Raw genomic sequence first — 57,671 nt, forward strand, 5'->3', positions numbered from 1 at the left:
ACAGGCAAGGAAGCCTCCCATAAGCATCACACCATAAATATGGTAGAAGGGTAAGAAGATGAGCGCGACATCATTGGGCGTGGTCTGGAGGGCCGTCGTGAATTGGAGATTATTTGTCGTCATATTGCGATGGGTGAGCATGGTTCCCTTGGGCAGGCCCGTGGTACCTGAGGAATAGGGGAGGGCCAGCAGGTCATCGCTAGTGATATCGGTATGCTTCTGATAGGTTGGCGCGTAATTCCTAATGAGTTGGCTGAGTGGAATGGACTCGGGCAGGCTTTCAGGGGCCTGGCTTCCCGTGACAAAGATGTGCTTAAGGTGCGGAAGTTTGGTGTTATTGAGTGCAAGCTGCAAGATGGGTACAAGCTCGCGTTGCACCAGGATGGCGGAGGCCTCTGAGTTCTCTAGTTGATACGCAACTTCGCGCTCTTTATACGCGGGATTCATAGGACTTGCGACCAGGCCCAGTGTCGCGGCAGCGATAAATGTAACTGTGTATTCGGGGCGGTTGGTAGTGAAGAGACAAATGCGTTCACCTTTGCGTAAGCCTAACTCATGCATTCCATTGGCAACGCTATTGACCATAGAGACCACTTCGCGGTAGGTGAAGTAGAGGTCATGGTAGATAATCGCTGTTCGTTCCGGGTATTGTTCTGCGGTTTTTCTTAGCAAGTGATCATAGGGGACGTTGGGAAATTCAACGGGCGGACGAAAGAGTTCGGGAGCAACCATCTTGGTAAGCATGACATGGCATCCTTTCGCTGCAACTCAGCACTGAGCAACGATCAACGTCGTGAAAGGTTCCTATCTCTAGATCCTAGCCGCAAGGCTATCTGCTCTGCAAGTAGAATAACATCATCAGGTGAGAGAATCAAGAAATGATCGGCAGGATTTGATTTTAACCGTATTTTGGTATACTTTAAAAATAACGATAGTCGTGTTTTGAGCCTCTTCGTTTGCTGGAGTCTATAGTTGAAGTAGCCAGGAGAAGCTAGCGTGCAAAAATATACGGTGCGCCTCAATGAGAGTTTGATGCAGTTGCGTTCTTTGTTTCAGGCACCTCAAAGTCTCGCAATCTATGATATCTCCTCTGCTTCGCTCGAAGTGCGACAGGCAGTATCAACGCTGACTGGCCTGATAAATCGCTCACAACCTGAAATCTACCTGATCTACAATCATGACGACCGCTTCTGGCTCGAACAGATTCCTGACTCTCTGCCACGCCACAGTATGAACGCAAGTGGTGGCGACGTATTAGGTGCGCTGATCCAGGAGTATCGCACACGTATCAAGGGCATTGTCATCTATGATCCCGCTCAACAGGATACACTCAATCTGGCAACAACGATTGCGGGTTTGCGCGATGGCTTTGTGGCTGATCCTGAACTGGCGGTGCTGCTACAACAACAGTATCACCTGCCAATTATTGATGACTTGCGCAACTACCAGTGGCGCTCGCGCCTGCAGATGTATCGCTGGGCACAGCAGCATTTCTTGAGCGATACCAACAAGCTTCTGCTCGCCGGCCTGACTCCTGAGGGCCATACGCCTTTGCGTTCGTTGCTTGTGGCCGCACGTGCCTTTGTCTACTGGCTGGATGCACGCAAATATGTGCCAGAGCCCCAGGTGGATTGGCTCTCCGAGCGGGCATTGTTCAAAGAGATCCTGGCTAACTACCCTGCGGGGGCGCTACACCTGGGCTGGTTCCCTGACGAGGGGAGCGGTGTGCAATTGGCCTCGCAGCATGCCCTGCCTGTCTACGCTTCGGACTACTATCAGAACCTGGAGGTCTGGTTGTCGCTGCCTATGGCCGATATGCCTCTGCCAGTCGCTCCAGCAACTCCTCAGGTCGTAAAAGTTCCCGAGAAGAAAACGTATGTCTCGTTTACTATGAGCGATGGTGACAACATTCAGTATTGCCAGCACCGTTTGCTCCAGCTCTGGCGTGATAACGCGCGTGGTTCGTTGCCACTGGGATGGACCATCTCACCCGCGCTGCCCTACTTCGCGCCGTACCTGGCGAAGTACTACCTGGAGAGCGCGACGGCGAATGATGAGTTGATAGCGGCGCCCAGTGGCGCTGGGTACATATTCCCATCACGCTGGCCTGCACAGCATATGCAAGAGTTTCTGGCTGATACGGGTGAGATGATGCAAGCTATGGGACTCTCGACATTAGAGGTTCTAGATACCGACTTTTTCCATGGCCTGGGCCTGCTCCCATTTAGCATCACTGGCATGGGTTTTCTCAGTAAACGTCTACAACGCACCTTCACCAGTCTGCTTACTCCTGATGGTCTACGTGGTATGTTAAGTGGTGCTGGCACATTCTGGGTCTGCTGGCACCTGGCGAACAAGGTTCCCTGGTATCAGAGCCTGGGCCTGGCGATGAGTGTTGAGCAGACGGTACAATTGATTACTACAACCGCGAAGATTCGCCGCCAGCGTCCACTCTTCCTCAATGTCTATGTCCTGGCCTGGCGTATGTCGCCCTCAACACTTTTAGAGGTCATGGCGCGCCTGGGAGACGAATATGAACTGGTGTTGCCGCGAGAACTTCTGTCCATGCTCGCCCAGATTTTGTAACAGGGAAGCCTTTGATGCAAAATGATGCCTATTTTTCATCCTTTGCCTGGTATCGGCATATGCGAGAGCATGCGCCTGTCACATACAGCGAGCAGCATCAGCAGTGGATGGTGTTTCGCTATGCTGACGTCAAGCGGGTACTCTCCGATTATGAGACCTTTTCCTCCGAGGTCGAGTCTGAGGGGCATAATCCAACTCCAATTGATGCGAGCCTGGTGGCGCTAGATCCGCCGCGCCATCGCCATCTCCGCTCGCTGGTCACGCAGGCTTTTACGCCGCGTACCGTGACCCAGGCGACCGCTCGCATTGAGCAACTGGTCAATGATCTGCTGGAGAAGCACGCCGGTCGCGGCGAGATGGATATTATTGACGACCTGGCCTACCCGCTCACGGTAACTATTATTGCTGAAATCCTGGGTGTGCCTGCCGCCGACCGGGCGCGCTTTCGCCACTGGTCTGACCTCCTGGCTGGCGTGACTCCTTTTGATGGCAGCGATTTTATGGGTGAGATGAGCGCATACTTCTCGCATATGCTTGATGAACGCCGCCGTGAGCCACGGGAGGACCTGATCTCCAGCCTACTCGCGGCCCAGGTGGGAGGAGAGCACCTCTCTACGCTTGAGCTGTTAGGCTTTTGTATCCTCTTGCTAGTGGCAGGCAATATTACAACCACGCACCTGTTGGGTAATGTCTTTCTCTGCTTTGATGAGTTTCCTCATCTCCTCGATGCATTGGCACGAGACCCGATGCTATTGCCAGGAGCCATCGAAGAAGTTCTGCGCTATCGCTCGCCCTTGCGCTTCATGTTCCGCGTCGCCAAAAAGGATACGCATTTAGGTGGACAGTCTATTCATGCAGGACAATGGATCAGTGCCTACATCGCCTCCGCCAATCATGATGAAGCTGTTTTCTCGCATCCAGAGCGTTTTGAGTTCACCAGAACGCCAAACCCTCATCTCTCCTTCGGACATGGCATCCACTATTGCCTGGGTGCTCCGCTGGCGCGCCTGGAGACGCGAATAGTACTAGAGATCATGCTCCAGCGTTTCTCCTCGATTCAAAGACACCCAGGAAGCACGCTAGAGCCGCTTGACCCCCAGGGTTTCATGCAAGGGGTGAAGCATTTACCCGTAATGGTTGGCTTTCGCTAGGAGGTTTTGTAGTTAAATGGCAGAGTGCTCTTACACCTGCCAATTAAAAGGAGACAAATGTAAGAGCGCATAAGGTATTAACGGGTACTACCTACAGTCTCAAAGAGTGTACTATCTGGAATTGACGCGGTCAGGCGTTCTATGATGGCTTTATCAAGGATAACGTCAGCGGCCTCCAGGGCCGCAAATAGGACACTTATTACTGGTTCAAAGCATGAGCGGACTGGTTGGATATCAGGAGAGATTTGGCGCACCCGCTCAATAATGGCATCGGAGAGATGGGTTGTTGGATGACGTAGTACTCCGCCAGCTATGACCAAGGAGTATGGTTGACCTTCAATCCCTACCTTGCGTGCGGCCACGTTTGCATAGTCACCTAGGGTATGCCCAAATTCGCGTACCAAGCGTACAGATACAGCGTCGCCAGCTTCGGCTTCATTGAGCAGTATGGGAGTTAGACTAGCGTGATAGGGCTTTTGTGTATAGAAGGTGTCCCGCGAGGTTAAATTGTGCAGGATTTCATCTGCACTATCCATTGCGAAAAACTCCAAAATGCGCTCAGTCAGGCTAGACGGTTGTTCAAGACCTAGTTCAGCGCGAAGCACGGCGCAGAGAGCGTTATTGCTGAGTTCATAGCCTCCATTAGCGTCTAATTGCCAATAACCGCTATGCCAGGTCCGGCCATCTGGGCCCCTGGAACCAATAGCAGTCCCTGTTCCGCATACAACGGAGACGCCAATATTATTGTTTATGCCTGTATGCAGCACACCTAGAGCATCATTTTGTACATGGAGATATCGGCCATAGCTGCGTTCACGCATGGCGGCTTGTAGCACTGTGAAGTCCTCGGGCCAGTTGGCACCAGCCATGTTAAAGACGCCACTTACTAAGTTTGAGGGACTAATATGTGCCATTTCAAGTGCAGCCATTACGGCGTCATCGATATGATCTATCGCCGCCTCAACTGAGGTTTTCATTTGTCCAGACATAGCATTGTAGATATTACTGCTGCCACTACGTCCGGCTCCCAGGATTATGCCATCCAGAGAGGCAACCAGCGCGATTGTTTTTGTATTGCCACCATCGACGGCTAGTACACACTGCATGTTCTATCTCCTCTAGGTCTAGTGAAGCAAGCGCCCGGGGAAATATTGGTGATGTGGGCCTATCTCACTCATATTAATCATTACCTTGAAGTGATCAACGTTTTCACTTTATTGAATAGCTGAAGCCGCAGCGTAAGCGGCATGTGTGCTTCTTCTACTAATATATATAAACTTGGTTTGAGTCATAATGTCCTTTCCTCTAATTTATCAAAGCGAACAATTCAGGCGTGAATTGTGTAATCTCACTTAGGCTGATTCTTATGCGATAATTTTATCTATGTGGAAGTAATCTGTAAATACAATGTATTTAATAACTTTAAATATGACCAGAAATATAAAATGTAAAATACAATACTAAAAAAAGTGTTTTTATATGATTACTATAAATTTAAAAGTATCTATAAGCTATTAATAAAACTTTTTTGCCCCCAGAGCATTCGCTTCATAGCTACGTGTGATTATGTGAGTGTCAATCCGTTTTTTAGGGGGCTTTTTATATTTACTTGAATAGGCAATTTTAAAGGCTTTTCTGTTGATTGGGGATACTCTGAATAGTGACGACTGGTAAAGGTTATTAGTTAGGTAGATTGACTCGAAAAAGTGCCGATATATTCTCGTGGTTCCAGCAAGTCTGGAGCAAAGACAGTAGCTAATGAGGTCTGCTAAGGAGCCAGCGCCAGGCGTCACAACGGAACCTTTTTCTTTTAAGAAAGGAACACTAATATGAAGTGTGATGGTGCGCAGTATTGGTCTTCAGAGCCGGAGACAATGAGACTCACAGATGCCAACAGTAATTTTGAGCTAAGTGAAGCCGAACTTCAGCAAATTTCTGGTATGGGTGGTGATTCTAGCGGCGGCTATGGTAACGGCTATGGCGGTTATGGTAACGGCTATGGCGGTTATGGTAACGGCTATGGCGGTTATGGTAACGGCTATGGCAACGGTTATGGTAACGGCTATGGCGGTTATGGTAATGGCTATGGCAACGGTTATGGTAATGGCTATGGCAACGGTTATGGTAACGGCTATGGCAACGGTTATGGCGGCTTTGGAGGTGGCTTTGGAGGCGGCTTTGGCCATGGTGGGCATAAAGGTTTCATAGGCGGGAGAGGCGGCAAAGGCCACAGAGGGGGCTGCGGCTGCTAGAAAAAGCTGACTGTCGTTCTGAATAAAACGTATTCACCACAAGAGATGAGAAAAAGAACCCTCCGAACCAGGCTAGAAGTGAGAACAGAAATACCTGGGTTGTCAAAGGAGGGTTTTTGTTATTGAAGTAAGGAGAGGATATAACGTTAAAGAGGCGAATAGGCATTATTAATGTTTATGCATATCATTTTGCTACCTATAAATAATATGAATAGTGAAGGCAGTTGAAGTGCGGAAAATTAGTAAAGTTTGCAAGCCTGATTAACTTCCAGCAAAAAAGACAGTGTAAGGCGGTTACTGTTGTTTGTAAACTCTACTAGATGTATTTCGAATTGCTGTGATAAAAATTTTTAGTATACACAGAGGAAAGGCTTTAACGGCTATGAAGTGGAACATTTTTGGCTCAAAAAACAATAAGGTCCAAGACGTGATTGCTGATGAGATGGTCGAATTGAATGACAGCGACCTGGAGATGGTCGATGGTAGCGGCGGCTTCGGAGGCCTTGGCAGCTTTGGTGGCCTTGGCGGCTTCGGAGGCGGCTTCGGAGGCGGCTATGGTGGCCTTGGCGGCTTCGGAGGCGGCTATGGTGGCTTTGGCAAAGGTTTTGGAGGAGGCTTCTCTAAAAAGTTTTTCAAAGGCTTCGGCGGCTTTGGTAAAGGCTTCGGCGGCTATGGAGGCGGCTATGGCGGCTTTGGAGGCGGCTATGGCGGCTTCGGCGGATTTGGGTGTTTCTAAGTAAAAACAAGTTGTAGCGATGCTTCAATGGGAGAGTAGACATTGTATAGCGTCTAACTCTCCCATTATGTGTTGGCGTAATAGATTATTATATGGAATTTAGGTGTCTCTGCAAGAGGAGGCGATAAAGTCGGGATATGCATTTTGGGATAAATAGAAAAGCCTGCTCGCATATATAAATTAAAGCGAATACTTTATTGAACTGTAAATAAAAACCCAGCCACTTTGTCTAATAAATATAATGTGAAGAGGTAGCCCGGGTGGAAAGGGAGCGTGGATAATTACGATGTCCAGCTATATATCCCCCGTATATGATGAGGATGGTCGAAACGGGTAAGCAATGCTACGGTTTCGCCTCTTCTTTCTTTAAAGAAGGTTACTACGAGCATTTCAGGTTGAAACATAGAAAGGAACATACGCATGATGTCTCATGAGTATCACAATGGAATAGAGCTAAATGATGAGCTGTTGACTATGATCAACGGTGGTGCTGGTATGGATGGCCTGGGTGGAGGAATGCCAGACGGCCTGGATGGAGGAATGCCGGGTGGCGCAGATGGCCTGGGTGGAGGAATACCGGGTGGCGCAGATGGCCTGAGTGGAGGAATGCCGGGCGGCGCAGATGGCCTGGGAGGATTAGCAGGTCTAACTGGCGGCGCAAATGGGAGTGGTGGACTCGGTGGCCTTGCTGGTGGGTTGCTGGGAGGTTTATTCTAAAACAAGCAGACAACCGTTTCACGCAGCCCCAGACTGCCTAGACAGGCAGCCTGGGGCTGCGTGAGTTCTGTGAGTATCGGTGTGAGTTGATGGGCCTGGTAAAGCAAAAATATAGGGACGTGTCTTGTAGGTGATTATACATGGTTATTTGGAAAAGTCATTATAATGCATTTAGTAGCTTTAATTTTGTAATGGTAGCATAGAAAATTAGATGCCTATGTTGAATCCTAACCATCCTGTCTTTCGTAGAAACGCGCTTGAACACTACTTGCAAGGCCAGGAGAAAGATACAGTACCGCGTTTTATCAATGCTCCGCTGGCGCTTGTGATGTGGCTCTTATTGGGTATAGTGGTAGTAACGTGTATCGTGTCCTGGTACCAGGAGGTACCTTTATATAATGCTGGGGCGGGCATTGTTCTTAAGCAAATACAGTCGGATCAAAGCAACGTTGTGGTTTTTGTGCCCTGGTCACCGGCGCTGCAACCGCGTGTGGGGCAAACGGTGTCGCTGAGTGTGGGGACAAGTGGTCAGCAAATAACAGGTACAATCGCGCAAGTGGATCTGAAGGCACAGAGCCCCGCTACGCTATGTCAACAATTTGAGCTGATGGCTGGCTGCCCTCTACTGGTCAGGCAACCCTCAATTTCCATACTGGTTCAAGCACAAGCACTACCAACTGAAAGATATGCCGGAGCAATTGTCATTGCCAATGTGCAGACAGGATCACAGCGGATGCTATCATTCTTTCCTGGATTAGGGTGGTTAGCTGGAAAGTCGGGTTAAGAATATGGTCAAAGAGCTCCAAGCAAAAGACGAAACGATGAAATTGCCAAAGGGACCAAGTGATAAAGGAAAGGAAAAGCCTGTAAAGAAACGCTCTGCAGGCCTCACTTTCCCTCGCTTGTTCAAGCCTCGCATTTCTCCGATATTGCAGGTAAGTGAAGTTGAATGTGGTTTAACCTGCCTGGCAATGATTCTTAGCTACTATGGGCGTAAGACAACACTGACGGAGCTGCGTTCCCGCATGGGTGTTGGGCGTGATGGCCTCTCGGCTCTGACAATCGTCAAGACTGCGCGTCACTATGACTTGAGAGTACGTGCTGTTTCCTTGCAGAAGAGCGATTTGCATGCGGTGAGCTTGCCTGCTATCGTACATTGGGAGTTCAATCATTTTCTGATTGTGGAGCGTTGGACAAAGAAGCATGTCGATGTCGTTGATCCTGCTCGGGGACGCCAGCGTCTGAGTATGGAGGAGTTCGATCAGGGGTTTACCGGGGTCGTGATCATGCTTGAGCCTAAGGCCAGCTTTGATCGCCAGGGTCAGGCTCCTCCCTTAACGCTGGTTCAATACCTGACAGTGTTCATTAAGCAGATTCCGGGCTTCCTACTTCAGATACTTCTGGCCTCGCTCTTCCTACAGGCAATGGGGCTGATCCAGCCAGTTCTTACCAAGATTATTATGGATCAAATCATCCCTTTTAAATTAGCAAGCCTGATGGAGATCCTCGCGGTCGGCATGATTCTGCTCGTTTTGGCCCAGATCTTGATCTCGCTCTTACGTGAATGGTTGCTTGTATACTTAAGAGCGCGTCTAGATACGCATATGATGCTTGGGCTCTTTGAGCATTTAATGACGTTGCCTTATAGCTTCTTTCAACAGCGTTCAACAGGTGACCTTCTGAGCCGATTAGGCGCTAACAGCGTTATTCGTGATATGCTCAGTAGTCAACTCATTTCTACTGTGTTAGATGGGGGAATGGTAATTACGTATCTCTTTATCCTCCTCTGGCAATCACCCGTGTTTCTCGGTTTGGCCCTGCTTATCGGTGGCATTGAAATTGCCTTTGTAATCGGGACCTATCCTGTGATGCGTAATATGTCCAGGCAGATGCTCACGGCCCAGGGGCGTTCACAGGGCTACTTGACTGAAGCCGTCAATGGTATCGCGACTCTTAAGTCCGCTGGTGCAGAAGATAGAGCATTGGATCGCCTGACCAACCTATTCTTTACCCAATTAAACATCTCAACACGCAGTAGCTACTTTTCGGCAATCATCGGAACAGCCAAGACCATCTTACAATCGCTCTCATCACTGGCCCTGCTCTGGGTTGGAACCATGCAGGTGCTTAATGGCTCAATGTCTCTGGGCACGATGCTCGCTCTTAACACACTTGTGGGGGCTTTCCTGGCTCCTCTGATCTCACTCGTGGGCAGCGCGCAGCAGCTGCAGAGTATTCAGGCGAATTTTGAGCGCCTCTCAGATATCATTGCCACCCCTCCTGAGCAAAACAAACAGGTGGTTGGTATGCCTCCCAGGCTGACGGGGCAAATTCACTTAGAGAATGTGAGTTTTCGTTATGCAGAAGGCGCACCTGAAGTTTTGCGTAATATCAAACTGAGTATCAGACCCGGGCAGAAAGTTGCCATCGTTGGACGTACAGGAAGCGGAAAAAGTACCCTGGGCAAGTTGATCCTCGGGCTAAATCTGCCAACTGAGGGGATGATCATCTACGACGGCATGCCCCTACAATATCTGAACTATCAAGAGGTGCGCCGCCAGTTTGGCGTGGTGCTTCAGGAATCAGCCCTCTTTAGTGGGACAATTGCGCACAATATTCGCCTGAATAATCCGAACCTGACGATGGATGAGGTGACCAGGGCCGCACGTTTAGCGGCTCTGCATGATGACATCGTGAAAATGCCTATGGGGTACGAAACGCATGTTGGCGAAGGTGGTAGCTCGTTATCGGGAGGACAGCGTCAGCGTTTGTCTATTGCGCGTGCTATCGCTCATAGGCCCTCTATTCTGCTCTTCGATGAAGCCACCAGTGCGCTCGATATTGCGACAGAGCAGCGTGTCGCCAGTAACATGCATTCCCTCTCATGTACGCAGATCATCATTGCTCATCGTTTGAGCACCATTTGTACCGCTGATTTGATCTTGGTCTTAGATAACGGTACCATCGTTGAGCAGGGGACACATGACCAGCTTGTACAACGTGGCGGCTTCTACGCCAGCCTGATTCTCTACCAGATCGAACGCGAGGATACACGACCAATGACGGCACTCACGATAAAAGGCTAATTCTATGTTTAGGTCAGGCCCCTTCCTTAAAGAAATATGGAAGGGGTTTTTATTATGCTATTAATATATACTTACCAACTGGGGACATTGCTGGTACCTGCCTCTTCGGGGGAAACCAGAGCACACCAGTTGGTGCAATCGCACAGAAGAAACGACCAGAGGGCCAGAGCCTACGCTCTGGCCCTCTGGCACATGAAGGTGAGCATGGAAAGAGGCGAGGGAAAGGGCCAGCCAGTTGGCCCAGGCAGCACGCTATGGCAAACAACAAAGGATTACAGCGCCAAGTGTAGAGTATTCTAAGATATGCATAGGCTAAATATGAAGAAGGAGAGTATTTTAATCTATAGTAAATATCGTTTTGCATGATAAATATAATAAAGATAGGTAACCCGTTAGTAGAGTGAAAGGCAAAGAAAGGCGCAGAAAGCCTCCACGTCTTTCATAGAAGCTGGAAGAGGTGAAGTGGGATGGTGTTCCTCAAGAGGACGAGCCTTGTTTTAGCTGACGGGTGCCGTAATAATTAGGTTGAAACCAAGAAGGGAACAATACACTTATGCAATTTGACATGACACGTGCATGGAAAGACGAGGAGTATCGCGAGAGCCTGAGCCAGGAGCAGCAGGCGCAGCTGGAGAGCCCTGCGGGCGAGATCGAGCTGGACGAGGCCGAGCTGGAGCAGATCAATGGCACTGGTGGCTACGGTGGTGGCATCGGCGGCGGTATCGGCAAGGAATCCTACAAAGAGGAGTCTGCCTTTAGTGCCTTTGGCGTTAAAGGGAACTCCTACTTCTGTGGTAACTACTCCTACCGGCCGCAAACTAATCTGAATCTCGGCAATAACAGGCGCCCCGGGGATATTACAAGTAGCAAGGGAGGTGGTGATATTTCTCTTGCTTTAACGAGTAAGGTTGATGTTCGGGCCAACCGCTTTGACTTTGGATGTAGCATTTCTGGTGGCATCGCTGGCACTTGTCTCTTTGGAGGAAACTAGGCCTACTAAGCGTGCAATTAGATATAAGAAGTAGCAAGAGGGTCAGGGCATTTGCCCTGACCCTCTTGCACATGAAAAAGAGTGTTTGTATGGCAGCAAGAAAGCCAGGGGAGGCGGTGTATATATTGATGAAATAAGAGGGGGAAAAGAGCTTGCTAGAGCGGGATTCGAATAAATGCAGTGCTGACGATTTAAGCAACTTCGCGATTGAAGGTAGACGGAAAGCGATGGCATATTTTAATCTATAGTAAATATCGTTTTACACGATAAATATAATAAAGATAGGTAACCCGCTAGTAGAGTGAAAGGCAAAGAAAGGCGCAGAAAGCCTCCACGTCTTTCATAGAAGCTGGAAGAGGTGAAGTGGGATGGTGTTCCTCAAGAGGGCGAGTCTTGCTTTAGCTGACGGGTGCCGTAATAATTAGGTTGAAACCAAGAAAGGAACAATACACTTATGCAGTATGATATGACACGTGCATGGAAAGACGAGGAGTATCGCGAGAGCCTGAGCCAGGAGCAGCAGGCGCAGCTGGAGAGCCCCGCGGGCGAGGTCGAGCTGGACGAGGCCGAACTCGAACTGGTCAATGGCACCGGTGACGGTGGCTTTGGTGGTGGTTTCGGTGGCGGTGGCAAATATGATTCCAAAGGCTATGGCTTTGCCGGCGGCATTGTCGGGAACTCCTACTACTGTGGCAACTTCTCGATTCGCCCCAGAACCAATCTGAATCTCGGCGAGAACAACAGGCATGGTGGCCTCCTAGGGGATCTTACAAGTAGCCAGGGAGGTGGTCTCATTTCTGTTGCTTTAACGAAAAATGTTAATGCTCGGAACAACCGCTTTGACTTTTCGTGCAGTGTATCTGGTGGCATCGCTGGTACCTGTATCTTTGGAGGCAACTAGGCCTACTAAGAGTGTAATTAAGTATAAGAAGCAGCAAGAGGGTCAGGGCATTTGCCCTGACCCTCTTGCGTATGAAAAAGAGTGTTTGTATGGCAGCAAGAAAGTCAGGGGAGGCGATGTATATATTGATGAAATAAGAGGGGGAAAGAGCTTGCCAGAGCAGGATTCGAATAAATGAAGTACTGACGATTTAAGCAGCTTCGCGATTGAAGATGGATGGAAAGCGATGGTGTATTTTAATCTATAGTAAATATCGTTTTGCATGATAAATATAATAAAGGTAGGTAACCCGCTGGCAGAGTGAAAGGCAAAGAAGCATAAAAAATGCATTGTTTTTCACAATTGCTGATAGCAGTGAAGTGGGGTGTTGTTCTTCAAGGGGCAATCTCTGCATTCACTGAAGGGATACCGCAACATTCAGGTTGAAAAAGAGAAAGGAACAATACACTTATGCAGTATGATATGACACGTGCATGGAAAGACGAGGAGTATCGCGAGAGCCTGAGCCAGGAGCAGCAGGCGCAGCTGGAGAGCCCTGCGGGCGAGGCTGAGCTGAACGAGGCTGAACTGGAGCAGGTTACTGGGACCGGTGGCGAAGTTGGTGGCTATGGTGGCGTCAGTAAGATTAATGAAAAGTACGGCTTCGGTGCCTTTGGCGTTGTCGGGAACTCCTACTACTGTGGCAACTTCTCGATTCGCCCCAGAACCAATCTGAATCTCGGTGAGGACAACAGGCATGGTGGCCTCCTAGGAGATCTTACAAGTAGCAAGGGAGGTGGTCTCATTTCTGTTGATTTAACGAAAAATGTTAATGCTCGGAACAACCGCTTTGACTTTTCGTGCAGTATCTCCGCTGGCCTGGCTGGTGGTGCTTGTATCTTTGGCGGAAAATAAAGAACACTATAATTGAGCCATTACAGATGGCGAGAAGTAACAGGAGAGCCAAGGTGTCTGCCTTGGCTCTCTTATTGTTTGAAAAGCTACCATAAAAATATGAAACCTATGATTACTTCTGGAAAACCACGTGACCCTGGTGCTGCTCCTATCTCTACTCTCTACCTGCTATAATTCATATTTATATTTTATTTATAATTATATTTGATTTCGCTTTTCAAGTATGATGGTGTTAGGTGCTTTGTGAAGAATATAAATGGTTGAGCGTTATGAGAATGACTACAACCTTTTATTATTGAGTTGGAAGGGGTGAAAGTGGGATGGGCTTCGATGAGGCAATCTCTGCACTCGCCGACGGGCACCGTAACGTTCAGGTTGAAAGAGAGAGGAGCATAAAGTTATGCAATTTGATATAACGCGTGCGTGGAAAGACGAGGAGTATCGTGAGAGCCTGGAGCAGCAGGTAGAAAGTCCCGTGGGTGCGGTCGAGCTGAGCGAGAGCGAACTGGAGCTGATAAACGGTACTGGTGCCGGTGGCGTCGGCAAAGGCGGTGGTGTCACTAAGTCCGACTCTAGCGCTGTTGGTATCAAAAATAACTCCTACTTCTGCCACAATTTCTCGTACCACCCCACAACCAATGTGAATCTTGGTGAGAATAATAATCGTGGCGGCCTCCTCGGGCTCTTACAGATGGTATTACTGTTGCTTTAGTGGGGTCTAATCGTACTCAGACCACCACGTTTGACTTTTCGTGCAGTATCTCCAGTGGTCTGGCTGGTGGCGTTTGCATCTTCGCACCAGGAAACTAAAGAGCGCGCATGTGTTGGGCTATCTGAGGCGAGAGAAAAAGAAGAGAGCCAGGGCAGCTGCCCTGGCTCTCTTCTTTTTCTCTCGATTTATAACAGCTTGCTTGTATTATCTTGTAGATATATGTTTCACCTGATAAATATAATATGAATAGAGATCCTTGAGGAGAATAATATGTGGAAAGTTGAGAACGGCTTCTGTATGTTATAGGTACACCAATGGATTATATCTATAGCATACTTTCCCAGGTGATGCACTATGAGAAAGGCTGCACCATGTTATTTTCTCCCTCATTGCTAACCCCCCACTAGTGTTTCTGAGGAAAACATACCTATGAGCATAAAAGAAGTTAATGCCTTCTCAAGCACAACTACGCTTGAGAAGCAATCTTATACACAGGTAAGCGCGAACTGGTATCGCGCCTTAACGCTTGTCGAGCGGGCGGCTTTGTTTTCTCGCGCTAATACTGCCTCACCTTTTCCCGTTCAGGAAGTGAGCGAAGCCGCTAAACGACGCCTAGCACGCTGGAAGGAACAGCGCCCCTTTAAAGATGAACACTATTTTGCGCAACGCCTGGCAAAGGTTGGCTTAACAGATGAAGAGTTCCAGCAAGTGCTGAGCGCTTCTCCCGAGTCTCTAAAAGAGCGTGCTGGCAGCGTCCCTGAATGGCTCCAGATCCTGCTGTCCGTCTTTCAAGACGAACAGGCTCCTGAGGAGGCAGTGCTCAAGCTTCTGGAGCAGAACCAGGCTACATCCCGTTCGTTTATTTCCACACTTCAGCCTTTGCTGGTATACACCTGGAGACGTTTGAACGAGGGCGTGGAGCGTATCGCGGAAAAATATGCGGTGTTGCCATTTGAGCGTGAGCAGATAGTCGCGTCGCTCTTTTCACTCTTACCAAACTTCCTCTTGAACAAGTCAGGCCGGACCTTTATTCTTGAGCTAAACGTCGCGCGTGTGGAAGGACGTTTACAAGGAGAGACGCCAGCTGAACGCTTTCAAAGCTTCTTGCAACAACTCAGCTCAAAGCAAAATATTTTAGCTTTTCTGGAAGAATATGCCGTACTGGCCCGTTTGCTTGTTGAGGGTATCGAAAGCTGGCTCGAGGTTCATCTCGAAATCCTGGAGCGACTCTGCCGAGATTGGAAGGAGATCCGCGCGACCTTCTGTCCTGATCTGGACCCCGGCATGCTGATTGAGATACAGGGCGGCCAGGGCGATACCCATCGTGGTGGCCAGAGCGTTGCTATTCTCCAATGGAGTTCTGGCTTCCGCTTAGTGTATAAGCCACGCTCGTTGTCTACAGATGTCCATTTTCAAGAATTGCTGCTCTGGTTGAACGAGCATGGTTTTCAGCCCGCATTTCGCCCTTTTACGCTTCTCAACCGGGAGAAGTATGGCTGGGTAGAGTTTATTCCCAATGCTCCCTGCCAATCGAAAGATGAGCTTGAGCGCTTCTATCAGCGTCAGGGCGGATTTCTGGCGCTCCTCTATGCCTTACAGGCGGCGGATTTTCACGCTGAAAACCTTATCGCCAGTGGTGAGCATCCCTTCTTGATCGATCTAGAGGTGTTATTCCTGCCTCTCGCGAGGGATCCAGCACAACCTGAAGATAGTCAAGAAGCGCCAGGTATCGAAGGACCACCGCGCACCGTCCTGAATATAGGACTCCTGCCCAGTCGTATCTGGTCGGGTGAGAATAGTGACGGCGTCGATATCAGTGCAGTTGGTGGTCGACCCGGCCAGCTCTCGCCAGCTCCCGTACCAACCTTGCAGGGAGATGGTACTGACGAGATGAGTATCAAGCGCGAGCGTATTGAAATGGCATTGGGTCAGAACCTCCCGACATTGCAGGGGCAGTTTGTAGATCCCTTTGACTATGCCGAATGTATCGTGACGGGTTTTACCAATGTGTATCGCCTGTTGCTTACCCAACGCGAGGATCTCTTGACACGAATGATCCCGCGCTTCGCTCAGGATGAGGTACGCTGCCTGGTCCGTCACACTCAGCTCTACGGTACCCTGCTGGAGCACAGCTACCACCCCAATGTGTTGCGTGATGCGCTGGACCGCGATCGTTTATTCGATCGCTTATGGTTTAACGTCGACGCACTTCCGCCGCTCTTAAGCGTGATCAACTCCGAGGCGGCTGATATGTGGGCCGGAGATATTCCTTTCTTCTATTCCCGTGCCTCCACGCGTGATCTCATGAGTTATCGTGGTGAGCGTATTCCCAATTTCTTTGTTGAGTCCGGGTTGGACCTGGTGCGACGAGAGATTTCGCGTCTGAATGAACGAGACCTGGCGCTGCAAAGCTGGTTGATCCGCTCATCATTTATCTACCTGGTGAAAGGGTCCGATAGGAGCCTCTACCCTTCATTGCAGCTAGATCCTACACCTAAACCTTTCTCACGCGAGGGAGCTCTGGAAGGCGCTCTGGCAGTAGGAGAACGCCTGCACGAACTAATGCTAGAGAATGGTGACTTTGTTGACTGGATGGGGGTTTCGATTTTTGACCAGGAGTCATGGGGTTTAGGCCCTGCCGGTGCCGATTTGTACGCTGGTAATGCTGGTATCATCTTTTTCCTGGCTTACCTGGGTGCACTCACAGGGAGAGAGAAATATAGTACCATTGCCAGGCGGGCGCTCAAGATGCTTCGTGGTCAGGTAGAGTTTCACAGGAAGGTGGTTGGTGTCTTTAATATTGGCGTGTATAACGGCCTATCATCGTATGTCTACCTCCTCTCACATCTGGGCATGCTATGGAATGAACCTGCGCTCTTCTCGGAGGCCGAAGAGTGTGTGCGCGCCATTGTTGAGCAGGTGCCCACAGATGAAATGCTTGATGTGGTCGCGGGTTCAGCCAGCGCTATCGCGGCTTTCCTGAGTCTCTACCGTATTCATCCGTCGCAGACAACTCTGGATGCCGCTATTGCATGTGGCGAACACCTGCTGGCAAAGAAAGTGCAGCTAGAGGTGGGTATTGGTTGGATCACCAAGACCGAGGATGCACCGCTGGCTGGTTTAGGTCATGGTAGTGCCGGTATTGCCCTCGATTTGCTCCGCCTCGCCGATATCAGCGGCGATGAGCGCTTCCGCGAAGCCGCCTTACAGGCTTTTGCGTTTGAGCGACATGTCTTCTCGCCAGAGCATAACAACTGGCCCGATTTACGTGCGGCATCAGCGGAAGATGAGGGGAAAAAGTATATCATGGCTGCCTGGTGCCATGGGGCGGCTGGTATTGCCCTGGCTCGCCTGGGGTGTCTGCGCTACATTGATGACGAAGCCATTCGTGCGGAGATTGAGGCGGGTCTGAAGGCGACAATGATGCGAGGCTTTGGGAACAGTCATTCGCTCTGTCATGGCGATATGGCAAGCCTGGATACATTGCTTACCGCCGCGCTTGTGCTCAATGATCCACAATATCAGGAAAAGGTTGAGCATGCCGCTCCGATTCTCCTGGAGAGTATTCAACGCCAGGGCTGGGTAAGTGGTGCCCCGATGGGTATGGAGACCACAGGCTTGATGTTGGGTATTACCGGTGCTGGATATACCTGGTTGCGCCTGGCTTTCCCCAATATGATGCCCTCAGTACTGCTGCTGGACCCACCTATCCAGAACAACTAAAGTTTCAGCTCAAGTGTACATAATAGCAAGGCTTGACGGATACCAGATGGTGTCCGTCAAGCCTTTTTAATTAGCACATGATAGCGGCTCTCCTATCCTTCTTTTCAAGACCAAATGTTGGAACTAATGAGGACGATTGCCCTGATTTTAGTGATTTCGCTGGGAAGATAACCCCGAATTACATTCTTCACTCAGGATATATACCCAGGATTTGCGCTTTTTAAAAATTTCCAAAAATAGGCTTCCCTTAGCTTTAGGAGCTTATTTAGATAGGCTCATGTGATATACATGTATACCTGTCATTTATCCGAATATCATTTTGTGTCGATCGTATGATGGTAATAGATTGCTCGAAGGGAAAAAAGAAATGAAACAATTCCGAAAGGCAATTGCCTGTTTTCACAATGAAAGTGCGGAGTTGTCCAATGCGAAAAGCAAATGTATCTTTCATCCGAGTGGGCAATTATAAGATTAAATTGTAGCAGTAAAGGAAATAATGAATATGCAGTATGATATCGTTCGCGCTTGGAAAGATGAGGAGTACCGTCAGAGCCTGGGCCAGGAGACACTCGCTGAGAATCCTGCTGGCGTTGTGGAACTGAGCGATGAGTCCCTGGAGCTCGTCAGTGGCGGTTGTCATCATGCCTGGCATCGTGGTGGCCGCGATGGTGACGAGAATACCATCCAGGAAAACAACGTACATGTCTCGTACATCTACAACAATAATGGCGGCTTGATTGGTAGCGTAGTTAATGTCAACGTTTGTGCCTACTCGATCAACGTCCTGGCTTCCGGTTGCAACAATACCAACAACAACAGCTAATTTCTGTGACACAAGCAAACTATACGCTTTTCTCGGAAGAGGGCTGGGGGTCATCCCTTGGCCCTCTTCCACTGTTTTTCTTGAGTGCCTGATTATTGTGTCGCTTGTGCTGAAAGGTTTTGCTTCATAAATATAATTTCATTAGATAGGGAAAAGGCAGTAAAAGCGATAATTAGCACGAATCGGGACAAAGCTAGCATATTATGCAGAGTGTGAACCTGTACAGCTGTCGATGAGGGCCACCCCTACTATGTTTTTGAATATGAACTAGTGATTCAAGGGATTATATAGATGAACGTGAGAGATATGGCTCAGACCTCGGAGAAGCCAGGAGATAAGCCGGTGAGCGCAAACTGGTATCGTGCATTAACGCTTTCCGAGCGTATTGCTTCTATCCCCCATAGCCAGGCGACAAATTCAACGTCCACGATAAGTGACAATGCTCGTCAGGGCCTTGCACGTTGGAAAGAACAACGGCCTTTTAATGAGGGCGATTATTTTCGTCAGCGTCTAGAGATGGCGGGGCTGACGGAGGCAGATCTGCTCTACTTGCTCAACGAACCTGTCGAGGAACTGCAGGTGCGTGTGGGGGCAACGCCTGACTGGCTACGCACACTACTCGCTGTTTTTTGCGGATCCTCAGCCCCTGATGCCTCCGTGCTGAAGATAATCGATGGCGAGCAACATATTCTATCGCGCTCATTTCTGGCGGCGTTGCAGCCCCTGCTGGTCTATAGTTATCAGCGCCTGCAGGCCGGGGTAGATCAACTGGCGGAATCACACCCAACGCTACCCTTTGAGCGTGAGCAGGTGACGGCCTCACTGTTTAAACTGCTGCCAGAGGAGCTACTCAGTAAGTCGACGAAGACTTTTATCCTGGAATTGAATGCGGCACGTGTGCATGGGCTACTACAGGGGGAGACGCCAGAGGAACGCTTCCAGAGCTTTCTTCAGCGTTTACGCAGCCAGAAGCACATTCTGGCCTTTCTAGAGGAATATGCGGTCCTGGCACGCCTGCTGGTCGAAACCTGTGAACGCTGGGTTAATACGCAGTTAGAACTGTTGCAGCGCCTGTGTCTTGATTGGGAGTCGCTGAAGACCCTCTTTGCTCCTGGTAGTGATTCTGGGGCGCTGGTCGAGGTGCAGACGGGAAAAGGTGACACCCATCGTGGTGGCCGTAGTGTCGCGGTGCTCCGCTGGAGCTCTGGTCTGCACGTGGTCTATAAACCACGCTCGCTTGCCACGGATCGTCATTTCTCGGCCCTGCTGAACTGGCTGAACGCGAAGGGTTTCGAGCCGGAGTTTCGCACACTGAAGATGTTGGAGCGCGAAACATATGGCTGGGTGGAGTTTATTGAGCCGTCGACCTGTCACTCAGTTGAAGAGGTTGAGCGTTTCTACCAGCGCGAGGGTGGCTACCTGGCGATTCTCTATGCCTTGCATGCGGGCGATTTCCACGCTGAGAATCTGATTGCCTGTGGCGAGCATCCCTTCCTGGTCGACCTTGAGGTGCTCTTCCTGCCACGTTTAAAGGCTCTCCCACGCCCACCTGAGAGCGAAGAGCAGGACCTATTGTTTGATGGGCCTCCTCATACAGTCCTGAATGTGGGCATGCTCCCCAATCGTATCTGGTCGGATGGCGAGAACGCGGGGATCGATATTAGCGCTGTGGGTGGTTGTCCGGGTCAGCTCGCTCCGACACTGGTTTCTGTTGTCCAGGGAGCTGGCACTGATGAGATGCGCGTCGAGCACCAGCAAATGAGCCTGAGCTTAGGCCAGAATCTGCCCACGCTGCAGGGTGGTGAGGTTGATATTGCTTCCTACAGTGAGCATTTCGTCACCGGCTTTGCCACTGTCTATCGCCTGTTGATGATGCATCGCGAAGAGTTCCTGAAGAGCCAGGTAGCGCGTTTTGCTGAGATCGAGGTCCGCTGTCTCCCGCGTAATACACAGCTCTACGATCTGATTCTGGAGCATAGCTATCATCCGAACATGTTGCGCGAGGCGCTGGAGCGCGATCGCCTCTTCGATCGCCTCTGGTTTAATATTGATAATCTGCCTCAACTCAAGCCACTCCTGAATTTAGAGATTGCAGATCTCTGGGCTGGCGATATTCCTTTCTTCTATACCTATGCATCATCACGAGACTTGATTAATGGGCATGGTATCCATGTTCCGGACTTTTTTGCGAGTTCGGGTCTGGAACTGGTGCAGGCGTTTGTCGAGCAATTGAATGAGGAAGACCTGGAGCGCCAATCCTGGATTGCGCGCGCATCGTTTGTGAATCTGGACCTCCCCAGCGGGCGCAAGCTCTATCCCTCGCTCAGGTATGAGCCAACGACCACGCCGTTCTCGCGTGAGCGCGTGCTGGACGCTGCACTTGCTGCTGGAGACCGCTTGCTGGAATTGCGGCTAGAGAATGGCGAGTTCCTTGACTGGCTGAGCATTACCTCGCGTGGGCCAGGACGCTGGGGTCTCCACCCCTCTGATCCCGATTTATATAATGGGGTAGCTGGCATTGTTTTCTTCCTGGCGTATCTCGGCGCGCTGACCAGAGAAGAGAAATACACCTCGGTTGCCAGGCACGCCTTAAGAATGCTCCACCGTCAGATGAAGTACAGGCGCGAATCGGGCCGCCCTTTTACCATAGGTGGCTATAACGGTGATAGCTCGTATATCTACCTGCTATCGCATCTAGGGACTCTCTGGAACGATCCTACGCTGTTTCTGGAGGCTGAGGAGTACATAGGGCCGTTGGTACGGTCTGTGGCGCATGATGAGATGTTTGATGTGATGGCCGGAGCGGCTGGAGCCCTCGCTGCCTTGCTTAACCTCTACCAGGTGCATCCATCTGAGGCCACGCTGGATGCCGCGATCAAGTGCGGTAAGCGCTTGCTGGAGAAAAAGACGCCACAAGAGGTTGGGATTGGCTGGATCGCTTCGGTGGAGACTGTGGCCCTGACGGGAATGGCGCATGGTACTGCTGGGATTGCGCTCAATTTGCTGCGCCTGGCTAGTGTAAGTGGCGATCAGCGTTTTCACGAGGCCGCGATGCAGGCCTTTGCGTATGAGCGCCACCTCTTCTCGCCGGAGGCAAACAACTGGCCAGATCTGCGTTCGGGAGATGAGTCACAGGACGAAAACAAGAAGTATAGAATGTCTGCCTGGTGCCATGGAGCGGCGGGCATTCTCCTGGCGCGTTTAGGCTGCTTGCGCTTTGTCGATGATGCAGCCATTCGGCAAGAGATCGAGGTTGGCATTGAGACAACCTTTGCCAAGGGCCTGGGTAGTAGCCACTCTCTCTGTCATGGCGATTTCGGCAATATAGACATTCTGCTGACCGCGGCTCAGATGCTGGAGCGGCCGGAGCTGCTTGAGCGCATCGAGCGAGCCATGCCCAAGCTGTTAGATACAATTGATCGGCAGGGCTGGGTTAGTGGTGCCCCTATGGGTCTAGAGACGCCAGGTCTAATGCTGGGTCTCTCAGGGACTGGCTACGCGCTCCTCCGCTTAGCGTTTATGCATCACGTGCCTTCTGTATTGTGCCTGGAACCACCCATCAGCGTGAAATAGCAAATGTTGTAGAACTCCGTGGGCCTATGGTAGGTGTAATCCCTCGCGCCTGTGGCGCTCAACTTAGTTAGTAGCGTAAGGGGCCTGGACAACCTATGGTTGCCCAGGCCCCTTACGCTACTAACTAAGAATAGGTATGTATGTGTTTTTTCGCATTGGTATAGTATGTGTAGGCGCGCTTTTTTCCTGTGCCGTTGTTTATGGGCCAGGCTGTGAAGGGCCTAGAGAGGAAGAGTGCGCGACGAGGAGATTATACTATTTGAACTATTAGAAGAGGAAACAATGCGAACGCATCAAAAGATCTGGAATGTATTCCGGAGAAGCAATGGGGTAAGGGGTGTGGTGTGGAGATGTGCGGCGGTAGCGTTGGTGATGTTCACTATCGTTGCAGCATTGAGCGTGAGCATTCATGGATTTCAAGCCCCTGGTGTGGCACATGCGGATGATGCTGTATATGAGAATGTCTATCCCTACGGGGAATGCACATGGTACGCGAATGAGCGCTATCATGATTTGCATGGCTACTATGTGCCCTGGACGTATGGGAATGCCAGTGAGTGGGTTGATCGTGCCGCCGATTATGGTTGGATTGTATCGAGCCAGCCAGTACTCCACTCGATTATGGTATTGCAAGTCGGCGTCCAGGGCGCTACTGGCTATGGACATGTAGGTGTGGTTGAGGCGATAGAGAGTGATGGAGCCGTGGTCATGAGCGCCATGAACGCGGGTGGCGGACCTGGTGAAGTGACACATAATGAGTATTATCCAGGTCCAGGAGTCTCGTTTATCTGGGGGTAGTGTCCTGTTATGCAGATGATGCCCAGTTTTTGCTGAGCTGTTGCCACGATTGACTCCTGATTGTACCTGATTGTAAAATAATTGGCCCGGCGCAAGGCTTGAAAGCACCAACTGGTGCTTTCAAACCTTTTTTATGCGTATTTTGGTTGCATTCAGGAGAAAATATCGCATAAAATGAGAAGAGATGAAACGGCATGTATTCTTAAGTAGGCTGTCCATCCCGTGGAGGGGTTCAGTGAATACATTCAGTGTCGAACGGCGAAAGGATGTCGTTGGTCAGATACCCTGCCTTAAGGCGGGGCTTGTCCCTAACCCACAAAGGGTTGAGACGAGAGGCCGTCTGACAACGACCCACTAGCCAAAGATATACCAAGGCTAGCAAGGTGCTTGTTGCGAATGTTATATGCCGCATTGAGGTCGGCATTGAGACAATATCCGCAATTCTTGCACAAAAAGAGTGATTGAGATTTTCGATTGGAGCGGTGCTGATGCCCACACTGAGAACAGGTTTGCGAGGTATGACGTGGGTCGATCTTGACCACCTGCATCCCGCGTTCCTGAGCTTTGTAAGACAAGAAGGTATGAAATTGAGCGAACGACCAGCTATGCAGGCGTCGGCTCGTTTCCGTTTTCTTCCTGATCTTGCTCGTGCTGCGAATGTGGGTCAGGTTCTCAATCACGAGCGTACTGCCAGGGGTGGCATGTTCAACAATGCGTTTGGAGAGGACATGATCGCAGTCCCGGTGAAATCGCAAAGAGCGGCCAGACAGCTTCTTGAGGTGTCGTTTCGCACTTTTTGTTCCTTTGGACTGCAGTTTGCGACGGATACGGAAACGGCGGCGCTCCACTTCTTTCCAGTGGCAAGAGCCAAGGAAGTGACGGTTGGATGTCACAGCCGGGCGGTTAAGTCCCAGGTCAACCCCAATCACTTCATCGCTTTGAGGGACATCGGGCTCAGGGACACTTACCACGACATGCAACCCGTAACGCCCATTGCGGATACACAGATCTGCCGTTGTTACCTGATAGCCTGCGTACTTACTGCTATAGAGTGGCACTTGAAAGGGAACAAGAATACGCCCTTCAACAGTGGAGAGGCAGACTTCCTGTGTCTGCCAGTTGAGGACAGAGGTCCGCTCATTGTAGCGAATAGGGCACTGCCTGGATTGGGGTTGCCCTGCCTTGCGCCCTTTGGCCTTTCGGTCAAAGGTCGATTTCAAGGCTTCCGTGGCTTTGATGCGTGCCTGAATGAGCACATTGGCGTTCAAACGAGGATACGTCTCACGCAACTTATAGTAGGTCGCGTGATGAAGCCGAACACCGTTCTTCTCGCTGTGTTGCCATCCATAGGCGCACACAGCATTGAAGACTTGCGTGAATTGTCGGGTGGTCTCGTCAAGCAACTGTTTCTGCTCGTGAGTCGGCTTGAGTTGTATCCGTATTGTTCTATCCATACGCACAAGTATAGCATATATGCTTAGTTTTTGCAAGAAAGGAGCGGCATATTCCACCCCCTCTGTCTTTTCTACACATTTTACAAAGCGAATCCGCCACATGGCTGAAGAAGTTGCCCGGGAACGAAGAGTTGACAAATACGGCCTTGAAATCTCAGGCTTGTCAGTCCGCATCTGATGGGGCCTCTTCTTTGTCTATGTTAAATGGGTATAAAAGATAGTTCTTTGGATAGGGGTCGCCGCATGCCGATTTGAAAGATGCTCAATTTTTCTCCCTCTGAAGAGCAGGAAGAGGTACGCCGCCTGGCCTCAAGCCTGGCTATTGATTTACTGCGTCCCCAGGCTCGAGCCGCGGAAAAACAGGGCGATATTTCTCAAGATGTCATGCGCACGTTCGCGCAAACCGGGCTTACGCTCCCCTTTGCTGAAGAATATGGAGGCGCTGGCCCCATCGAGGCCGCTACCTATGCCCTGGTGGCTGAGGAATTGGGATATGGGGATGGAGGCCAGGCCTTATCTATCCTCGGCTCGCTGATGGGGCCACTCTGTGTTGAATTGGCGGGGAATGTGTCACAGAAAGAAGCCTATCTTCCAGATTTTGGTGATGCCCAACGCGGGTATCTGGAGCGTGGTTGTCTGGGTATAGCCGAGCCTACAGGGGGCTATGAGCTTCGCAATGTGCAGACGATACTCAAGCGTCAGGGCAATCACTATCTTCTCTCTGGCACGAAACGCGACGTCCTTCATGCAGAGCAGGCACGACTACGTGTCGTGCTAGCGCGGGTAGAGGGTATACAGACTTATGATGGTCTGTGTGCTGTGCTTCTGCCAGAGCAAGCGGTGGGCATGGAGGTGCGCTCCGAGAAGCAGAAGCTAGGATTGCAGGCTGCTCCCAGTGCCACTTTCCGCCTGGAGAACGTGGTTTTACCAGAGGGGGCCTTGCTTGGAGAGCCAGGTTCGCCTGCTATATTGCGTGCGGCCTCGCTGTATTTGCTCCTGCGGGCTGGCGTGGCATGTGGAATGACACGCGCGGCGCTTGAGTATGCCAGTCGCTATGCCGAGGAGCGGATCGCCTTTGGACGCCCCATCGTCTCATACCAGGGTATTGCCTTTATGCTGGCCGAGATGGCGATGAAGCTGGACGCGGTACGGCTCTTTCTCTGGCAGGCGGCGACGCAGTGGGATCAGGGGCAGGATATAGTCGCGATTGTTCGTAATATCGAGGCCGTACAGAAGCAGGCTATCAAGCTGGCACAATCAGCGACGATTGACGCGGTACAGGTTATGGGTGGCGCTGGCTTTCTACAGGATCACCCCGTTGAGATGTGGATGCGCAACGCCGCATCGATGGAGTAGAAGCGCATGCTAGATTTTCGCTTAAGCGCAAAGCAGCAGGAATATCGCGAGTTCGCACATCAGATCGCGCTAGAAGAGATGCGCCCGATCTCATTGGAGTGTGATCGCACCGAGCAGATTCCCGAGTCGTTTTTCTGGCAGATGCAGAAGCGTTTCCGTGGTGGCGTTGAGGGGCAGGCGCGACAGTTCCGCCAGCCGGGAGAGCGCCAGGAGGCAATCCTGGCGATGCTGGCGCACGAGGAGATGGCCTGGGGTGATGCCGCCCTTGCCACCGCTATGCCTGGACCGGGCCTGGCCGCCCCCCCTATCCTTGCCCAGGGTTCGCCAGAGCAGCAAGAGAAATTTTTACGTATCTACAGAGATGACCAGCTACACTGGGGCGCCCTGGCGCTGACGGAACCCGGGATTGGTTCAGATGTCGCTGGGATGGCGACCACGGCCAGGTTAGAGGGCGAAGAGTGGGTCATTGATGGGCACAAGCACTATATCACCAATGGGGCCAGGGCCGACCTCATTATTACCTTTGCGACCATAGACAAGAGTATGGGGCGCGCGGGTATTCGCCCCTTTGTCGTTCCCAAAGGAACGCCAGGACTGATTATTGGTCGTATTGAAGAGAAGATGGGGTTGCGCGCCTCACAAACGACCGAGTTAATCTTTGAGAACTGCCGTATTCCTAAAGACCACTTGTTAGCCGGACGCGAGGCGGGCGCGAAGGGTGGTTTTAAGGCTGCTATGGGGACGCTGGACGCCACACGCCCCATGGTCGGAGCGCTCGCGGTTGGTATCTGCCGGGCTGCGTACGAGGGCGCGCAAGCCTGGTACCAGCACGAGTTACCGGCAGGATATGCTCCATATCAGCGACGCGAGATCGCTGAGAAGTTAGAGGAGCTGCGGCAGGAGATCCAGATGGCTCGGCTGCTTGTGTGGCGTGCGGCCTGGATGGCTGATCAGCGTATTCCTAATTCAAAAGAGGCGTCGATGTGTAAGGCATACGCGGGCCAGCTGGTTATGAAGGTAACCGCTGAGGCTGTGCGTCTTTCGTCGCCTGGAGAGATGACGGAGACAAAGCAGTTTATGCATAAGTGGTTCCGTGATGCCAAAGTGTTTGACATCTTTGAGGGAACCGCGCAAATTCAGCGCCTGGTGATTGCGCGGCGCCTGTTCCCAAAGGTCAGCATCCCTTGATGGGCCGCTCATTCGAGTAGAGCTACTCACATGGTTTTCTTCAGGCTTGATAGTTTGTGCCTGCGGCACTTGAAGATATCAGAGTGGCGTATGGGCCGTGGTCCATACGCCACTCTGATATCTTCTTCTTAAGGCGAGCTGAGATGAAGGAAAGAGGAATGGCTTAACGACTATAATTGCCCGCTTGCGTAAAAAATATTCTGCGGAAGCCAAGGAAAATGACAATTGCAATCGTCAATTCAATCACAGCCATGCCAATCCAGAGCCAGATGAGATTGAGTCCATGAGGCCCCGTTGGCGAGGACGGATCGATGGCTTGCCAGATGAGCGGGGCGAGAATGCCGATCGGGATAATGAACAAGAGTATGCAGCACGCGGCGACAAAGCCTGGCAAGAGGATGCGCCAGAGTCCCGAATCCTGCAAATTCTCGGTCTTGGCGGTTCCATAGGCCTTGCGAGGCTCATTCCCGGCGATTTCTGGCGTCGATGAAACCTTTTGTTGCTCTTTAGCTGGCTCCATTGCCACTTTATTTGTGGTTGAGGTCTTTTCTTCCATAGATGATATCTCCAAAGAACAAGAAATTACTTCTGCCCCTCAGTATATCATACAAAAGCACCAGGCTCAGCCACCGTGGCGTACGGATTAGATATGCCGTTGGACGAAACGTTCGAGCTGGCGACGAACAACAAGGATCAATGCAGGCACAAGTATTGTACTGATCAGCCATTTGCTCACTCCTCGCCCGGCGGACATGCGTGACATAAACGGCCCCCTCTGCTTATGTGGTCATAAGATTAGCTCTCTCTTTTGAGCATAGGTGCCTCCACAAGCTGAGGCAATTGGGGAGCGTGAGGGTGGTAAATTGAAGACAAAAATTGCTTGACAAATAGCTGCATAGATGTTACTATGACGACGTCAGCAGTTAGGGCGCTTAGCTCAGCGGGAGAGCGCTTCGTTCACACCGAAGAGGTCACTGGTTCGATCCCAGTAGCGCCCATTTTTAAATCCCCTTCCGCAACTAATTTACCTCTTCTTCTCTTGCTTGCTCTTCTTTGCGTGGTTACGCTCTCCCACATTTTCCCTAACAATGTTTTTACCTCTTTTTGTGAGCTATATTCTTGTTTTCCTATCCTTTTTGGGCTGTTGCAATTGCTTCCCTCAAATTTATAGCTTATAATAATAGATACACACTACTGGTTTCGGCGGGTTCTTGTCTTCATACGAGGACTTTCTGACCGTGTTTTGGGCGAGGGTATGCTATGCCAGCATTAGCAGTTATGCTTATGAATGTCCTGCACCTCCAGGTGGTATATCCGCTGGGAGCCGTCCTGCTTGTCGTCTTCTGGATAATCTCTTTCCGCTTAGCACATCTCCTGGTGCTTTTACTTCGGCGGGAGCCCGTGATTGGGTGGGCAATCGGACCACTTGGCGTCTCCTTTATGGTCTTGCACAAGCCTTCCGTGTTCTTCACCTGGTTAAACGCGCTTGTCCCGGCGCTGGTCTCTGGAAGTGTGCTCTACATTGGCTTCTTTACCCCTCTCAGTCCGTTTATTGTACCTCACCATCCTCTGTTTATCGGACTGGTGGTCTGTTGCGGCGTGCTTGTTAGTAGCACGAGCGATGTTGTGCTTGCCTTGCGCGATTTGCTCTATCCACTTTGGGGCGAAGCACGTATTCTGCGCAATATCCAGATCTTACGGTCCACCTGGGCCAGCATTCATTTCACACCCTATGGTCACTCGTATGTCAATGACCACTTTGGCTCGTCTCCCGCTGATTTATTGAAAGCTTTTTAGTCAATAACCCCATACATGTATGCAAGGGCTTGCCCACATCCTAGGACTGGGCTTCAGGGCTGATTGACAGCAGCCCACTACCCCGAAAGGCAGTAAAGCGGTTGCGAATGTTTACCGCCGCATTCACATCAGCATGGTCCGTGTGGCCACAGTGAGGGCAGGAGAAGGCATGACGTTTGCGCATCCCACGCAAGCCACAACGAGAACAATTCTTACTCGTGTAGGCAGGGTTCACCTGGGTGACGGTCAGTCCACATTCCTGGGCTTTGTTCTCCACACAGGTGCGAATGAGGCGCCGTTGCCACAGCGACATTCGACGTCGAAGTGCCTTGCCTTTGAGCTTGTTCTTCTCTGGTTGAGGCATATGCAAGTCCTCAAAGACGAGCACGGCATTCTCAGGGGCAAAGGCTATCAGTTGCCTGGCTGTTTGTTGGGCAAAGGTGCGGGTACGATTGCGTTGTGTGCGACCTAACCGTTTGAGAAGACGCCGAATACTGCGTGTATCCTTCTTCTCTGCCTTACGGGTCGCATGTTTGCGCTGGAGGCGAGCGCGAGTCTTAGCGGTACGTCGATTCTTGACTTTGACGTCTTTCCCACTCACAAAGAGGGTGCGCCCATCGGGGTCAACGGCGACAAGGGCATTGGTTTCATTAAGGTCAATGCCTACCGGGAGAATCCCTTGAGGCTCTGGGGCGTCAAGGGTAAGCGTCACACGCCCAATGAGCTTGCCATTGCGCTTGATAACGATGAGGCTATCAATCTCAATGGCTTTCATAAAGGTCGTCTCAAAGTCTTGAGGGAGCGTATACGTGAGGTGTTTCCGTCCTGCTACCGTCCAGAGAGAGAGGGTGCCATCTTTGCGAAAGTCAGCGTCACGCCCACGCTTTCCGACCAGGAACAACGCACGAGCCTTCTTGAAGAGAAAGGGGCGTTGTGCAGGTTTCTTGTTGGATTTGGCGCTGGCATAGGCGGCGGAGACAAGACGAATAGCAGAGATCGTCATTTGTGCCGAGAGCGAACCTTTCACCTGATGGTAACACGCCCGTTGCAACGCGAGAGCACCAAGAGGTTTCCCACCATTGAAACACGGTTCAGAGAGGGCTTGTTGCACCTCCCGAAACACATCAATAGTGTGCTCAAGGTCGCTGTCAGGCTCGATGACAATGGGAACGGTTCTTTGTATCTGCATACACCCATTTTACCACTAAACGGTAGTAGTGTCCAATTGTGCCTGTGGCATTCGCGGCAATTTCTCCCTACGGCTCAAGCCGAGGGCTCCCTTGCCGCAATTCTGGTGAGGGTAGTGGTTTATTGGTTTGCGAGCACGCCAACGAGAAGAGTGGGCCTCAAGTCCATACCAGCATGGACCCTACGCTCTCTAGTGGTTGCGCAGTTCATGTGAAGCCGTGCGCGCGGTTGGTGGCAGGGTAAAGTAGAAGGTTGTGCCAATGTGTTGATTATTCGTAAACCAGATACGCCCCCATGACGCGTAATAATTTCCTTGGTTACAAAGAGACCCAGCCCAATGCCCGAATATTGTTGGGTTGAGGTGTTGTGGACGCGGTAGAAGCGTTCGAAGATGTGGTCATAGTGCTCGAGACTAACCCCAATACCCTCATCAATGATACTCACCAGGAACTCCCCTTGCTGTCTTTGCAGGCGTACGGTAACCTTTCCTCCATTGGGGGAGTACTTGATCGCGTTATCCAGAATATTGCCAATGACCTGTCCAATCCGCTTGCGGTCAGCAATGATACGTGTATCACGTGTCTGAATGTCCAGGTAGAGTGTATGTTGCTCGGCGCTATCCTGGATAGTACGGACATATTCATTGAGCAGGTCGGTCAGGTAAAACTCTTCGTATTGTAGTTGTAGCTGGCCCCATTGAAGTTGTGAGAGATCCAGCAGATCATTGACCAGGCGTTCCAGGTGCTCTGTCTGGCTCTGAATGATGTTCAGGCTGCGCAAGTCATAGCTCTCAGGTGGCTCGGGTGTGGGCAGAGGATTGAGTTGTGGGGGCGTGCCACGTAGCTTGCGCAGGCGTCGTTCAACGCGTCGTACCAGGTGTTGCGTATAGCCTTTGATCGCTGTTAGCGGGGTGCGTAGCTCATGTGAGACGACGGAGACAAACTCATCTTTCAGGCGTTCAACCTGTTTCATCGAGGTCACATCGTTGAGCACGGCCACAATCCCTATCGGAGGAGAAGTAACATCATCTGCGGCATAGAGTGGTGCGGCGCTCACATGGAGCGTCAATGGTACGGTTTCGTCACCTTCGCCAATAAAGAGTTCTTGATTCGTCACCGTTTTCCCTTGCAGGGCTTCTTGAGCGGTATCTGCCAGGCGTTCGAGCCAGGGAACGGCGTTTTCTTTAGCCAGTTCGTGCAAGGGGATGTTGAGTTGAAAATGGACATTCGCCTGCCCAAGCATATGCCTGGCGGACTGATTGAGGGAGGTAACCGCCCCTTCTGCATCGGTGATCAGCAGGCCTTCAGCCATACTGCGAATTACCAGTTCCAGGCGCTGGCGCTCAAGCTCTGCCTGTCGCCAGAGTGCATTCTCCCGTTCGCGTAGACGCACATTCTCCAGTGCGATAGCGGCATAATCGGCGATCATCGCGGTAAGCTGGAGCAGGTTGGTGTCGAAGGCGCCGGGCTGTTCATCAAAGAGGCTAAGTAGTCCGATGATGTGGCTTTCGACCGTTAAAGGGATGTTGAGGCAAGAGCCGACGGTCTCTCCTGAGCTGCCTTTTCGCGCACGAGGTTGTGCCAGTTCATCGGGGCATCCAGGTAGGCGGTTGCCGCGAGCTGTTTCTCATCGATGTGGGGAAAATCCATGACATGAGCAGCGCTGGTAATCCGGTGAATCATGGCTTCGAGCAAGGGTGTGCTCAAGGGATAGGATGGGATAATGAAGAGCTGGTTGGGAGGACCTTTGAGCAAGATACAGCAGGCAGTGAAACTATAGATCTCTTGTAGGGCCGCAAGCAGGGCACGGTGGACTTGAAAGCGATCAAACGCCGCAACGAAGCGCTTTCCGATAGTATTGAGATATACTATCTCTTCACGGATATGAACCAGGCGATCCGCGTTCTGTCCAGTGGAAGAGCGAATCGCGCCTGCCTGGGATTGCATTTCCGATTGCACGCTGCTCTCCATGCTCTTTCCTTGCTGCTACTAGAGTTGCCGTAGTTGCTGGGTTACTTCCTCGTGCAGGTGTGGCACAATAAGGTCTCCTGTCAATTCTCGTAAGCCAGCGAAGCATTCGTCAAGAAGGTCATTGAGACCGTTAACGAGCTCGGTTGGAGTGACGCCTGAGAGTTCTTCCTGGATGGCAGATGGATGAATATCGGTATAAGGCCGTTTAATAAGGCACCCAAGGAAGGGATGTTTATCCATAACTCTTTTGGCAGCTCCCTGAACCAGCACGCGCGTGGTCGCTCTCCCCAGATAGGGATAGACCCGCTTGTCAATCAGGCTGATGGCCTTCAGGAATGCCTCAGTAATTTGCTCACGAGAGATGGAAGAGGAGTTGTCAGGTAAGTATGACACTGTTCGCTCCCTTCACCTGTTGAAAAAAAACGCTCTCCTTTTTTATTATAGCATAGTTGCCTATATATTGTAAGTGTATGGTACTTACAATGCTTGAGCCGCTTTCTGGCTTATACACAGCCTTTTAGTCTCTTCTGGCTTTTTTCAAATTATGCTATAGAAACATTGATAGATGCACAATGAAAAATGTTGAGATTATTCTTTTGATGAGGCTATAAATCCTACTGTTTTAATGTAATGTTAATGCAATTGGCGCACATGGCTTCTCGCGCCTGCGTCCCTCGCCCAGGTTAAAGAATGGAACGCGGGATGGCAGCCGGAGGCTGCCATCCCGCGTTCCATTCTTTAACCTGGGCGAAAGTTGTTCTGCTACATGCTTCTGGAAGCCTCGCTAGAAGAGTCCGGTGACGTGTAGTAGGAGTACGACGGCGACGATGACCAGGATGAGCAGAAGGGAGAGCACCCAGAAGATGGGGTTTCGCAGGGCTAGTAGGGATGTGCCTGCGCCTGATAGGGCTGGCAGGTTTGAGAGCTGGTCCTGGCCCGCGGCCATCTCAAGAAGGCGTTCGCGTCCCTTCTCAAGCTTGGTGTGTTTCTCCTCGGCCTCTTCCTGAACATCATAGCGATCGCGCTGCTCATCAATCGCGCGGGCAAAGTGCTCGGCGCGAATCTGGAACTGGGTAGTATCCTGGGTGGGAAGCAGGGCCACGCTAGTAGAGCTGGCAGAGGTTGCGTGTAGTGCATCTGTGACATCGGCCGTCGCCGTTGCTTGAGCTGGAACAGCCGCTGGTTGCAGCGTATTGAGTTGGGGCGTGATCCATTCGCGCAGGGCGAGGAGGGCCGCACGCCGACAGATGGCCTCGATATCCGCACCACTACGTCCATCGGTGAGACGCGCCAACTCTTCGCTGGTCACGTCAGAGGCAATGGGTCGACCGCGCAGATGCACATCAAAGATCATGCGACGCTCGTCTTCGTTGGGATAGCGCAGTTCAACGACCAGGTCAAAGCGTCCCGGGCGTAGGATCGCGGGATCGATGAGTTCCGGGCGGTTGGTTGCTGCCAGGACGATGACGCCTTCGCGTCCTTCAATACCATCCATTTCGGTGAGTAGCTGGGCGATCAGGCGGTCGCCGACGTTGCCATCCATGCCGCTGCCACGGCGGGGTGCGAGGGCATCGATCTCGTCGAAGAAGACCAGGCAGGGCGCGGCCTGTTTCGCGCGCCTGAAGACCTCGCGTACGCCTTTCTCCGATTCACCAACCCACTTCGAGAGCAGTTCTGGCCCCTTGATGGAGATAAAACTGGCCTCACATTGATTGGCAAGTGCCCGAGCGATCAAGGTTTTACCCGATCCAGGAGGGCCCGCGAGCAAGACGCCGCGTGGTGGCTCGACCTTGGCATTGGCATAGATGTCGGGATAGCGCAGGGGCCACTCGACCCCCTCGGTCAGGTTCTTTTTAATATCCTCCAGGCCACCGATATCATCCCATGATGTTTCGCTGACTTCGACATAGACCTCGCGCGTGGTCGAGGGTTCGATCTCGCGGAGCGCGGCCTGGAAGTCAGCCATGGTAATACTCATGTTGATCAGGGTCTCATAGGGAATATAGCCCCGCTGGTAATCGATATGTGGGAGCACACGTCGCAAGGCAATCATGGCGGCCTCGCGGCAGAGCGCCTCCAGGTCGGCACCTACAAAGCCCGGCGTCAGTTGTGCCAGGCGCGCAAAGTCGATGTCGTTGGCCATGGCGGCATCCCGGCTGTGGATGCTCAGGATCTCTGTGCGCCCGCGTACGTCGGGAACGCGCAGGGCGATCTCGCGGTCAAAACGACCAGGGCGGCGGATGGCGGGATCCAGGGCATTGGGCTGGTTGGTCGCGCCAATAAGCACGATCTGGCCGCGAGAGGCTAGACCATCCATCAGGGCCAACAACTGCCCCACGATGCGCCGTTCGACCTCGCCGCCGCTCTCGGCACGTTTAGGCGCCAGGGCATCAAGTTCATCGATGAAGATAATGCTGGGAGCCTGGCGCTGGGCCTCCTGGAAGACTGAACGCAGGCGCGATTCGCTCTCTCCATAGAACTTATTGATAATTTCAGGCCCATTAATGACGAAGAAGGCGGCATTGGTCTCGGCGGCGACGACACGCGCGATCAAGGTTTTGCCGGTTCCGGGAGGGCCATAGAGCAAGACACCCTTGGGAGGCTCGACACCAAGGCGATCAAAAACGGCAGGATACTTGAGGGGCAGCTCAATCATCTCGCGAATGCGCTGGAGCTCTTTGCCTAAGCCGCCAATATCCTCGTAACTGATAATCCCTGGACCATGATTGGTTGCGCCTCGTGACTGTGCTCGTACCAGTGTCCCCGGTTGGACCAGAACGGCCTCAACATCAGCTGTTGGCTGAGGTGGATCAATCGGGGGCAACTCGCTGGTGGTGCGTTTGCGCAGCGCATAGGCGGGTGTGGCTGGCGAGGTGTTGATAATCAGGAACTCGCGTGGCGAGGTTCCCGGCATGCCAATGCGCAGCAGATCGCCAATAGTGACAGGGAGTCCGACCAGGTAGCGGGCGATGTATTGCAGATCGCTCTCCTGGATTGGCGTTCCCGCGCTTAGTGGGAGGAGCGTGATCTTCTCCGCATCGCGTACTTTGGCCTTGCGAACCGTCACGCGCTCGCCCAGGCCAGAGGCGCTATTCTGTCGTACCTGGCTATCCATCTGGATGGTGGGCTGGCCGCGATCAGTGAGCGCGCTGGGGACGACCTTGGCCGCGGTCGTGCGTGACCCGGTAATCATCACGATATCGCCGGGTTTACAGCCCAGGCGCGCAATTTGCGATGGATCGATGCGTGCGACACCTCGCCCAACCTGGAGACCCTCAATCACTGTGAGCTGGAGCGCATCACTGCTCGCTTCAGTGACCTCTTGCGCATCAAGGGGCCGCGTTGTCCCGCGAGTAGTGGTTGCCTGTGCGGTTGTATGTTCTTGTTCTTTTGGAAGCTTGGTTGTTGTAGTGGTTTGGGGAGCACGATTCTGCTCAGTGCTGCCAGTGTCCTGTGACTCCGCCATAGAATATAAAGCCCTTTCTCAGCCACGAAAATACTCTTGCTTCGTAGACATTCAGATCTCTCTGTAGTAGCTTACGAAAGTGCGCGAAAAAAGTTGAATTGTTTTCTACCGTCTGGTACCAGGAAGGGCTACATAGACAAAATGGGGAGGAGAAGGAAAAGCCGCCAGGAGCGCGAAAGGAGACAGAATGGGCGCTCCTGGTTCTGCTTCCAGGGTCAGCGGCGCGCGTTCCAGAGAGTGGTGTGAGCATCGACGCTTGAGGTGCGTCCAGCCTCGACGATGGTGCGGCGCAGGAAATAGCCACCTATCAGCACGAGCAGCGAGATGAGTAGACCCTTGCCACCACGCGCCCGCGTGCGCCGTAGTTTCTTTCCACCCAGCAGCGTGAGCGATTGCAGAAGCCAGGGGAGCACCAGGCCACCACCTATCATAAAGCTCCAGAAATGCCGCCCTTGCTCTTGGGGACCAGTGCCGACGAGAGGGCGTGCGGCCCGACCAGAACCGCGTAAGAAGCTAAAGATCTCCAGAGCCTCCAGGCTCATAGCCACCCACTCAATCTTTTCCAGTTTATGCAGAGTCCGCGTAGGCGCGCCTATGACGCGCAAGATAAGCGAGATCAGGGCCGAACTGGTGGAGAGGGCGGAGGTGAGGAAGATTGCCCCCAGGCGCTTATCACGTGACCAGAGGGGAATGCTGGTAGCCGTAAGCAGGACGCCCGAGTAGCTTCCCAGGAAGAAGGCCAGAGCGATACCAGGAAGCGCGAGCAGCTTCTGGGGCAGGGCCGCGAGCGCACGCGCCCCCCACCACTTGCCAAGCAGGCCATCGCGTGCGGCCTGGATGGTCGCGGTTATACCGCTAAAGAGGGAGAAGCCAAGCAGGCACCAGGTCCCCATGGACATGGGTGACTTGACTTTGAAGACGCGCAGCATATGTAAGAAGCGCTCCGGGCGTCCCAGGTCTTTAATTAGAAGTGGTGGACAGGGCAGCAGGGCCAGCAGCGCGAGGTAGTAGCCTGTGCGTACCACCACGCGATCTTCTTTGCTACCAAAAAGCGCAGCGATGCTGGCGAGGGTATAGCAGCCAGCCGCGAGACCTCCAAAGAAGAAGTACCAGATAATCTCGGTACTCCAGAAGGATTTCGTGAGCACCGGATAGTCATAGTAGGTTGGTTCCTGGCTCTCTTTAACTGGATCAGGCTCATACCCGGTCGTCAGCGTGGCCAGGCGCTCGAAGAGCGTGTCTGTATCGTTCACTTTCTTTCTCCTGGGGCTCTATCGCTCATCTCTTTGCTGAAAGAAGAGCATACTCGCCAGGCCCAGCACGAGCGCGGCCAGAATCGACCAGAGAGACGCGACTGGCACATTATTCATGGGTCGCGCGGGATTGCGAGGCAGGTTATAGACCTCAGGCTCTTCTAAAAGTAAGAAGAAGGAATTGAGGCCACCATCAAGGATCTGGTCATCGACGCCGTAGAGGAGTGCCTCCTTGACCCCGTGCTTCTGTAGGAAGCCCAGGCGCTCACGCGCACGCTCCTTGAGCTGCTCGACCTCGCCAAAGGTGATAGAGTCAGTGGGGCAGGCCTTGGCGCAGGCGGGCTCCATATCGTCTTTCAGGCGGTCATAGCAGAGGGTGCATTTATGGGCGGTATGGCTTCCTCCATCATCGCGCGCGATCACGCCGAAGGGGCAGGCAACCGTACAGTAGCCACAGCCATTGCAGATATCCTGCTGCACATAGACGGTATCGAACTCGGTACGGATGATTGCACCCGTGGGACAGGCCTCCTGGCAGGGAGCGTTGGCGCAGTGCTTGCAGACATCGCTACGCATAAGCCAGCGCTCATTATTGAAGAAGGGCAGCGCCGTTCCGGGTGGAGCCTCAGGCAGGATACCTTCGAACTTTGCTGCAGCGATTTTATCTTCGAGTGTCTGTACCTCAAAGAGTGGAAGCTCTGGGACAGGGCGTCCAGCATGGCCATTGCTGGGGGGGGCAACGCGGTCGATTTGCTCGATAAACTGCACATGGCGCCAGGTATGTGCGCCAAGGTGCGTCGTGTTATCGTAGCTGGAGCCGCTCCACTGAGCTGGAGGCGGCGTTAACTGGTTCCACTGGCGGCAGGCCACCTCGCAGGCTTTACACCCGATACAGATACTGGTATCGGTAAAAAAGCCCATCGTTGCTTGCTGTGGTGGCGGTGTCTCCTTATGAAGTAGTTTGAACATATTTAAGAGCACAGGCGCCCCCGACCGTCGTTTAGCAACGGTGGGTTGGACCTGTGTTGTGTTGGGTGTGGTTTCAACGGCCATTCGATTCCTCCTCTCCTGGGAGGCGTCCCGGGCGAATATTACAGGTAAACGCCTTGGCCTCTTCAATACTCACATTGGGTTCAAGCACCATATGAGCCAGGTCATTGGTGATGCTGCCTGTGCTCTTACCCTGGAAGCCCCAGTGGAAGGGCAGGCCAATCTGGTGAATCTGGCGTCCCTGGATGCGCAGGGGGCGCATTCGGCGTGTCACCATGGCGCGGGCCTCGATCTCGCCGCGTGGCGTACTGACGACCAGCCATTCGCCATGCTTGACGCCGCGTTCAGCAGCCAGTTCAGGGCTGAGTTCCGCGAAGAGCGTGGGCTGAAGTGCGTTAAGCCAGGGCATCCAGCGCGTCATGGGACCGCTGACATGGTGCTCAGTTAGGCGATAGGTCGTAATCACGATGGGATAGCGCTCATCGCCGACTGCCGCGAGCGGGTTGCCAGGGAGACCCTTGAAGTACTTGGCGGTCGGGTTACTCTGCTGCTTGTAGAGTTTATTATGCACGGGCGACTCAATAGCCTCGTAATGTGTGGGCAGTGGTCCATCCTTGAGGCCAGAGGGGGCGAAGAGCCAGCCTCGCCCATCAGGCTTCATGATAAAGGGATCACTACCGGCAATGGCATCCATCCCCGTGGCGTCAGGGGCCGGAACATAGTCTGGCCGCTTGTTCACAGGAAAGTCGGGGATATCATAGCCAGTCCATTGCTGCTTCTCTTTGTCCCACCAGATGTACTTCTTCCGTTCCGACCAGGGACGCCCCTGGGGATCAGCCGAGGCACGGTTATAGAGAATACGGCGGTTGGCAGGCCAGGCAAAGCCCCATTCCAGGTTGGTGGGACCGCCAGGTGTGCGGGAGGCCGCGCGGTTCCTCCCTGGCTCGGGATAAACGCCACTATAGATCCAGGAGCCACAGGCCGTGCTTCCATCGGCCTTGAGCGCCACAAAATTGGGCACGTGAGGCGCGTCGTGCAGCGTATATGCGCGCTCATTGACAAGCTCCCCTTCTTTGGCGGGCTTACGCACGTAGTAGCCGTTGATCTCTTTTAAGACGAGCCGGGCATCGGGTTCATCAAGGATGTTCGAGCCTGGCTCGGGCTCTTCACGCTCATAGTTCCAGAGGAGCGCTTGCAGGCCACGATCTCTGGCCTCCTGGCTTTCGGCATAGAGTTCTCTGAGGCGCTTACCCAGGTGATAGGCAAACCAGAGATCCGAGCGCGCATCCCCAGGAGGATCAACGGCCTTATCGCGCCACTGCATCAGGCGTTGGGTATTAGTAAAGGAGCCTTCCTTCTCGGTAGAGGCGGCGGCAGGCAGTAAGAAGACCTCGGTCTTGATCTGCGTGGGATCTACCGGCCCGGGACCCTTATACCAGAAAGCGGCGCTCTCCACCTCGTACAGATCGCGCACGACCATCCAGTCAAGTTGCTGCAAGGCTTTACGTTGCAGGCGTGCATTGGTGCTGCCCGCGGCTGGATTCTGACCAAAGAGGATATAGCCCTTGACCTTCCCATCCAGCATGGCATAGGTCGTGGCCAGGTGCGAGTGGTCGCCAGTAATCTTGGGGAGGTAGCGATAGCCGCTATCGCTCTCTTGATCAAGGACGGTCTCCTCGCCATACCAGGCAGTGAGCAGGCTCTTGATATAGGCCGGGAAGTTGACCCACCAGCCTGTCTTCTGCCCAGAGGTGGCAATATACTCCTCCAGCGTATTCTGGGCTGGCACATGCGCCGTACTCGGCTGAGCGCCTTCCAGGCGTTCAGAGGTCTGTGTTTGAGACATGGCCGCTGGCTGAGGCATATAGCCTGCCAACAGGTCATAAAGTGTCGGGACGTCGGTCGAACCCTGGATAGAGGCATGCCCGCGCAGGGCTAGAATGCCACCTCCGGGACGCCCGATATTGCCCAGCAGGAGTTGCAGGATGGCCGCCGAGCGAATGATCTGCACACCCTTGGATTGCTGTGTCCAGCCGACCGCGTAGCAGAGTGCCGTTGTGCGCTCACGGCCAGAGTTGTGAATGAGTGTCTGGGCCACCTGGAGCCACTGCTCACGGGGAACGCCGCAGACCTCTTCAACCATCTCAGGAGTATAGCGCGCGAAGTGGCGACGCATTACCTGGAAGACGCAATTGGGATGTGCAAGTGTGGGATCTTGTAGGGGCTTGCCATGCTCATCGCGTTGGTAGTCCCAGGATTTCTGGCTGGTGTAGGTCCCACTCTCAGTGTCATAACCAGAGAAGAGCCCATCAAGCTCTTCCGTATCTTGAAAGTCCTCGCGTACCAGCATGGCTGCATTGGTATAGTGCTGCACATATTCCTTGAAGTACGACTCACTTTCGAGCACATGACGAATCAGCGCGCCCAGGAAGACGATATCGCTGCCCGCGCGAATGGGGAGGTGCAGGTTGGCCAGGGCCGAGGTGCGCGAATAGTGCGGGTCGATATGAATGACCGTCGTACCACGTTCCTTGGCTTTGACTACATTGGCGAATGCCACCGGATGAGCCTCCGCCATATTGCTGCCCATGATTAAGATGCAGTCGCTCTCAACGAGGTTCTGCGGGAATGACGTGGCACCGCCACGCCCATATGTTGTACCCAGACCGGGCACAGTCGAGCTGTGTCATATACGGGCCTGGTTCTCAATTGAGACAATGCCCAGGCCGCCGGAGAGGAGCTTCTTGATCAGATAATTCTCTTCAACATCCAGCGTTGCCCCACCCAGAGAGGCGATCCCCTGGGTATGATTGACCTCGTGCCCATCATCGAGGTGCTCGACAAAGGTCTCATCGCGCGTCTGCTTGACCAGTTGCGCGATGCGCTCCATAGCCCAGTCGAGGGAGACCTCTTCCCAGTGATCGCTGTAGGGTGTGCGGTGAAGGACCTTGGTTAAGCGACTAGGGTTAATTGTGTATTGGAAGGTTGCTGAACCCTTGGGGCAGAGCGTGCCATGATTGATGGGACTCTCGGGGTTGCCCTCGATATCAACAACCTTGCCGTCTTTGACATATACATTTAAGCCACAGCCGACTGCACAGTAGGGGCAGACACTATGGACAAGCTTGGCGTCGCGGATACGTGAAGCCTTGCTCAGGCTCTCCTTGCTAAAGGACTTTGTATTTGCGCCAACTTGCAGAAGCTCGGTAAAGGCGGATCGCACCGTCTTTGGCAGAGAAGTATGTTCATCCATCTCAATCATCCTTTGAAAAGCGCAAAGCTGCTGCCAGTGGATAGCGTGTGAAAGAAGCGTGATGAAAACGGTGTATAACCAGAGCTATGTTCTTTCTATACAGATTGTAACATAGCTCTGGTTTCGTAACCAGGAAAAAGTCACCTGAATGCTTGTGTTTGCTAGTTGCCAGCACTCGCGGCGACTTCCTGAGCCTGGCGACGTGCCAGCATCTGAGCCAGTAGTGGCAAGGCGCAACTGACAAGCATCAGCCCCGCCAGGATAAAGAGTGTCGTCTTATAGTCAATACTGGCAATCAGTAATGGCCCAACGATGCCGCCCGCGCTCCAGGCGGTCAACATCGCGCCATAGATCGTGCCCGAATTTTTCGAGCCAAAGAAGTCCGCCGCGAAGGCGGGCATGGTGCCGAAGCCTCCACCATAGCAGAGACCGATGAGCGAGGCCGGGATAAACAGGAGCGCGATGGCCCCGATAAAGGGCGTCGCCAGGAAGGCCAGGACCTGGACCAGGAAGATAACCAGGAAGGTATATGGGCGCCCAAGTGCGTCGGAGAGCCAGCCCCAGAAGAGACGTCCCGCGCCATTAAAGATCGAGATGGTAATCACCAGGGTCGAGGCCACGCCCGCGCTCACGCCAGTAAACTTCTGTGCCAGGGGAGAGGCTACGGATATGAGCGCTGCTCCCGCGGTCACATTGAGGGCGAGAATGAGCCAGAGCAAGTACCAGCGTGGCGAGCGCAGGGCCTCGCCCAGGGGATAGTTGCGGGCGCTTCCCTCTTCCTGTTGTTTCAATGTGGGAGTCCAACCGGCGGGAGCGTAACCCTCAGGGGCGGTACGAAAGAACTGTGCTGCTACAACCACGATGATACAGTAGGCGATGCCCAGAATGATAAAAGTCGTGTTGAGTTTATACGCTGGAAGCAAGAGGTTCGCGGCGATGGGGCCAGTCAGTGCGGCCCCCGCGCCAAAGCCCGCGACCGCCAGCCCTGTAATAAAGCCCCGCCGATCAGGGAACCACTTGATGAGCATCGCGAGCGCCACGATATAGCCCAGACCCAGACCAATACCACCGATAATACCGTAGGTGAGATAGAGTAGATAGATATTTGGCGATGCAAACGCCGCGAGTAGAACACCTATGCCATACAGAATTCCTCCCACTGTTGCGATGGCACGTGGCCCAAAACGGCTATTCAAATAGCCACCAAAACCGGCGGTAATACCCAGGGCCAGGAGGGTGATGCTGAAGGTCAGATTGGCCTGGGCTTGTGAGACCTTGTAGAGACTGATTACAGGCTTGAGGAAGACGCTCCAGGCATAGACTGCTCCTAACGCTAACTGCATACAAAAGGCTGTGATGGCGATGGTCCAGCGGTTGATGCCGGTACCGGGTGCGGTATGACTCATTGAATACTCCTTTGTAGAAACAAATTGAGCATGCCGAGAATATATGGTAGAGACGTTAAGCAAGCACACATGTCTGCTACAAGATGCGAGCAGGAGTGCCTATGCTTGAACGGTCTCTGTGCCATCGATGAAGATGCAAAATTGCGTGTGCAACCATAAGGCGCATCGAGAACGGTTTCCGGGTCAGGAGCCGCACTATATTTGGAATGCGGCGCTCTTTTGGCAGCGTTGCCTAAATCTTCGCATTTTTTCGGACAAATGTGTATAGTACTTCGGTACCAATGATACGCAGAGAAGAATGAAGAAACATAAACTCTTCAATTGCCGCTAGAGCAAGCGTATATGATGGGAATCTAGTTTTGTTTTCTAATAATTCTAAGGTTTCTAAGTGTTTCTTCACCTTGCTAAACAAATTCTTATACGTTATACTAGCGACAAATTGATATAAAGAGATACGGCCGATTCCGGCGTTAGATAGTTTTGGTAGTTTTTTAGCCCGTTTAGTAAGCACAATAAGCACAGTAATCACAGTAATCACAGCGATCACAGAGTCAATCACAGAGTATAGAAGGGTCTAGCGTCTGCATGGAAATGCCTCCAAAGAATAACCGCGAAATGAGAAAATCAAACCCACAAAGTTCAGCCCAGAAGGCAGCACGAAAGAAGAATGCCATCTTGCGTTATAGCCTGGCGGGTTCGTTAATTGTTGTCGGTATTATCTTGTTAGGAGTGGCGCTGGCACGCCTGGCTGGTGTTAGCTTTGGTGCGTCAACCGTCCAAGAGAAACCGATTAGCGCCGTATTGACCATGGCGCAGCAGCATAAGCTGAAGTCGGTCTCGCTTAGTGGCAATGACGTTACCGCGACAGCCGCTGATGGGACACAGATCCACGCGGTCAAAGAAGAGGGTCAGCCTGTCACGCCTTTCTTTACCCAAAATGGCGTCACGGTTGATGTTCAGGATCCGCAGAGTGGTCAGTGGGTGCAGGGACTTGAGGCCCTGGTGTTGATTCTCCTGGTTGTTGGTTCCATGGTGTTCTTCATGCGCCGCAGTGGTGGTATGGGTGGTCAGGCAGCTCCCTTTGCGCGCTCGAAGGCGAAACGTTTTAGCGAGTCTCGCCCGTCGATCCTCTTCAAGGATGTCGCTGGCGTCGAAGAGGCCAAGATGGAGCTGCAAGAGATTGTAGAATTCCTCAAGCATCCTGCCCGCTTTACTCAGATGGGAGCGCGTACCCCGAAGGGTGTCTTGCTGGTTGGTGCTCCAGGCACTGGTAAAACGCTTATTTCGCGAGCGGTTGCCGGCGAGGCTGGAGTCTCTTTCTACAGTGTCAGCGGTTCTGAGTTTGTTGAGATGTTTGTTGGTGTAGGTGCGGCGCGTGTACGCGACCTCTTCAAAGAAGCCAAAGACCATTCCCCCTGTATCATCTTCATTGACGAGATCGACGCCGTTGGGCGCCAGCGTACCAATTCAGGTATGACCGGCAATGATGAGCGTGAGCAGACCCTGAACCAGTTGCTTGTTGAAATGGATGGCTTTGATAAAGAGACCAACATTGTGGTGATTGCTGCCACGAACCGCCCTGATGTGCTTGATCCCGCGCTGCTGCGTCCTGGCCGCTTCGACCGTCGTGTGATGCTTGATAAGCCTGACATTCGTGGCCGCCTGGCGATCCTGAATGTGCATGCCAAGGGCAAGCCTATGGCGCAGGGTGTCCTGATGGAAGACCTGGCACGCCAGACCGCTGGCTTCTCTGGTGCCGACCTGGCGAACCTCTTGAACGAGGCCGCTCTTCTCGCTGCACGTAATGGTCTGACCGAGATTCAGAAGCCCCACCTTGATGAGTCCATTCTGCGTGTGATGGCTGGTCCTGAGCGAAAGAGCCGTGTGATCACCGAGGCTGAGAAATCCATCATCGCGTACCACGAGGTTGGACATGCCATCGTTATGCGCTCGGTCCCGGGTGCGGACCCCGTGCAGAAGGTTTCCGCCATCGCTCGTGGCATGGCCCTGGGTATCACGGTCCAGGCCCCTGCCGAGGATCGCTACCTCTTGCGCCGTTCGGAATTGCTTGCTAAGATGGCAGGTGCCATGGGTGGACGTGCCGCTGAAGAGATTATCTTCGGTGATATCACCACCGGTGCGAGCCAGGATATTGAGTATGTAACCGGTATCGCGCGGCGCATGGTCTGTGAATTTGGCATGACGCCTCTGGGCAATGTAGCGCTCAAGGCTGATGCCGATGGCACAAGCCCATTTAGCGCCGAGACCGCAGCCAAGATCGACGCCGAGGTCTCTGTGCTGGTCAACCAGGCCTATGCTACAGCCCTCGACATCCTGCGCGAGAAGAAAGAGAAGTTGATCGAGATCTCAGAGCACCTGATCCAGGTTGAGACCATTGACGGTGTTGAACTAGACTCGATGTTGTTCGCCGCATAGTGCCTTACAGAAACCTGAGCGCGAAGCGCTAGCCACGACAGTGGCGTTGGTTTCTGCATAAGAAGATTGTCAGGACAGCATGACACGAACATTCATTGCCCTTGAAATGAATGATGCTCAGCAGCGCCACTTGTCGGAGGTAATCCGACAGGTGGCGCTGTCTTTTCCCGGCATTCGCTGGGTCAATCCCGAGAGCATCCACCTGACCTTAGCCTTCCTGGGAGAGCTTGATGACGAGCGCCTGGAGAAGGCGATTGAGGCCGCACAGGAAGCCGCCCAGCAGGCAGTACCATTCAGTTACCGTCTGACGCAATTAGGGGCCTTTGGTCCCCCTCACGCTCCCCGCGTCATCTGGATGGGGATTGAGGAGCCAACGGGCAAACTTGAGCGTGTCTACCGGGCGCTGAATCGCGAACTCCGTGCGCGGCGCTTTGAAGTGGAACGGCGGCCCTTCTCGCCCCACTTGACGCTAGCGCGTGTCAAGACACCCCTTGATCCAGTCGTACAACAGGACTTGCAAGCCTTGTTACAGAGCAAGCAACAGAGCCTGACCACGAACGAAGCGTACGCGATTACAAGCCTGCACGTCATGAAAAGCGAGCTTTCACGTGGCGGCGCGCAGTATACCTGTTTGCAAGAGTGCTTGTTTCAGCGTTAGAGCGCCCACATGTAGCGCATCATGCTTCACGGAGACGCGTAAAACCCATTACGCTGGTGGCTGCGATGATGAGGCCGCAGATGGCAATGGCCTGGGGAACAGTGAGATAGGCATAGAGCAGAGCTGCCAGCATAGGGCCGAGAATACTGCCCAGCGAGGAGATCATGTCGTAGAGGCTGTAGACCTTGCCAATATGCTGTGAGGGCAGCTCGGTCTGCATCATAATCGCCAAAGGAATGTCTCCCATTGGTCCACCAGTCGCCGCCAGGGCCGCGCCAAACATAGCCATTGCCAGGTTGGGCTGGCTGATCATCAGGATGAAACCACCGCCAACGATGAGGCGCCCAAGCAGCATAATTCTCACCGGGCGCTGTAAGGGCAGACTCCCAATAAGAAGATTGCTGACGACATTTCCCGCTCCGTAGGCGGCAACGATTAAGCCGTAGGCGCTGACTGTCCCTTTGAGCACCTGTGAGGCGAAGAGCGGGATGCCGATGATGAAGCCTGCGCTCCAGGCCATTGAGATGAAACCACTGGCAAAGATAGTCCAGGCGATAGGCTTATGCCCACGAATGGCCTGGAGTGCCTTTCGGATATCCAGTACAAGGCCGCCCAGGCCTTTGTTTTTGTGCTGCGTGCCCTCTGAGGCTTTCCAGGCGAAGTGACGACCCATAAGCAAGATGGCTCCCGCTGAAATGAGAAAGCTGAAGGCGTCTATGGTAAAAAACTGGCTCAACGAGAGAAACGTGATTAGCAGTGCCGCCAGGCTGGGGCCAAATGTACGTGCCAGGCGCCGCGTGATATCCATCAGGCCATTTGTGGCCTGGAGCATTACTTTGTCTGGGACCAGGGCGGGAAGGCTTGCCTGTAGGGCAGGGTTAAAGAAGGCTCCCAGACTGCCTACCAGTATCGCCACGAGTGTAAGTTCCCAGAGCGCAAGTGGACCGTAGAGTGCCAGGAGCGGAAGTGTGCCCACAGCCAGGGCGCGCAGAATGTCAACTGTGAGCATCGTATAACGGCGATTCCAGCGATCTGCATAAATGCCTCCTACGATCCCGAATAGCAGCGCTGCCGCCGCTTCTACGCCTGCAATGAAGATACCTCCCTGACTGCCAGCAATTTTGATGGTTAGCCAGAGCATCGCGATTTGATAGAAGAAATCTCCCATTGCTGAGAGCACCTGCCCCGACCAGAGCAGAGCCAGGTGAGGAAGTCGTAAGACTCGAAGAAAACGCATGGCAATATATCTATCCTTGATTGTGATGTGCAAAGTATAGTGCGCGCGTATGATATTATTCAATCTGATAGCGATAATACCTGCTATCGAATTTTTCTATGGCTGAAGTGGGCTTGCAAGATGGATTATGAGCAGCTACTTACCTTTGAGCGCATTGTACGCGAGGGCAGTTTTAGCAAAGCGGCCCGTTCGCTTAATATTGCCCAACCAACAATTAGCGCCCGTATCCAGGCCCTAGAAGTAGCGGTTGGCGGAGCGCTTTTTCGCCGAGGAGGGCGCTCGGTTTCCTTAACTGAGCGGGGAGCCAGTTTTCTTCCCTATGCCCAGCAAGCCCTGGCGATTCTCGCTGAAGGCGTAGAGACGGCGCGCTTGTCACAATCGGGGCAGCGAGGACGCGTTACACTCGCGACAATGCAGTCGCTCTCGGGAAGCTTTCTGGGTTCGGCCATTGCCAGTTTTTATCGTACTCATCCGCAGGTTGACCTCGCTGTGCATATCGCTCATAGCCATGAGATCATCGCGATGCTCATCGATGGTATCGTAAAGCTGGGGCTGATTGGCTATCCCTTTCATAATCATAATCTGCGCATCCTCTTGCGGCTACGCGAATCCCTGGACCTGATATTGCCGGTGACGCATCTATTAGCGAGTCAGAAAGAGGTAACAATCGAACAATTACAGCGTGCTGGTTCACCCTTCTTATTTGCAAAGTGGAATGCGTCTATTGATATGCTGATGCAACAAGTTGCCGTTCCTGGTCAGCCTATGCTGGAGGTACCTTTCAATGTAGCACGTCATCTGCTGTTAGAGGGCATTGGAATAGCATTCCTTACGCGTGCTTCAGTAGAGGAGGAGCTGCGCACTGGGAGCCTTGTTTCCATGCGTGTGAGTGATGGACCAGCCTTGTATCGCGAGAGCGCGCTGGTATGCCCGGCGCATGATGAGCCACCTTCGGCAGCAGCGCGAGACTTTGTACGTACTCTAACTGCCGAGGCTGCGAACTCCTCCGCCTTTAGCGCTATCCATCAGGATAAGAAGCTATGGCCTGAATCGTGAAATTTTTGTGTATCTATCTTTAGCTATGGGCAATCTATCTGTATGATTGGTCTTTAGACTGTGCAATCTGTCTATACTGTGCGGGGGGCCTGGAAATGACATGGAAGGGGGTTGACAAGAGTTGTGTAGTTAGGGTATCCTCCACAATAAGTAAACGACACAAGTCACACGCGCTGGCGAGGTTGCTATGCGCAGTGGCTTTACTGTGTGCGTTAGTGTTACACGAGACGTTGCTACTGGCAGGCATGGCCTTGCTAAAGATGTACAAACTTTGTAAAAACGAAGCGGAGAGAAGATAATGGCAGCGACATACACAGCGCAGATGCGGTCAGCAATGTTTGCTGACAAATGCCACGCTCGTAGTATGTCCAGTATGCCTGAAGCGATGTCTGCTGCGTCTCAGTGTGCCGCTCAAATGAACGCGAAGAAGAGCACTGCTTCTAAAACCGACGTGATCTACACGTCGGTTTTTTTGTTGGCTGTGGTCCTTCTGACTTCCGTATTCTCCATTAATGTTGTATTCTTGCTTAGCTTGCTTGGCCTTATTAGCCTTATTGTACTCCTCCTTAGCAGCCTTACCAGACTGAACGGGTTTGCGAGTCTGGTAGGGCAGAGTAAGAAGCAAGCTACGAGAATTGCAATGGGAGATTAACGGGAGCAACGAAGCGACCAATCCAAAGAAGGTAACCTGATGAGGGCCTCCCTGGTGGAGGCCCTCTTTTTGTTATCTTTGAAAACTGCTGCGGAGGAATTATGGCAATCGCGACCAATATTATGCAGGAAGCAGGAAACACCCGCGAACGAAACGCCGGGGCACGCGAGCTGACCGGAAGCCAGATTGTGTGTGAGGCACTCGTCCGCGAAGGTGTGGATTTTATCTACGGTTATCCCGGTGGCGCTATTATGCCCTTCTATGATGCGCTGTCCTCTTATCCCGCCTTACATCATGTACTGGTGCGTCATGAACAGGCGGCGTCGCATGCTGCTGATGGCTATGCGCGTGCGACCGGCAAGGTAGGTGTGTGTGCCGCCACGAGTGGTCCAGGCGCGACGAATCTGGTCACAGGCTTAGCGACAGCCTTTATGGATTCAACCCCTATGGTGGCAATCACCGGTCAGGTGGCTCGCACCTTTATTGGGCGCGACGCTTTCCAGGAGACGGATGTCATCGGCATCACCCAGCCAATTACCAAGCATAGCTACCAGATTCAGCGCATCGAAGAGATCGCTCCTACGATTCACGAAGCCTTTCGTGTGGCGCGGAGTGGGCGCCCTGGTCCTGTGCTGGTAGATATTCCCAAGGATATTCAGCAGGGCAAGGGCTGGTATAATCCCACGCAATATCAAACCTCAGAGGAGCAACTACGCGAAGAGCGGGAGCGGCCCGAGCGCCCGGCTCCTCATTTGATTGTCCAGGCCATCGAACTCCTCGCCTCCGCCCGGAAGCCTCTCATTATGGCAGGTCATGGTGTCATCCTATCGAGCGCCTACAAAGAGCTGAAGGCCTTTGCGGAGAAGGCTGACTTACCTGTGATCACCACGCTTCTGGGGCAGAGTGCCTTCCCAGAGGATCATCCTTTGCACCTGGGTATGCCAGGCATGCACGGCCCGGCGCACGCCAATCGCGCTATTGGCGAGGCTGATGTCATCGTTGGTGTCGGTTTGCGTTTCGACGACCGGGTGACCGGGAAGGTGGCCGAGTTTGCGCCTAAAGCGCGCATTATTCACATTGATATCGATCCCTCGGAGATGCACAAGGTCAAAGTCGCGACTGTACCCATTGTGGCAGACGCACGTATCGCCCTGGAGGCTTTGGCAGAAGCGGTTCAGCCCGCCGATCACCAGGAGTGGCGGCGCGAGATCCGTTCCTGGCAGGACGAGAGCGAGTCGCGCACCGGTACTGGTCAGTGGGATCCTGCCTTCCCCAGTCCCATAGACATCCTGGGGGAGATACGCAAGCAGACCGATGGCAACGCCATTATCGTTACCGATGTCGGACAGAACCAGATGTGGACGGCTCGCCACTACACCTGGACGCGCCCCAATAGTCATATCACCTCTGGCGGACTTGGTACTATGGGCTTCGCCCTTCCCGCCGCGATAGGCGTGAAGATGGGTATGCCGGACGACTCGGTGTGGGCTATCGCCGGTGATGGCGGCATCCAGATGAATATTCAGGAACTGGCGACACTTCAGCAGGAGCGCGTTCCTGTTAAAGTCGTCATCTTGAATAATGGCTACCTGGGCATGGTGCGCCAGTGGCAACAATTCTTCCATTCACGCAACTATTCCGAGACGCCCATCACAGGTCCAGACTATCTCAAACTGGCTGAGGCGTATGGGGTGACAGGTATCCGCGTCACAAAAAAGGACGAGGTCGCAGCCGCGATTCAACGCGCCATTGAGACACCGGGAACCGTGATTGTCGAGTGTATTATCGAAGCCGAGGCCTGTGTCTATCCCATGGTTGCCCCTGGATCGGCTATCACCAGTATGATCGAAGAGAGTGAAAGGAGTGCCTAAGATGCTGGCTGCGCCAATGTCTAATTTTTCAGCAAGCGGCTCTACTGCGCGTGCAGGCCAATCGGAGAAGGCACGCGAAACCGTCCAGGCACATACGCTCATCGCCCTGGTCCAGGATCGTACCGGTGCCATAGACCGGGTGGTCGGTCTGATGCGGCGGCGACGCGCGAATATGCAGACGCTTGTCCTGGGTCGTAGCGAGGTTGATGACGTGGTACGCGTCACGGTCAGCGTTGACGACTCTGAAGTGGCGGTTGAGCATCTGGTTGAGCAACTGCGCAAAATCCTGGATGTGCGCAACGTCATCAACATTCCAGAGCAAGAGGCCATTTCGCGTGAGTTGGCGCTGATCAAAGTCGCCTATACGCCCGCGCAAAAGGCCGAAATCTTTGAGATCGCGCAACTTTTTAGTGCGCATGTCGTCGATGTGGCTGCGGAGACCATGACCCTGGAGGTCAGCGGCAGCACAGCCAGGGTCGAGAAATGCGTTGCGCAGTTGAACCCATATGGCATTCGTGAAGTGGCCCGTTCGGGACGCGTCACGATGGCACGTGGCACTAACGACTAGGTGCCACGCGCGCCTGGTCTCTGACGAGAGATCAGCAGTCAGACCTCTATCTTTATTGACATACAGAGCCCACATTACCTTTTTATACGAAAACCAACCCCCATTCGGGGGTATTGCGCCACTCACGTGGCTAGCGCTTCGCGCTCAGGTTTCCGATAGGCAGGTACATAGAAATTACCAATGAGGAGTGAAACACTATCATGCCAGCAACTATTTACTACGATTCCGACGCCAATCTCGATTTCATCCAGCAGAAACGCATCGCTGTTATTGGTTATGGCAGCCAGGGCCACGCGCATGCGCTCAATATGCGCGATAGCGGATGTGAGGTCGTCATTGGCTTGCCCAGCGGGAGCAAGAGTCGTGCCAAGGCCGAGGCTGAGGGCCTGCGCGTAATGACTCCGGCTGAGGCCTCTGCCTACGCGGATGTGATCATGATCTTGATCCCTGACCAGCATCACCGTGAAGTCTTTGAGCGCGACATTCGTCCCGGCTTGGCCGCGGGCAAGATGATCCTGGTCGCACATGGCTTTAGCCTGCATTATGGCCAGATCGTTCCCCCCGCCGATGTCGATGTTGCCATGGTCGCTCCCAAAGGACCAGGCCACATGGTACGTCGCCTCTATGTTGATGGTGCGGGTATCCCCGGTCTGTGGGCGGTCCTCCAGGACGCAAGCGGACAGGCAGAGGCACTGACCTTGGCCTATGCACGCGCCATTGGCTGCACGCGCGCGGGCGTTCTGCATACTACCTTTAAGGAAGAGACCGAGACCGATCTCTTTGGCGAGCAGGCCGTGCTGTGTGGCGGTGTTACCGAACTCATGCGCGCGGGTTTTGAGACCCTGGTCGAGGCTGGTTACCAGCCAGAGTCGGCCTATTTTGAGTGTCTGCACGAGATGAAGCTCATCGTCGACCTGATCTACGAAGGTGGCATGAACTACATGCGCTACTCCATCAGCGATACTGCTGAGTACGGCGATTATATCACCGGCCCCCGCCTGATTAATCAGCAGGTGCGCGCTGAGATGAAGAATGTGTTGAAAGATATTCAGGACGGCACTTTTGCCACACGCTGGATTCAAGAGAACCAGGCTGGCCGCCCCGCCTTTATGGCCATGCGCCGTAGGAACAGCGAGACCCAGCTAGAGCAGGTCGGCAAAGAGCTGCGCTCGATGATGCCCTGGCTCTCCTCGAAGGAGAAAGCGTCTGAGCAACAGGCGGGGCCAAAGGCGGAAGTCGAGACCAAGAGGTAGCAGCAAGGTTGCTGCACGACCTCGCGAAGTGAGCTGAAGAAAGGGAGACACTACACCATGGAAGCTTCTGAGGTAGTAAAGATTTTCGACACCACCCTGCGTGACGGTGAACAGTCGCCAGGGGCAACGATGACAATTGAAGAGAAGTTGCAAGTAGCGGAGCAGCTCGTTGCGCTTCGGGTAGATTGTATTGAGGCAGGCTTTCCCGCGGCCTCCCCTGATGATCTTGCCGCGGTCCGTGAGATCGCGCGCCGGACGAAAGGGGTCGCGGTAGCCGCGCTTGCGCGTGCCACGGCAGGCGATATCGACGCGGCTTGGGATGCCATTCGCGAGGCCGAGCGTCCCGTGATTCATGTCTTTCTTGCTACCTCAGATATCCATCTTCAGCACAAGCTGAACACCAGTCGCGAAGAGGCCTTGCAGCGCGTGAAAACCATGGTAGCGCGCGCCCGTGCTTACTGCCCGACCGTGGAGTTCTCGGCGGAGGACGCTACACGCAGCGACCGCGACTTCCTCTGCCAGGTATTTGACGTGGCGATCAAAGCCGGGGCAAGTATTATTAACGTGCCTGATACCGTGGGTTATACCACGCCGGGCGAGTACGAAGCGCTCTTCCATTATGTACGTGCGCATGTACCAGGCATTGAGCAGGTCACCTTGAGCGCCCATTGCCACGATGACCTGGGCATGGCCACGGCTAATACCCTGGCGGCAATTCGCGCTGGCGCACGCCAGGTCGAGGTCACGATCAATGGCATCGGTGAGCGCGCGGGTAACACAGCTCTGGAAGAGGTCGTCATGGCATTGCGCACGCGTCCAGAAGCCTTCGGGGCCGAGACACGTGTGCAGACTGAACAGCTATTGGACGCCAGTCGCGTGGTCAGTCGCGTCACTGGCCTGCCGGTTCAGCCAAACAAAGCGATTGTCGGCCTTAACGCCTTCGCGCACGAAGCGGGTATCCACCAGGATGGAGTCCTCAAGCATGCCCTGACGTACGAGATTATGACGCCTCAGTCGGTAGGCTGGGGCGACACGAATCTGGTGCTGGGCAAGCACTCGGGGCGACACGGTCTGGATGCGCGTTTGCGTAAGCTGGGATACAGGCTCTCGGCGGAGCAGCTCAAGTACGCATACAAGAGCTTTATCGCGATGGCTGAGCGGCAGAAAACCGTGGTGGATCATGACCTGGTCTATATCGCAGAGTGCATGCAAGAAACCCCCTCGGCGGTGTAGCATATATTGCTCCATGATTGTGATTGTAACGTCTGTGAGTGCCGAGGCGTGAATACGTTTCGGCACTTTTTTCTATTATCACGGAGGAATATACGCATAATTGTGTAAAAGTATTGACACCAGAACATGCTACTTATGTAGATCTTTGATATGACTTTTGTACTGATATTGTCGTTTATATTGTAAAACATGGTAGAATAGCCGAGAAGGCGAAAAGGAGAAACGCGATGCGTCTTCAAATGGAAAGGCAGGTAGCCGCCGATGGCACTGGCATTACCTGCTTCAGTAGAAGTCTTAGCGCCAGCGACGTCCGCTAACTTAGGCCCTGGTTTTGATAGCCTGGGGCTGGCGCTACAGCTATACAATCGATTTAGCGTAGTGGAAGGTGGTGTGGACCCGCTTCTTCCAGAGATCGAGGTCCTGGGACCGCTGGGTTCAGGACTAGAGCGAGGGGCTGATAACCTCTTCTTTCGCGCGTTTGCGACCTTGTTTGAGCGCCAGGGTGAGCCTTTACCGGCGGTGCGCATTCGTATGCAAATTCACATTCCTCCGGGGTGTGGATTAGGTAGCAGCGCGACCGCGGTCATTGGAGGACTTGTCGCGGCGAACGAGTGGTTGCGTAAGCGCGGGAAGGCAGTGTCCAGAGATGATTTGTTGGATCTGGCGGTTGAAATGGAGGCGGGCAATCATCCGGATAATGTCGCTCCAGCCTTGCTGGGGGGACTGGTGGCCACAACCATGATGAATGGGAAGGCGCATGCCATCAAGACGCCTTTTCCTGAAGCGTTAAAGGCCATCATCTTTACACCAACCTTTCCTATGGATACCGTGGCGGGTAGGGGACTCCTGCCAGCAAGCTATACACGAACAGATGTTACATTTAATACCGGGCGCGTGGCGCTGTTGTTATCGGCCTTGCAGATGGGGAAATATGAAGTGATTGGAGAAGCTATGCAGGACCGACTCCATCAACCGTACCGTCAGACCTTGTTTCCCGCGATGGACAGCATCATTCAAGCCGCCAAAGACGCGGGAGCATATGGGGCCTGTCTCTCGGGTGGTGGTTCATCGCTTATCGCCCTGGCGAGCACGCGCTTCTCAGAAATTTTGCGGGCTATGCAGTTGACGGCGCGTGAGCATGGGGTAGAGGGAACGGGTAAGGTGTTACGAGCTGACCAGAATGGGGCTAGAGTTTTGCAAACTCCACGAACTCGTATACGAAAGGAAGACAGTGCGCGTTATGGCGATCAATTCTGCTGGTCTCCAGCCAGGCCGGGGGGCAGGTAAGGAAAATATGCAATCTCATGCGACACTTGTACCTGAAATAGCGGCTCTCTTGTCAGCCATACAACTGCGGTGCGTGGAGTGCTCAGCACTCTACCCACCAGTCGAGGCTCAGCCCTCTTCGGCGACGGGCCTGGTGCCGCGCTATCGTTGTGAATGTGGTGGAGTGCTCGATGTCGAGCTGGAGTTTACGCTTCCCAAGCAGGTGGGAATGCAGGGCGATGAGGAGAGCTGGCACTTGATGGAGCGCGCCAGCAATGCCTCAGCCGTAGGAGCGCTCTGGCGCCAGGTCTTTGATGAACGCGCCTCATCTCCGCCTATCTGGTCGATCAGTACAGATAAATTATTGCTTGACTATAGCGGTGTCTGGCGCTATCGCGAATTGATCTTGCCCGCGCCCGAACGCTATGTCATTACGCGCCCGGAGGGGAATACGAACCTCTATCCTGTGGGCATGGAGAACTGTCCCGTAGGACGTATCGGCCATCGCCAGATCGGTACATATGCAGGTTTGGAACTGTTTTTCCTCAAGCACGAGGGTGAAAATCCAAGCGGCAGTTTTAAAGACCGCGGCATGACTGCCGGGGTAACCATGGCCAATATGCTGGGGGCCAGCGCCGTGGCCTGTGCCTCTACCGGCAATACCTCGGCATCGCTGGCGGCATACGCCGCGCAGGCTGGCATGCGTAGTATCGTGTTTCTGCCCGCGGGCAACGTGGCGGCTGGCAAACTTGCGCAAACAATGGCTTATGGTGCGACAACGGTCCAGATCGAGGGCGATTTTGATGCCGCGATGCAGCTGGTGGAGCAAGTCTGTAACGAGTTGGGGATCTACCTCTTAAACTCGCTGAATCCCTTCCGCGTTGAGGGGCAGAAGGCCATCGGCTTTGAACTCTTACAGCAGCTCGACTGGCAAGCCCCCGATTGGCTGATTCTACCCGCAGGAAACCTCGGCAATATTTCAGCGATTGGGAAGGCCTTCCGCCAGGCATATGACCTCTCCCTCATTACGCAAATCCCGCGTATCGCCGCGATTCAGGCCGCGGGTGCCAATCCCTTTTATCAGAGCTATCAACAGCAATTCCAGAAGCGGGTCAGTGTGAAGGCCGATACTGTGGCCTCAGCCATCAAGATTGGCAATCCCGTGAGCTATGCGCGCGCCCGTGCCGTCATTGAGGCCTGCGATGGCATTGTCGCCCAGGTCACAGACGAGGAGATTCTGGCTGCTAAAGAGATTATTGATCGCTCGGGGATTGGCTGCGAGCCTGCCTCCGCCGCTACCCTGGCCGGCGCGCACAAGCTGGTGGCCGAAGGCGTCATCAAGCGCGATGAGCGTGTCGTTGGTATTCTCACGGGCAACCTGCTCAAAGATAACGTGACGGGTATTCCCCAGCAGCGCAATAGCGCAGTTGTGAAGCCCAACCTTGATGCTGTGCGGGCTATGCTCGTGCAGTAACGCATACCCCTTACACTCCCTGCCGCTCCACCGGTAGAGCCGTGCCGGCTAGAGTGGTTGCGAGAGGTCGCGCGGTGACGAGGTCCGCGCGGCCTCTTTTTATTATTCGTGTCCCTGGCAAAACGAGAGAGGTACTGCTACAATAGAACGAAAGAATGTACATCTCATCGTGTCTCTCGTGAGGGAGTACTGTGCCAAAGAGGGCTACCGTGAACACGTCAAAACGTTTTAAGCTCAAATCCGTGCGCGACCTTGTTCCGCCCTGGAACATGCCTTCAGATCCGGTCAAAGCTGTTTTGTGGTTTTTGCACTGGTTTCTGCGTGTGCTTGTCCATTTCTTCTGGCTGCCCATTGGAGTGATGTGTGTCTATGAGCTGGTGGCGAACTGGATGGCTGGGGGAGCCTGGAATGGCATTGTGAGCGCCTTTGTAACCCTGTTTGTAGGAATGCTTGTCTGGGGAATTTTGTACGCCATTACCCTGGCTGCCAACTTCGCCACGCGTGTCTCGCAAGTCATCGCCAATGTCTCGCGCTTGCAGGATCAGATGCCTGACATGCCTGGCTTTAGCCCGTTTGATACTCCCTTTAGTCAGACTCAGCAAGATCCGCCCAGAACACGCATTGTCGAAGGGACAATCACAGATTTAGAAGAGGAGCGACGCAGGCGACGCTCTGAATCATGACGTTGCGTTGGCCGACACGTCATGCGCTGCTAAAGCACGCGCCCACATATCATGGTACGGCGTGCTTTAGCAGTGTGGCGCCCCCACAGCGTCAGTCCCCACCACATAGCTCAATTAGAGGCTGCTCTCTTTGTTTTCCTGGTTCCAGAGGCGCCATGCCGCATCCTCCGCGGAGGGGACATATGAGCGGAGCAGGAGGCCCTCACCTTGCAGGCGATACTCGCCCAGGGAGGCGGGCAAAATCATGGTCTCACCACGTTTGAGCGTTTCATGCTCCACGAAATCAGCTCCGTAGGCAATCGTCAATGTGGCACCCAGTGAGGTGAGAATGACACAACTGTCAGTTGTGCGATCCTCGACAACGCTCTGTGTCTTCAAATTAAGCTCGCGTGAGACAAAATATTTGCAAGCCACCAGGCAGCGTTCTTCGTATTGCTCGCTACTATGGAGGACGACCGGGCGCATCTTGATTTGCGGGGAGACTTGATAGTGTGAGACATCGAGTGAGCGGTCAATATGCAGCTCACGCGGCTTTCCCGAGGCTGTCAGGCGTCCATAATCATACATGCGATAGGTAACGTCTGAGTATTCCTGTAATTCATAGAGCAAAATGCCTGCGCCAATTGCATGGACGGTTCCTGCTGGCACGAAGACGACATCTCCAGCCTGTACGGTTTCGGCGTGCATAAGCGATTCAAGAGTAACGTCCTGAATGGCCTGGCGTACCTCTTCGCTCGTGGTCTCAGCCTCAAAACCATGCACGATGCTGGCCCCTGGCTCGGTGGCCAGAATATACCAGTACTCCGTTTTGCCTAGCTTGCCATGCTCATGCTGTGCGGCATAGCCATCCTTAGGGTGAACCTGGACCGAGAGCTGGGCGTTGGCGTCAATAAATTTGGCAAGGAGGGGGAAGCGCTCACCGAATATTGCGACGGCCTGTTCTCCTAGCAAGGGCGTTCCCTGTTCGGCAACAAGGGCGCCCAGGGTCTTGCCCGCGTGGGGACCATTGAGTATGCGATT

General features: G+C 53.2%; 43 protein-coding genes, 1 tRNA gene and 1 pseudogene (2 of these 45 running past the window's edge). 29 read left to right on the forward strand and 16 right to left on the reverse strand.

Annotated elements, in window-relative coordinates; all coding sequences use genetic code 11:
* Positions 1 to 744, reverse strand: the 5' end (the start) of a protein-coding gene (locus JMJ16_RS29275) for a class I adenylate-forming enzyme family protein (protein WP_201387359.1). Its footprint begins 867 nt before the window's first position; only the first 744 of its 1,611 coding nucleotides appear in the window; it begins with the start codon at positions 742 to 744; its stop codon lies beyond the left edge, outside the window.
* Positions 745 to 996: 252 nt separating this feature from the next.
* Between JMJ16_RS29275 and JMJ16_RS29280 the strand changes: the two genes are divergently transcribed.
* Both JMJ16_RS29280 and JMJ16_RS29285 read left to right on the forward strand, forming a co-directional pair.
* Positions 997 to 2,586 (forward strand): GxGYxYP domain-containing protein, encoded by a 1,590-nt coding sequence (locus tag JMJ16_RS29280; RefSeq protein ID WP_201387360.1) that lies wholly within the window; start codon positions 997 to 999, stop codon positions 2,584 to 2,586.
* 14 nt (positions 2,587 to 2,600) lie between these two features.
* A complete protein-coding gene (locus JMJ16_RS29285; protein ID WP_201387361.1) occupies positions 2,601 to 3,737 on the forward strand; it encodes a cytochrome P450 in 1,137 nt (378 codons plus the stop codon).
* Between the two features lie 77 nt (positions 3,738 to 3,814).
* On the opposite strand, the gene JMJ16_RS29290 is transcribed toward JMJ16_RS29285, so the two are convergent.
* Positions 3,815 to 4,843, reverse strand: coding sequence for an N-acetylglucosamine kinase (locus tag JMJ16_RS29290; RefSeq protein ID WP_201387362.1), 1,029 nt, complete (start codon positions 4,841 to 4,843; stop codon positions 3,815 to 3,817).
* Between the two features lie 834 nt (positions 4,844 to 5,677).
* Between JMJ16_RS29290 and JMJ16_RS29295 the strand changes: the two genes are divergently transcribed.
* The 13 genes from JMJ16_RS29295 (at position 5,678) to JMJ16_RS29355 (ending at position 22,943) form a co-directional block, all read left to right on the forward strand.
* Positions 5,678 to 5,989: a hypothetical protein gene (locus JMJ16_RS29295; protein WP_201387363.1), complete on the forward strand. Its 312-nt coding sequence runs from the start codon at positions 5,678 to 5,680 to the stop codon at positions 5,987 to 5,989.
* Between the two features lie 382 nt (positions 5,990 to 6,371).
* Positions 6,372 to 6,725: a hypothetical protein gene (locus JMJ16_RS29300; RefSeq protein WP_201387364.1), complete on the forward strand. Its 354-nt coding sequence runs from the start codon at positions 6,372 to 6,374 to the stop codon at positions 6,723 to 6,725.
* A 420-nt stretch (positions 6,726 to 7,145) separates the two neighbouring features.
* Complete coding sequence (locus tag JMJ16_RS29305) at positions 7,146 to 7,442, forward strand: hypothetical protein (protein WP_201387365.1); 297 nt, start codon at positions 7,146 to 7,148, stop codon at positions 7,440 to 7,442.
* A 211-nt stretch (positions 7,443 to 7,653) separates the two neighbouring features.
* The gene (locus JMJ16_RS29310; RefSeq protein ID WP_201387366.1) at positions 7,654 to 8,226 is read left to right on the forward strand and encodes a hypothetical protein; all 573 of its coding nucleotides are present in this window, start codon (positions 7,654 to 7,656) and stop codon (positions 8,224 to 8,226) included.
* Between the two features lie 37 nt (positions 8,227 to 8,263).
* Positions 8,264 to 10,528, forward strand: a complete 2,265-nt coding sequence (locus JMJ16_RS29315) for a peptidase domain-containing ABC transporter (protein ID WP_255553250.1) — start codon at positions 8,264 to 8,266, stop codon at positions 10,526 to 10,528.
* Between the two features lie 553 nt (positions 10,529 to 11,081).
* A complete protein-coding gene (locus JMJ16_RS29320; protein WP_201387369.1) occupies positions 11,082 to 11,519 on the forward strand; it encodes a mersacidin/lichenicidin family type 2 lantibiotic in 438 nt (145 codons plus the stop codon).
* 454 nt (positions 11,520 to 11,973) lie between these two features.
* Entirely contained in the window at positions 11,974 to 12,420 is a 447-nt protein-coding gene (locus JMJ16_RS29325; RefSeq protein WP_201387371.1) for a mersacidin/lichenicidin family type 2 lantibiotic, read from the forward strand.
* Positions 12,421 to 12,870: 450 nt separating this feature from the next.
* The gene (locus JMJ16_RS29330) at positions 12,871 to 13,314 is read left to right on the forward strand and encodes a mersacidin/lichenicidin family type 2 lantibiotic (protein ID WP_201387373.1); all 444 of its coding nucleotides are present in this window, start codon (positions 12,871 to 12,873) and stop codon (positions 13,312 to 13,314) included.
* 400 nt (positions 13,315 to 13,714) lie between these two features.
* The gene (locus JMJ16_RS29335) at positions 13,715 to 14,026 is read left to right on the forward strand and encodes a mersacidin/lichenicidin family type 2 lantibiotic (protein ID WP_236601735.1); all 312 of its coding nucleotides are present in this window, start codon (positions 13,715 to 13,717) and stop codon (positions 14,024 to 14,026) included.
* 429 nt (positions 14,027 to 14,455) lie between these two features.
* A complete protein-coding gene (locus JMJ16_RS29340) occupies positions 14,456 to 17,749 on the forward strand; it encodes a type 2 lanthipeptide synthetase LanM family protein (protein WP_201387375.1) in 3,294 nt (1,097 codons plus the stop codon).
* Positions 17,750 to 18,251: 502 nt separating this feature from the next.
* The gene (locus tag JMJ16_RS29345; RefSeq protein ID WP_201387377.1) at positions 18,252 to 18,572 is read left to right on the forward strand and encodes a mersacidin/lichenicidin family type 2 lantibiotic; all 321 of its coding nucleotides are present in this window, start codon (positions 18,252 to 18,254) and stop codon (positions 18,570 to 18,572) included.
* 291 nt (positions 18,573 to 18,863) lie between these two features.
* A complete protein-coding gene (locus JMJ16_RS29350; RefSeq protein ID WP_201387379.1) occupies positions 18,864 to 22,145 on the forward strand; it encodes a type 2 lanthipeptide synthetase LanM family protein in 3,282 nt (1,093 codons plus the stop codon).
* Between the two features lie 282 nt (positions 22,146 to 22,427).
* On the forward strand, positions 22,428 to 22,943 hold the full coding sequence (locus JMJ16_RS29355) for a CHAP domain-containing protein (RefSeq protein WP_201387381.1): 516 nt from the start codon (positions 22,428 to 22,430) through the stop codon (positions 22,941 to 22,943).
* 308 nt (positions 22,944 to 23,251) lie between these two features.
* Here the strand turns inward: JMJ16_RS29355 and JMJ16_RS29360 are convergent, their stop codons facing one another.
* Entirely contained in the window at positions 23,252 to 24,397 is a 1,146-nt protein-coding gene (locus tag JMJ16_RS29360) for an RNA-guided endonuclease TnpB family protein (RefSeq protein ID WP_201387384.1), read from the reverse strand.
* Between the two features lie 258 nt (positions 24,398 to 24,655).
* Here JMJ16_RS29360 and JMJ16_RS29365 point away from each other — a divergent pair, with 258 nt between their 5' ends.
* Complete coding sequence (locus JMJ16_RS29365; protein WP_201387385.1) at positions 24,656 to 25,753, forward strand: acyl-CoA dehydrogenase family protein; 1,098 nt, start codon at positions 24,656 to 24,658, stop codon at positions 25,751 to 25,753.
* A gap of 6 nt (positions 25,754 to 25,759) precedes the next feature.
* Positions 25,760 to 26,941, forward strand: coding sequence for an acyl-CoA dehydrogenase family protein (locus JMJ16_RS29370; RefSeq protein ID WP_201387387.1), 1,182 nt, complete (start codon positions 25,760 to 25,762; stop codon positions 26,939 to 26,941).
* Positions 26,942 to 27,104: 163 nt separating this feature from the next.
* Here JMJ16_RS29370 and JMJ16_RS29375 read toward each other — a convergent pair whose 3' ends face one another.
* Positions 27,105 to 27,497, reverse strand: a complete 393-nt coding sequence (locus JMJ16_RS29375; protein WP_201387389.1) for a hypothetical protein — start codon at positions 27,495 to 27,497, stop codon at positions 27,105 to 27,107.
* 370 nt (positions 27,498 to 27,867) lie between these two features.
* Between JMJ16_RS29375 and JMJ16_RS29380 the strand changes: the two genes are divergently transcribed.
* Both JMJ16_RS29380 and JMJ16_RS29385 read left to right on the forward strand, forming a co-directional pair.
* Positions 27,868 to 27,939: transfer RNA gene (locus JMJ16_RS29380), tRNA-Val, on the forward strand.
* Between the two features lie 262 nt (positions 27,940 to 28,201).
* Complete coding sequence (locus tag JMJ16_RS29385) at positions 28,202 to 28,738, forward strand: hypothetical protein (protein WP_201387391.1); 537 nt, start codon at positions 28,202 to 28,204, stop codon at positions 28,736 to 28,738.
* Positions 28,739 to 28,778: 40 nt separating this feature from the next.
* Here JMJ16_RS29385 and JMJ16_RS29390 read toward each other — a convergent pair whose 3' ends face one another.
* The 10 genes and pseudogenes from JMJ16_RS29390 to JMJ16_RS29435 form a co-directional block, all read right to left on the reverse strand.
* Positions 28,779 to 29,927, reverse strand: coding sequence for an RNA-guided endonuclease TnpB family protein (locus JMJ16_RS29390; protein ID WP_201387393.1), 1,149 nt, complete (start codon positions 29,925 to 29,927; stop codon positions 28,779 to 28,781).
* Positions 29,928 to 30,046: 119 nt separating this feature from the next.
* Positions 30,047 to 31,354, reverse strand: coding sequence for a cell wall metabolism sensor histidine kinase WalK (locus JMJ16_RS29395; protein ID WP_201387396.1), 1,308 nt, complete (start codon positions 31,352 to 31,354; stop codon positions 30,047 to 30,049).
* 30 nt (positions 31,355 to 31,384) lie between these two features.
* A pseudogene (locus JMJ16_RS57320) lies at positions 31,385 to 31,450 on the reverse strand (hypothetical protein); the annotation flags it as partial.
* Positions 31,441 to 31,884: a hypothetical protein gene (locus JMJ16_RS29400; protein ID WP_201387397.1), complete on the reverse strand. Its 444-nt coding sequence runs from the start codon at positions 31,882 to 31,884 to the stop codon at positions 31,441 to 31,443. The gene JMJ16_RS29400 and the pseudogene JMJ16_RS57320, both read right to left, overlap by 10 nt.
* Positions 31,885 to 31,914: 30 nt before the next feature.
* Entirely contained in the window at positions 31,915 to 32,289 is a 375-nt protein-coding gene (locus JMJ16_RS29405) for a hypothetical protein (protein ID WP_201371544.1), read from the reverse strand.
* Between the two features lie 391 nt (positions 32,290 to 32,680).
* On the reverse strand, positions 32,681 to 35,362 hold the full coding sequence (locus tag JMJ16_RS29410; protein WP_201387399.1) for a CDC48 family AAA ATPase: 2,682 nt from the start codon (positions 35,360 to 35,362) through the stop codon (positions 32,681 to 32,683).
* Between the two features lie 215 nt (positions 35,363 to 35,577).
* Positions 35,578 to 36,615, reverse strand: a complete 1,038-nt coding sequence (gene nrfD, locus JMJ16_RS29415) for an NrfD/PsrC family molybdoenzyme membrane anchor subunit (RefSeq protein ID WP_201387401.1) — start codon at positions 36,613 to 36,615, stop codon at positions 35,578 to 35,580.
* Positions 36,616 to 36,633: 18 nt separating this feature from the next.
* Positions 36,634 to 37,668, reverse strand: a complete 1,035-nt coding sequence (locus JMJ16_RS29420; protein WP_201387403.1) for a 4Fe-4S dicluster domain-containing protein — start codon at positions 37,666 to 37,668, stop codon at positions 36,634 to 36,636.
* Positions 37,658 to 40,858, reverse strand: coding sequence for a formate dehydrogenase-N subunit alpha (gene fdnG, locus JMJ16_RS29425; protein ID WP_305068268.1), 3,201 nt, complete (start codon positions 40,856 to 40,858; stop codon positions 37,658 to 37,660). The genes JMJ16_RS29420 and fdnG overlap by 11 nt, the downstream gene beginning before the upstream one ends.
* A gap of 161 nt (positions 40,859 to 41,019) precedes the next feature.
* On the reverse strand, positions 41,020 to 42,264 hold the full coding sequence (locus JMJ16_RS29435; RefSeq protein WP_201387410.1) for an OFA family MFS transporter: 1,245 nt from the start codon (positions 42,262 to 42,264) through the stop codon (positions 41,020 to 41,022).
* Positions 42,265 to 42,879: 615 nt separating this feature from the next.
* Between JMJ16_RS29435 and ftsH the strand changes: the two genes are divergently transcribed.
* Both ftsH and thpR read left to right on the forward strand, forming a co-directional pair.
* Positions 42,880 to 44,700: an ATP-dependent zinc metalloprotease FtsH gene (gene ftsH, locus JMJ16_RS29440; protein ID WP_236601736.1), complete on the forward strand. Its 1,821-nt coding sequence runs from the start codon at positions 42,880 to 42,882 to the stop codon at positions 44,698 to 44,700.
* Positions 44,701 to 44,779: 79 nt separating this feature from the next.
* Complete coding sequence (gene thpR, locus JMJ16_RS29445) at positions 44,780 to 45,358, forward strand: RNA 2',3'-cyclic phosphodiesterase (protein ID WP_201387415.1); 579 nt, start codon at positions 44,780 to 44,782, stop codon at positions 45,356 to 45,358.
* A gap of 19 nt (positions 45,359 to 45,377) precedes the next feature.
* On the opposite strand, the gene JMJ16_RS29450 is transcribed toward thpR, so the two are convergent.
* Positions 45,378 to 46,595: an MFS transporter gene (locus JMJ16_RS29450; RefSeq protein ID WP_201387417.1), complete on the reverse strand. Its 1,218-nt coding sequence runs from the start codon at positions 46,593 to 46,595 to the stop codon at positions 45,378 to 45,380.
* A 120-nt stretch (positions 46,596 to 46,715) separates the two neighbouring features.
* Here JMJ16_RS29450 and JMJ16_RS29455 point away from each other — a divergent pair, with 120 nt between their 5' ends.
* The 8 genes from JMJ16_RS29455 (at position 46,716) to JMJ16_RS29490 (ending at position 56,651) form a co-directional block, all read left to right on the forward strand.
* Complete coding sequence (locus tag JMJ16_RS29455) at positions 46,716 to 47,651, forward strand: LysR family transcriptional regulator (RefSeq protein ID WP_201387419.1); 936 nt, start codon at positions 46,716 to 46,718, stop codon at positions 47,649 to 47,651.
* 774 nt (positions 47,652 to 48,425) lie between these two features.
* Positions 48,426 to 50,174, forward strand: a complete 1,749-nt coding sequence (gene ilvB, locus JMJ16_RS29460) for a biosynthetic-type acetolactate synthase large subunit (protein WP_201389179.1) — start codon at positions 48,426 to 48,428, stop codon at positions 50,172 to 50,174.
* 1 nt (position 50,175) lies between these two features.
* A complete protein-coding gene (gene ilvN, locus JMJ16_RS29465; RefSeq protein WP_201387421.1) occupies positions 50,176 to 50,742 on the forward strand; it encodes an acetolactate synthase small subunit in 567 nt (188 codons plus the stop codon).
* Between the two features lie 200 nt (positions 50,743 to 50,942).
* A complete protein-coding gene (gene ilvC, locus JMJ16_RS29470; RefSeq protein ID WP_201387423.1) occupies positions 50,943 to 51,995 on the forward strand; it encodes a ketol-acid reductoisomerase in 1,053 nt (350 codons plus the stop codon).
* Positions 51,996 to 52,052: 57 nt separating this feature from the next.
* A complete protein-coding gene (locus JMJ16_RS29475) occupies positions 52,053 to 53,228 on the forward strand; it encodes a 2-isopropylmalate synthase (RefSeq protein WP_201387426.1) in 1,176 nt (391 codons plus the stop codon).
* Positions 53,229 to 53,489: 261 nt separating this feature from the next.
* Complete coding sequence (gene thrB / locus JMJ16_RS29480; RefSeq protein ID WP_201387428.1) at positions 53,490 to 54,515, forward strand: homoserine kinase; 1,026 nt, start codon at positions 53,490 to 53,492, stop codon at positions 54,513 to 54,515.
* Positions 54,469 to 55,968: a threonine synthase gene (gene thrC, locus JMJ16_RS29485; protein ID WP_201387430.1), complete on the forward strand. Its 1,500-nt coding sequence runs from the start codon at positions 54,469 to 54,471 to the stop codon at positions 55,966 to 55,968. The genes thrB and thrC overlap by 47 nt, the downstream gene beginning before the upstream one ends.
* 209 nt (positions 55,969 to 56,177) lie before the next feature.
* A complete protein-coding gene (locus JMJ16_RS29490; protein ID WP_201387432.1) occupies positions 56,178 to 56,651 on the forward strand; it encodes a hypothetical protein in 474 nt (157 codons plus the stop codon).
* Positions 56,652 to 56,765: 114 nt separating this feature from the next.
* Here JMJ16_RS29490 and JMJ16_RS29495 read toward each other — a convergent pair whose 3' ends face one another.
* Positions 56,766 to 57,671 carry the 3' portion of a type I phosphomannose isomerase catalytic subunit gene (locus tag JMJ16_RS29495; RefSeq protein WP_201387434.1) on the reverse strand. 141 nt of this gene lie beyond the right edge of the window, so the window shows 906 of its 1,047 coding nt (coding positions 142-1,047); its start codon lies beyond the right edge, outside the window — the gene reads right to left on this strand; it ends in the stop codon at positions 56,766 to 56,768.

This window comes from Ktedonobacter sp. SOSP1-52 (assembly GCF_016587395.1).

What these genes read in the sequence shown, in the direction of transcription:
- JMJ16_RS29285 (WP_201387361.1), top strand. Translation starts at nt 2,601, where the DNA reads ATGCAAAATGATGCCTATTTTTCATCCTTTGCCTGGTATCGGCATATG.
- JMJ16_RS29290 (WP_201387362.1), bottom strand. Translation starts at nt 4,843, where the DNA reads ATGCAGTGTGTACTAGCCGTCGATGGTGGCAATACAAAAACAATCGCG.
- JMJ16_RS29295 (WP_201387363.1), top strand. Translation starts at nt 5,678, where the DNA reads ATGGGTGGTGATTCTAGCGGCGGCTATGGTAACGGCTATGGCGGTTAT.
- JMJ16_RS29300 (WP_201387364.1), top strand. Translation starts at nt 6,372, where the DNA reads ATGAAGTGGAACATTTTTGGCTCAAAAAACAATAAGGTCCAAGACGTG.
- JMJ16_RS29305 (WP_201387365.1), top strand. Translation starts at nt 7,146, where the DNA reads ATGATGTCTCATGAGTATCACAATGGAATAGAGCTAAATGATGAGCTG.
- JMJ16_RS29310 (WP_201387366.1), top strand. Translation starts at nt 7,654, where the DNA reads ATGCCTATGTTGAATCCTAACCATCCTGTCTTTCGTAGAAACGCGCTT.
- JMJ16_RS29315 (WP_255553250.1), top strand. Translation starts at nt 8,264, where the DNA reads ATGAAATTGCCAAAGGGACCAAGTGATAAAGGAAAGGAAAAGCCTGTA.
- JMJ16_RS29320 (WP_201387369.1), top strand. Translation starts at nt 11,082, where the DNA reads ATGCAATTTGACATGACACGTGCATGGAAAGACGAGGAGTATCGCGAG.
- JMJ16_RS29325 (WP_201387371.1), top strand. Translation starts at nt 11,974, where the DNA reads ATGCAGTATGATATGACACGTGCATGGAAAGACGAGGAGTATCGCGAG.
- JMJ16_RS29330 (WP_201387373.1), top strand. Translation starts at nt 12,871, where the DNA reads ATGCAGTATGATATGACACGTGCATGGAAAGACGAGGAGTATCGCGAG.
- JMJ16_RS29335 (WP_236601735.1), top strand. Translation starts at nt 13,715, where the DNA reads ATGCAATTTGATATAACGCGTGCGTGGAAAGACGAGGAGTATCGTGAG.
- JMJ16_RS29340 (WP_201387375.1), top strand. Translation starts at nt 14,456, where the DNA reads ATGAGCATAAAAGAAGTTAATGCCTTCTCAAGCACAACTACGCTTGAG.
- JMJ16_RS29345 (WP_201387377.1), top strand. Translation starts at nt 18,252, where the DNA reads ATGCAGTATGATATCGTTCGCGCTTGGAAAGATGAGGAGTACCGTCAG.
- JMJ16_RS29350 (WP_201387379.1), top strand. Translation starts at nt 18,864, where the DNA reads ATGAACGTGAGAGATATGGCTCAGACCTCGGAGAAGCCAGGAGATAAG.
- JMJ16_RS29355 (WP_201387381.1), top strand. Translation starts at nt 22,428, where the DNA reads ATGCGAACGCATCAAAAGATCTGGAATGTATTCCGGAGAAGCAATGGG.
- JMJ16_RS29360 (WP_201387384.1), bottom strand. Translation starts at nt 24,397, where the DNA reads ATGGATAGAACAATACGGATACAACTCAAGCCGACTCACGAGCAGAAA.
- JMJ16_RS29365 (WP_201387385.1), top strand. Translation starts at nt 24,656, where the DNA reads ATGCTCAATTTTTCTCCCTCTGAAGAGCAGGAAGAGGTACGCCGCCTG.
- JMJ16_RS29370 (WP_201387387.1), top strand. Translation starts at nt 25,760, where the DNA reads ATGCTAGATTTTCGCTTAAGCGCAAAGCAGCAGGAATATCGCGAGTTC.
- JMJ16_RS29375 (WP_201387389.1), bottom strand. Translation starts at nt 27,497, where the DNA reads ATGGAAGAAAAGACCTCAACCACAAATAAAGTGGCAATGGAGCCAGCT.
- JMJ16_RS29385 (WP_201387391.1), top strand. Translation starts at nt 28,202, where the DNA reads ATGCCAGCATTAGCAGTTATGCTTATGAATGTCCTGCACCTCCAGGTG.
- JMJ16_RS29390 (WP_201387393.1), bottom strand. Translation starts at nt 29,927, where the DNA reads ATGCAGATACAAAGAACCGTTCCCATTGTCATCGAGCCTGACAGCGAC.
- JMJ16_RS29395 (WP_201387396.1), bottom strand. Translation starts at nt 31,354, where the DNA reads ATGATCGCCGATTATGCCGCTATCGCACTGGAGAATGTGCGTCTACGC.
- JMJ16_RS29410 (WP_201387399.1), bottom strand. Translation starts at nt 35,362, where the DNA reads ATGGCGGAGTCACAGGACACTGGCAGCACTGAGCAGAATCGTGCTCCC.
- JMJ16_RS29420 (WP_201387403.1), bottom strand. Translation starts at nt 37,668, where the DNA reads ATGGCCGTTGAAACCACACCCAACACAACACAGGTCCAACCCACCGTT.
- JMJ16_RS29435 (WP_201387410.1), bottom strand. Translation starts at nt 42,264, where the DNA reads ATGAGTCATACCGCACCCGGTACCGGCATCAACCGCTGGACCATCGCC.
- ftsH (WP_236601736.1), top strand. Translation starts at nt 42,880, where the DNA reads ATGAGAAAATCAAACCCACAAAGTTCAGCCCAGAAGGCAGCACGAAAG.
- thpR (WP_201387415.1), top strand. Translation starts at nt 44,780, where the DNA reads ATGACACGAACATTCATTGCCCTTGAAATGAATGATGCTCAGCAGCGC.
- JMJ16_RS29450 (WP_201387417.1), bottom strand. Translation starts at nt 46,595, where the DNA reads ATGCGTTTTCTTCGAGTCTTACGACTTCCTCACCTGGCTCTGCTCTGG.
- JMJ16_RS29455 (WP_201387419.1), top strand. Translation starts at nt 46,716, where the DNA reads ATGGATTATGAGCAGCTACTTACCTTTGAGCGCATTGTACGCGAGGGC.
- ilvB (WP_201389179.1), top strand. Translation starts at nt 48,426, where the DNA reads ATGCAGGAAGCAGGAAACACCCGCGAACGAAACGCCGGGGCACGCGAG.
- ilvN (WP_201387421.1), top strand. Translation starts at nt 50,176, where the DNA reads ATGCTGGCTGCGCCAATGTCTAATTTTTCAGCAAGCGGCTCTACTGCG.
- ilvC (WP_201387423.1), top strand. Translation starts at nt 50,943, where the DNA reads ATGCCAGCAACTATTTACTACGATTCCGACGCCAATCTCGATTTCATC.
- JMJ16_RS29475 (WP_201387426.1), top strand. Translation starts at nt 52,053, where the DNA reads ATGGAAGCTTCTGAGGTAGTAAAGATTTTCGACACCACCCTGCGTGAC.
- thrB (WP_201387428.1), top strand. Translation starts at nt 53,490, where the DNA reads ATGGCACTGGCATTACCTGCTTCAGTAGAAGTCTTAGCGCCAGCGACG.
- thrC (WP_201387430.1), top strand. Translation starts at nt 54,469, where the DNA reads ATGGCGATCAATTCTGCTGGTCTCCAGCCAGGCCGGGGGGCAGGTAAG.